General features: G+C 73.1%; 50 protein-coding genes and 1 pseudogene (2 of these 51 cut by a window edge). 38 read left to right on the top strand and 13 right to left on the bottom strand.

The genetic code is table 11. From position 1 onward, the window contains the following. On the bottom strand, nt 1-198 hold the 5' portion of the coding sequence (locus IEY99_RS18225) for an aldo/keto reductase (RefSeq protein WP_189204656.1). 819 nt of this gene lie to the left of the window's left edge; only the first 198 of its 1017 coding nucleotides appear in the window; the start codon lies at nt 196-198; its stop codon lies beyond the left edge, outside the window. Between the two features lie 157 nt (nt 199-355). Here IEY99_RS18225 and IEY99_RS18220 point away from each other — a divergent pair, with 157 nt between their 5' ends. The 5 genes from IEY99_RS18220 to mshC all read left to right on the top strand — a co-directional run bounded on the left by IEY99_RS18220 (nt 356) and on the right by mshC (nt 4940). Beyond that, on the top strand, nt 356-1408 hold the full coding sequence (locus IEY99_RS18220) for an LLM class F420-dependent oxidoreductase (protein WP_189204654.1): 1053 nt from the start codon (nt 356-358) through the stop codon (nt 1406-1408). 2 nt (nt 1409-1410) lie between these two features. Then, nucleotides 1411-2112, top strand: a complete 702-nt coding sequence (locus IEY99_RS18215; RefSeq protein ID WP_189204652.1) for an MSMEG_4193 family putative phosphomutase — start codon at nt 1411-1413, stop codon at nt 2110-2112. A 120-nt stretch (nt 2113-2232) separates the two neighbouring features. Beyond that, nucleotides 2233-2826, top strand: a complete 594-nt coding sequence (locus IEY99_RS18210) for a DUF3090 domain-containing protein (RefSeq protein WP_189204651.1) — start codon at nt 2233-2235, stop codon at nt 2824-2826. Next, nucleotides 2823-3638 carry an SCO1664 family protein gene (locus IEY99_RS18205; protein WP_189204649.1) on the top strand — a complete coding sequence of 272 codons (816 nt, stop codon included), beginning with the start codon at nt 2823-2825 and terminating at the stop codon, nt 3636-3638. Before IEY99_RS18210 ends, IEY99_RS18205 begins: the two co-directional genes overlap by 4 nt. A 63-nt stretch (nt 3639-3701) precedes the next feature. Next, nucleotides 3702-4940, top strand: coding sequence for a cysteine--1-D-myo-inosityl 2-amino-2-deoxy-alpha-D-glucopyranoside ligase (gene mshC, locus IEY99_RS18200; RefSeq protein WP_189204647.1), 1239 nt, complete (start codon nt 3702-3704; stop codon nt 4938-4940). A 105-nt stretch (nt 4941-5045) separates the two neighbouring features. On the opposite strand, the gene IEY99_RS18195 is transcribed toward mshC, so the two are convergent. Further along, nucleotides 5046-5837 (bottom strand): GntR family transcriptional regulator, encoded by a 792-nt coding sequence (locus IEY99_RS18195; RefSeq protein ID WP_189204645.1) that lies wholly within the window; start codon nt 5835-5837, stop codon nt 5046-5048. 139 nt (nt 5838-5976) lie between these two features. Between IEY99_RS18195 and IEY99_RS18190 the strand changes: the two genes are divergently transcribed. Continuing rightward, complete coding sequence (locus tag IEY99_RS18190; protein WP_189204643.1) at nt 5977-6330, top strand: hypothetical protein; 354 nt, start codon at nt 5977-5979, stop codon at nt 6328-6330. 106 nt (nt 6331-6436) lie between these two features. Here the strand turns inward: IEY99_RS18190 and IEY99_RS18185 are convergent, their stop codons facing one another. Next, nucleotides 6437-7306: a PAC2 family protein gene (locus tag IEY99_RS18185; RefSeq protein ID WP_189204641.1), complete on the bottom strand. Its 870-nt coding sequence runs from the start codon at nt 7304-7306 to the stop codon at nt 6437-6439. Between the two features lie 201 nt (nt 7307-7507). Then, nucleotides 7508-8056, bottom strand: a complete 549-nt coding sequence (gene hpt, locus IEY99_RS18180; protein ID WP_189204639.1) for a hypoxanthine phosphoribosyltransferase — start codon at nt 8054-8056, stop codon at nt 7508-7510. 361 nt (nt 8057-8417) lie between these two features. On the opposite strand from hpt, the gene IEY99_RS18175 reads away from it, so the two are divergent. From IEY99_RS18175 to IEY99_RS18160, 4 genes are all read left to right on the top strand, one after another. Next, nucleotides 8418-9434, top strand: coding sequence for a CDP-alcohol phosphatidyltransferase family protein (locus tag IEY99_RS18175; RefSeq protein WP_189204637.1), 1017 nt, complete (start codon nt 8418-8420; stop codon nt 9432-9434). A gap of 114 nt (nt 9435-9548) precedes the next feature. Further along, the gene (locus IEY99_RS18170; protein WP_189204635.1) at nt 9549-10256 is read left to right on the top strand and encodes a hypothetical protein; all 708 of its coding nucleotides are present in this window, start codon (nt 9549-9551) and stop codon (nt 10254-10256) included. A gap of 7 nt (nt 10257-10263) precedes the next feature. Next, complete coding sequence (locus IEY99_RS18165; RefSeq protein ID WP_189204632.1) at nt 10264-10809, top strand: hypothetical protein; 546 nt, start codon at nt 10264-10266, stop codon at nt 10807-10809. Nucleotides 10810-10878: 69 nt separating this feature from the next. Beyond that, nucleotides 10879-11247: an ArsR/SmtB family transcription factor gene (locus tag IEY99_RS18160; RefSeq protein WP_229798884.1), complete on the top strand. Its 369-nt coding sequence runs from the start codon at nt 10879-10881 to the stop codon at nt 11245-11247. Here the strand turns inward: IEY99_RS18160 and IEY99_RS18155 are convergent. Continuing rightward, on the bottom strand, nt 11193-11930 hold the full coding sequence (locus tag IEY99_RS18155) for a YqjF family protein (protein ID WP_229798882.1): 738 nt from the start codon (nt 11928-11930) through the stop codon (nt 11193-11195). The genes IEY99_RS18160 and IEY99_RS18155 overlap by 55 nt on opposite strands. A gap of 82 nt (nt 11931-12012) precedes the next feature. Here IEY99_RS18155 and IEY99_RS18150 point away from each other — a divergent pair, with 82 nt between their 5' ends. Continuing rightward, entirely contained in the window at nt 12013-12750 is a 738-nt protein-coding gene (locus tag IEY99_RS18150) for a neutral zinc metallopeptidase (protein ID WP_189204628.1), read from the top strand. 115 nt (nt 12751-12865) lie between these two features. After that, nucleotides 12866-13513 carry an HAD family hydrolase gene (locus tag IEY99_RS18145; protein ID WP_189204626.1) on the top strand — a complete coding sequence of 216 codons (648 nt, stop codon included), beginning with the start codon at nt 12866-12868 and terminating at the stop codon, nt 13511-13513. Nucleotides 13514-13853: 340 nt separating this feature from the next. Here IEY99_RS18145 and IEY99_RS18140 read toward each other — a convergent pair whose 3' ends face one another. Both IEY99_RS18140 and IEY99_RS18135 read right to left on the bottom strand, forming a co-directional pair. Then, nucleotides 13854-14549 (bottom strand): response regulator, encoded by a 696-nt coding sequence (locus IEY99_RS18140; protein ID WP_189204624.1) that lies wholly within the window; start codon nt 14547-14549, stop codon nt 13854-13856. Nucleotides 14550-15206: 657 nt separating this feature from the next. Further along, nucleotides 15207-16316 (bottom strand): annotated as a pseudogene (locus IEY99_RS18135) (RecB family exonuclease); the annotation flags it as partial. 307 nt (nt 16317-16623) lie between these two features. Between IEY99_RS18135 and IEY99_RS18130 the strand changes: the two are divergent. From IEY99_RS18130 to IEY99_RS18120, 3 genes are read left to right on the top strand one after another with little or no spacing between them, the layout of a single operon-like run. Next, nucleotides 16624-17739 carry a site-2 protease family protein gene (locus IEY99_RS18130; protein WP_189204891.1) on the top strand — a complete coding sequence of 372 codons (1116 nt, stop codon included), beginning with the start codon at nt 16624-16626 and terminating at the stop codon, nt 17737-17739. Nucleotides 17740-17754: 15 nt separating this feature from the next. After that, on the top strand, nt 17755-18711 hold the full coding sequence (locus IEY99_RS18125) for a tRNA (adenine-N1)-methyltransferase (protein WP_189204622.1): 957 nt from the start codon (nt 17755-17757) through the stop codon (nt 18709-18711). 48 nt (nt 18712-18759) lie between these two features. After that, nucleotides 18760-19347 carry a hypothetical protein gene (locus IEY99_RS18120; protein ID WP_189204620.1) on the top strand — a complete coding sequence of 196 codons (588 nt, stop codon included), beginning with the start codon at nt 18760-18762 and terminating at the stop codon, nt 19345-19347. A gap of 58 nt (nt 19348-19405) precedes the next feature. On the opposite strand, the gene IEY99_RS18115 is transcribed toward IEY99_RS18120, so the two are convergent. Then, entirely contained in the window at nt 19406-19699 is a 294-nt protein-coding gene (locus IEY99_RS18115) for a ferredoxin (RefSeq protein WP_189204618.1), read from the bottom strand. Nucleotides 19700-19873: 174 nt separating this feature from the next. On the opposite strand from IEY99_RS18115, the gene arc reads away from it, so the two are divergent. From arc to IEY99_RS18070, 8 genes are all read left to right on the top strand, one after another. Continuing rightward, nucleotides 19874-21655 carry a proteasome ATPase gene (arc, locus tag IEY99_RS18110; protein WP_189204616.1) on the top strand — a complete coding sequence of 594 codons (1782 nt, stop codon included), beginning with the start codon at nt 19874-19876 and terminating at the stop codon, nt 21653-21655. 251 nt (nt 21656-21906) lie between these two features. Beyond that, the gene (gene dop, locus IEY99_RS18105; protein WP_373293377.1) at nt 21907-23424 is read left to right on the top strand and encodes a depupylase/deamidase Dop; all 1518 of its coding nucleotides are present in this window, start codon (nt 21907-21909) and stop codon (nt 23422-23424) included. A gap of 106 nt (nt 23425-23530) precedes the next feature. Then, on the top strand, nt 23531-23746 hold the full coding sequence (locus tag IEY99_RS18100; protein WP_023364349.1) for a ubiquitin-like protein Pup: 216 nt from the start codon (nt 23531-23533) through the stop codon (nt 23744-23746). 31 nt (nt 23747-23777) lie between these two features. Further along, nucleotides 23778-24755, top strand: a complete 978-nt coding sequence (gene prcB, locus IEY99_RS18090) for a proteasome subunit beta (protein WP_373293375.1) — start codon at nt 23778-23780, stop codon at nt 24753-24755. Between the two features lie 59 nt (nt 24756-24814). Further along, nucleotides 24815-25648: a proteasome subunit alpha gene (gene prcA, locus IEY99_RS18085; RefSeq protein ID WP_189204612.1), complete on the top strand. Its 834-nt coding sequence runs from the start codon at nt 24815-24817 to the stop codon at nt 25646-25648. Between the two features lie 184 nt (nt 25649-25832). Beyond that, nucleotides 25833-26324 (top strand): CU044_2847 family protein, encoded by a 492-nt coding sequence (locus IEY99_RS18080; protein WP_189204610.1) that lies wholly within the window; start codon nt 25833-25835, stop codon nt 26322-26324. A 3-nt stretch (nt 26325-26327) separates the two neighbouring features. Further along, nucleotides 26328-29429 (top strand): tetratricopeptide repeat-containing serine protease family protein, encoded by a 3102-nt coding sequence (locus IEY99_RS18075; protein ID WP_189204608.1) that lies wholly within the window; start codon nt 26328-26330, stop codon nt 29427-29429. Further along, nucleotides 29426-29992, top strand: a complete 567-nt coding sequence (locus IEY99_RS18070) for an NUDIX hydrolase (protein WP_189204606.1) — start codon at nt 29426-29428, stop codon at nt 29990-29992. Before IEY99_RS18075 ends, IEY99_RS18070 begins: the two co-directional genes overlap by 4 nt. On the opposite strand, the gene IEY99_RS18065 is transcribed toward IEY99_RS18070, so the two are convergent. Continuing rightward, a complete protein-coding gene (locus IEY99_RS18065; RefSeq protein WP_189204604.1) occupies nt 29955-31202 on the bottom strand; it encodes a hypothetical protein in 1248 nt (415 codons plus the stop codon). The genes IEY99_RS18070 and IEY99_RS18065 overlap by 38 nt on opposite strands. 105 nt (nt 31203-31307) lie before the next feature. Between IEY99_RS18065 and IEY99_RS18060 the strand changes: the two genes are divergently transcribed. The 4 genes from IEY99_RS18060 to IEY99_RS18045 all read left to right on the top strand — a co-directional run bounded on the left by IEY99_RS18060 (nt 31308) and on the right by IEY99_RS18045 (nt 34686). Beyond that, nucleotides 31308-32324, top strand: a complete 1017-nt coding sequence (locus IEY99_RS18060; protein WP_189204602.1) for an NAD-dependent epimerase/dehydratase family protein — start codon at nt 31308-31310, stop codon at nt 32322-32324. Nucleotides 32325-32394: 70 nt separating this feature from the next. After that, nucleotides 32395-33753, top strand: a complete 1359-nt coding sequence (gene pafA, locus IEY99_RS18055; protein ID WP_189204600.1) for a Pup--protein ligase — start codon at nt 32395-32397, stop codon at nt 33751-33753. A 26-nt stretch (nt 33754-33779) separates the two neighbouring features. Then, nucleotides 33780-34001, top strand: coding sequence for a hypothetical protein (locus tag IEY99_RS18050; RefSeq protein ID WP_189204908.1), 222 nt, complete (start codon nt 33780-33782; stop codon nt 33999-34001). 34 nt (nt 34002-34035) lie between these two features. Further along, nucleotides 34036-34686, top strand: coding sequence for an O-methyltransferase (locus IEY99_RS18045; protein ID WP_189204598.1), 651 nt, complete (start codon nt 34036-34038; stop codon nt 34684-34686). Here IEY99_RS18045 and IEY99_RS18040 read toward each other — a convergent pair. Further along, entirely contained in the window at nt 34683-35768 is a 1086-nt protein-coding gene (locus IEY99_RS18040) for a DUF3866 family protein (RefSeq protein WP_189204596.1), read from the bottom strand. The two genes, IEY99_RS18045 and IEY99_RS18040, sit on opposite strands and share 4 nt — an antisense overlap. A gap of 96 nt (nt 35769-35864) precedes the next feature. Between IEY99_RS18040 and IEY99_RS18035 the strand changes: the two genes are divergently transcribed. The 7 genes from IEY99_RS18035 to IEY99_RS18005 all read left to right on the top strand — a co-directional run bounded on the left by IEY99_RS18035 (nt 35865) and on the right by IEY99_RS18005 (nt 40742). Further along, nucleotides 35865-36860, top strand: a complete 996-nt coding sequence (locus tag IEY99_RS18035) for a helix-turn-helix transcriptional regulator (RefSeq protein ID WP_189204594.1) — start codon at nt 35865-35867, stop codon at nt 36858-36860. Beyond that, the gene (locus IEY99_RS18030; protein ID WP_189204592.1) at nt 36857-37840 is read left to right on the top strand and encodes a helix-turn-helix transcriptional regulator; all 984 of its coding nucleotides are present in this window, start codon (nt 36857-36859) and stop codon (nt 37838-37840) included. The genes IEY99_RS18035 and IEY99_RS18030 overlap by 4 nt, the downstream gene beginning before the upstream one ends. Nucleotides 37841-37850: 10 nt before the next feature. Further along, on the top strand, nt 37851-38102 hold the full coding sequence (locus IEY99_RS18025) for a hypothetical protein (protein WP_229798878.1): 252 nt from the start codon (nt 37851-37853) through the stop codon (nt 38100-38102). 142 nt (nt 38103-38244) lie between these two features. Beyond that, the gene (tatA, locus tag IEY99_RS18020; RefSeq protein ID WP_189204590.1) at nt 38245-38589 is read left to right on the top strand and encodes a Sec-independent protein translocase subunit TatA; all 345 of its coding nucleotides are present in this window, start codon (nt 38245-38247) and stop codon (nt 38587-38589) included. A 6-nt stretch (nt 38590-38595) separates the two neighbouring features. After that, nucleotides 38596-39546: a twin-arginine translocase subunit TatC gene (gene tatC, locus IEY99_RS18015; protein WP_189204588.1), complete on the top strand. Its 951-nt coding sequence runs from the start codon at nt 38596-38598 to the stop codon at nt 39544-39546. 16 nt (nt 39547-39562) lie between these two features. Continuing rightward, a complete protein-coding gene (locus IEY99_RS18010) occupies nt 39563-40474 on the top strand; it encodes a diacylglycerol/lipid kinase family protein (RefSeq protein ID WP_229798932.1) in 912 nt (303 codons plus the stop codon). A gap of 73 nt (nt 40475-40547) precedes the next feature. Continuing rightward, nucleotides 40548-40742 carry a hypothetical protein gene (locus IEY99_RS18005; protein ID WP_189204586.1) on the top strand — a complete coding sequence of 65 codons (195 nt, stop codon included), beginning with the start codon at nt 40548-40550 and terminating at the stop codon, nt 40740-40742. A gap of 51 nt (nt 40743-40793) precedes the next feature. On the opposite strand, the gene IEY99_RS18000 is transcribed toward IEY99_RS18005, so the two are convergent. Beyond that, complete coding sequence (locus tag IEY99_RS18000) at nt 40794-41540, bottom strand: HAD family hydrolase (protein WP_189204584.1); 747 nt, start codon at nt 41538-41540, stop codon at nt 40794-40796. 86 nt (nt 41541-41626) lie between these two features. On the opposite strand from IEY99_RS18000, the gene IEY99_RS17995 reads away from it, so the two are divergent. Further along, on the top strand, nt 41627-44407 hold the full coding sequence (locus tag IEY99_RS17995) for a DEAD/DEAH box helicase (protein ID WP_189204582.1): 2781 nt from the start codon (nt 41627-41629) through the stop codon (nt 44405-44407). Between the two features lie 271 nt (nt 44408-44678). On the opposite strand, the gene IEY99_RS17990 is transcribed toward IEY99_RS17995, so the two are convergent. Both IEY99_RS17990 and IEY99_RS17985 read right to left on the bottom strand, forming a co-directional pair. Further along, complete coding sequence (locus IEY99_RS17990; protein ID WP_189204580.1) at nt 44679-45062, bottom strand: response regulator; 384 nt, start codon at nt 45060-45062, stop codon at nt 44679-44681. A gap of 183 nt (nt 45063-45245) precedes the next feature. Next, nucleotides 45246-46193 carry a methionyl-tRNA formyltransferase gene (locus tag IEY99_RS17985; RefSeq protein WP_189204578.1) on the bottom strand — a complete coding sequence of 316 codons (948 nt, stop codon included), beginning with the start codon at nt 46191-46193 and terminating at the stop codon, nt 45246-45248. A 275-nt stretch (nt 46194-46468) separates the two neighbouring features. Between IEY99_RS17985 and IEY99_RS17980 the strand changes: the two genes are divergently transcribed. From IEY99_RS17980 to IEY99_RS17970, 3 genes are all read left to right on the top strand, one after another. Further along, nucleotides 46469-47821: a lysine N(6)-hydroxylase/L-ornithine N(5)-oxygenase family protein gene (locus tag IEY99_RS17980; protein ID WP_189204576.1), complete on the top strand. Its 1353-nt coding sequence runs from the start codon at nt 46469-46471 to the stop codon at nt 47819-47821. An 88-nt stretch (nt 47822-47909) separates the two neighbouring features. After that, nucleotides 47910-48911, top strand: a complete 1002-nt coding sequence (locus IEY99_RS17975; RefSeq protein ID WP_229798876.1) for an iron-siderophore ABC transporter substrate-binding protein — start codon at nt 47910-47912, stop codon at nt 48909-48911. A gap of 54 nt (nt 48912-48965) precedes the next feature. Next, nucleotides 48966-57481: the 5' portion of a non-ribosomal peptide synthetase gene (locus IEY99_RS17970; protein WP_189204574.1), read on the top strand. It continues 6835 nt past the right edge of the window; 8516 of the gene's 15351 nt are visible here — the first part of the coding sequence; the start codon lies at nt 48966-48968; its stop codon lies beyond the right edge, outside the window.

Raw genomic sequence — 57481 nt, 5'->3', positions numbered from 1 at the left:
CAGCAGCGAGCCGATCACCGCCTCCGCGTCGCCGTCGCCGTACACGTCGGCGGTGTCGACCAGCGTGCCGCCGGCGTCCAGGAAGAGCTTGAGCTGGGCGGCCGCGTCGTCGGCGTCGGTGTCGCGTCCCCAGGTCATGGTGCCGAGGGCGAGCCGGGAGACCGCCAGCCCGCTTCGGCCGAGCGGTCGCTGTTGCATGGGTGAACCTTATTCAGGCGCGACCACCTGCGGAACGCCTGTGCCGGGCCGATCCGGCGTCGGGTACGCGACCAACTCGACGAAGATCACACAGCGTGTTCGCCTAGGCTGCGTACTGCGGAGTATCGGTGCTCCGGCGGCAGGAACGGGAGGATCCGTGCGGCTCGGACTCAACCTCGGTTACCAGACCTCGTGGACCACACCCGCCGACCACCTGGCGATGGCCCGGGAGGCCGACCGGCTCGGCTACTCCGTGGTGTGGACGGCGGAGGCCTACGGCTCGGACTCGCCCAGCATGCTGGCGTGGATCGCCGGGCAGACGGAACGCATCGACCTCGGCTCCGCGGTCATGCAGATCCCGGCGCGCACCCCGGCGATGACCGCGATGACCGCCGCGACCATCGACACCCTCTCCGGCGGCCGGTTCCGCCTCGGCCTCGGCGTGTCCGGCCCGCAGGTCTCCGAGGGCTGGCACGGCGTCCGGTTCGCCAAGCCGCTGGCCCGCACCCGCGAGTACGTCGACATCGTCAAGCTGGCCATCGCGCGCAAGCCGGTCACGTACGAGGGCGAGCACTACCGGCTCCCGCTGCCGGACGGGGCCGGGAAGGCGCTGCGGCTGGGCTTCCATCCGCCGCGTAAGGCCGTACCCGTCTATCTCGCGGCCGTGGGGCCGAAGAACCTGGAGCTGGCCGGCGAGATCTCCGACGGCTGGCTGGCCGTCTTCTTCGCGCCGGACGCCGCGCAGGAGAGTCTGCAGCACATCCGGCGCGGGCGGGAGAAGATCGGGGCCGGGCTCGACGGCTTCGACGTCTGCCCCAGCGTGCCCGTCATGATCGGCGACGACGTGGCCGCCTGCGCCGACGTGATCCGCTTCTACGCCGCGCTCTACGTCGGCGGCATGGGCAGCCGCGAGCAGAACTTCTACAACCAGCTCGCGGTGCGGATGGGCTACGCGGACGAGGCCCGCAAGGTGCAGGACCTCTACCTGGCCGGCAACCACCGCGACGCGGCCGAGGCCGTGCCGCAGGAGTTCATCGAGCGGACGTCCCTGATCGGCCCGAAGGAGCGGATCACCGAGCGCATCCGCGAGTACGCCGCGGCCGGCGTCACCACGCTCTCGGTGAGCCCGTTCGTGCCCGACCGGGACAGCGGCATCGAGACCCTGCGGACGCTCGCCGAGGCCTACGAGGCGTCCGGCGTGGCCGGGTAACCATGGCCACCGTCCTGCTCCTGCGCCACGGTCGTACCACCGCCAACGCCAGCGGCGGGCTTGCCGGACGGCTGCCGGTCGAGCTCGACGACATCGGCCGTGAGCAGGCCGTACGCGTCGGCGAGCGGCTGCGCAAGCTGCCGCTCGCCGCGGTGGTGACCAGCCCGCTGAGCCGCTGCCGGCAGACGCTGGAGCTGGCCCTGCCCGACGTGACCCCGGTGGTCGACGAGGGGCTCGTCGAGTGCGGGTACGGCGCCTGGGAGGGCCGGCCGCTCAAGGAACTGGCCCAGGACCCGCTCTGGCCGGTCGTGCAGCAGCACCCGAGCGCCGTCGTCTTCCCCGGCGGGGAGGCGATGGCGGCGATGTCGGCGCGGGCGGTGGCCGCGATCCGGCGCCGCGACGCCCAGGTGACCGCCGAGCACGGTCCCGAGGCGCTCTGGCTGGCCTGCAGCCACGGCGACGTGATCAAGGCGATCGTGGCCGACGCGATGGGGCTGCACCTGGACGAGTTCCAGCGCATCGTGGCCGACCCGGCATCGCTCAGCGTGATCCGCTACACGCCGACCCGGCCCTTCCTGGTCCGGCTCAACGACACCGCCGACCTGGCCGGTCTGGTGCCTCCGCCGCGGACGGACGGTCAGGCGGTGGACCCGGCCGCGCAGTCCGACGCCGCCGTCGGGGGCGGTGCCGGAGCGGGCGTCTGAACACCCTGCGTGACGCCGTTGTAGGCAGCTTGTCACCGCCGGGGCCGCTCGCGTTGCGCCCTCGGCGAACCGGCCCGGTGCGCTGCGCGCTCGGGTACGCGGGCGGATAGGGTCGTTGTCATGACCCACCAGGTGCATGCCTTCGAGCCGCCGGAGCGGTTCGTCGCCGGGACGGTGGGCGAGCCGGGCGACCGGACATTCTTCCTCCAGGCCCGCGGCGGCGGGCGGGTGGTCAGCGTGGCGCTGGAGAAGGTCCAGGTGTCGCTGCTCGCCGAGAAGCTGGAAGAGCTGCTCACCGAGGCCAGCCGGCGCTTCGGCGTCGAGCTGCCCGAGACGTCGCCGGCGGCGGCCAGCGACAACGAGCCCCTCGACACTCCGGTCGACGAGGAGTTCCGCGTCGGCACGCTCGGCCTCGCCTTCGACGTCGACACCACCACGGTCGTCATCGAGGCGATCGAGGCGGGGGAGGGCGACGCGGAGGCCGATCTCGCCGGCGACGAGGACGACGAGGAACCGCTCGACGACGACGAGGACGACGAGCCCGACGACGACCTCGACCGCCTGCGCGTACGCCTCACCCCCGAGGCGACCCGCGCGTTCATCGACCGCGCCCGGCGGGTGGTCGCGGCCGGCCGGCCGCCGTGCCCGCTCTGCGGCCAGCCGCTCGACCCGGCGGGCCACCTCTGTCCCCGGCACAACGGCTATCACCGGTGACGACGGAGTCCTCATCCGTGCTCGCCGAGGAGGACGCCCTCGAGCTGCTCACCCGGGGGACCCTGGAGCTCGAGGGCCGGCTGGTCGACGCCTCCAACACCACCCTGCGCGCCGAGATCACCCTCGACGGGCTCACCCGCCGCTGCGTCTACAAGCCGGTGCAGGGTGAGCGCCCGCTGTGGGACTTCCCGGACGGCACCCTGGCCGGCCGCGAGGTGGCGGCGTTCCTGGTCTCCCAGGCGACGGGCTGGGGCCTGGTGCCGCCCACGATCCTGCGCGACGGGCCGCTCGGGCCGGGCGCCTGCCAGCTCTGGATCGACGAGCCGCCCGGCGCCGAGGCACTGATCGGCTTCGTCCCGGCGTACGAGGTGCCGCAGGGCTGGTTCCCGGTCGCCGCGGCCCGCGACGAAGCCGGCGACGCGTACGCGCTGGCCCACGCCGACGACCCCCGCCTGGCCCGTCTGGCCCTGCTGGACGCGGTCATCAACAACGCCGACCGCAAGGGCGGCCACGTGCTGTACGCCGCCGGCGGCGGCGTCCACGGCGTCGACCACGGGGTCTCCTTCCACGTGGAGAACAAGCTGCGCACGGTGCTGTGGGGCTGGACCGGCAAGCCGATCCCGCCGGAGTCGATCGAGGTGCTGCGCCGGCTCGGGGAGCTGCTCGACGCGGGGCTGGGACAGCGGCTCGAGGAGCACCTCACGGTGTCCGAGGTGCAGCACGCGTCCCTGCGGGTGCGCAGGCTGGTGCGGGCCGGGACGTTCCCGGCGCCCCCGCAGGACTGGCCGGCCGTGCCCTGGCCCCCGATCTGAGCGCCCTGAGTCTTTACTCACGCCCGTGCGGAAGTGTCGGCGGCTCTCGATAGGCTTTTGACCATGGACGCTTGGACCGGGCACGACGTGCCGACGCTGCCGGGAGACGCCGCTCCGCCGGCCCTGTTCGACTCGGCCCGCCGCACGATCGCCCCCACCACGCCGGGGGGCATCGCGACGATGTACGTCTGCGGGATCACCCCCTACGACGCCACGCACCTGGGCCACGCCGCCACGATGATCACGTTCGACCTGGTCCAACGCGCCTGGCGCGACGCCGGCCTCGACGTGCGCTACGTGCAGAACGTGACCGACATCGACGATCCGCTGCTGGAGCGCGCCGCCCGCGACGGCGAGGACTGGATCGTGCTGGCGATGCGCGAGACCGCCCTGTTCCGCGAGGACATGGAGGCGTTGCGGATCATCCCGCCCGCGCACTACGTCGGCGCGGTGGAGTCCATCCCGGCCATCGCCGCCCACGTGCGGGAGCTGGTCGCCGACGGCGCGGCGTACCCGCTCGACGACGGCACCGGCGACGTCTACTTCTCCGTGGCGGCGGCGCCCAGGTTCGGCTACGAGTCCCACCTGTCGCGCGACGAGATGCGCAAGCTTTCCGCCGAGCGCGGCGGCGACCCGGAGCGTCCCGGCAAGCGCGACCCGCTCGACCCGCTGCTGTGGCGCGGCGCCCGCGAGGGCGAGCCCGCCTGGGACGGCGGCGACCTGGGCCCGGGCCGCCCCGGCTGGCACATCGAGTGCGCGACCATCGCCCTGGGCCTGCTCGGCACCACGATCGACGTCCAGGGCGGCGGCAACGACCTGCTCTACCCCCACCACGAGTGCTCCGCGGCCCACGCCGAGCGCCTCACCGGCGCGGCGCCGTTCGCCGCCCACTACGTGCACGCGGGCATGATCGGCCTCGACGGCGAGAAGATGTCCAAGTCCAAGGGCAACCTCGTCTTCGTGTCCCGCCTGCGCGGCGACGGCGTCGACCCGATGGCGATCCGCCTCGGCCTGATGGCCGACCACTACCGCAGCGACCGCCAGTGGACCGACGACGTCCTCAAGGCGGGCCAGCTGCGCCTGTCCCGGTGGCGTGAGGCGGCGGCCGCGCCGTCCGGCCCGTCGGGCGAGGGCCTGCTCGCGTCGGTCCGCGAGGCGCTGCACCGGGATCTGGACACCCCGGCGGCGCTCGCGCTGGTCGACGCCTGGGCGGAGGCGGCGCTGTCGGGGGCCGGCGACGACCCGGCCGCACCGGCCCTCATGGCCGCGACGGTCGACGCGCTGCTCGGCGTCCGGCTCTAGGGGCCTGCGGCTCCGCGGGCGAGGTCGCCAGGCCGGACGCCGAGCTGCGGCGCGGGGTGGCGGTGCCGGGTTTCCCCGCGCTGGGGCCGTGCGCGACCCTGCCCGTCACGCGAGGCTGAGGCCGGGGTCGGGATCCGGCTCGGGCGCCGGCGCCGGGATCCGGTACTCCTCGGTGAGCGTCGTCATCGGGCCGGGCCACGTCGCCTGCGCCACCTCGATCGGCTTGCGCGTCTCGTCGAAGGCCACGTGCAGCAGGTGCAGCACCGGCGTGTCCGGCCGGATCTGCAGGATCTCCGCCTCCTCCCGGCTCGGCTGGCGCGCGCTGATCGTGTCCGTCGCCGAGGCGTACCGGCGTCCGATCGCCTCCTCGGCCTCCTGGTAGAGCGGGCGCCCGAAGGCCTCCAGGCGTTCCAGGGAGGTGCCGGTGGTGTCGGTGACCCGGAACCAGGAGGCGCCGACCTCGACCGTGGCGTCGTCGGTGCGCACGACGTGGCGCCGTACCAGCATCTCGGTGCCGTCGCGGACGCCGAACGCGTCGGCCACCTCCGGCGGGGCGGCCTCGCGGCCGACGCGGGTGAGCTGCTGGCGGTACCGCGCGGCGAGGTCGGCGTGGTAGCCGCGGTGCACGCCGTAGCGGCCCCGGGAGAGTCGGTTGAGGCGGCGCCGGGTGCCGCGGACGTACGTGCCGGAGCCGGGCTTGGTGATCAGCACGCCCTCGACCCGCAGCTGGTCGACCGTCCGTTGCACCGTCTGCTTGGCCACGCCGAACATCTCGGCCATGGCCGGGATCGACGGCAGCCGCTCGCCGGGCTGCCAGTCGCCGCGCCGGATGCGCTCCTTCAGCTGGGCGGCGATCTGCCGATGCGGGAACTCGGCGGCGCCAGGATTGATCGTCATGCTCCGACCTCCAGACCCTAGGTTCCTAGGATGCCGTACGGGTGGTGCGCCGTGCCGCACCGACACGCCGGAGCCGCGACGGCGCACACGGGCACCTGCCGGCCGGCGGCGTTCCGGGTGACCATTAGGCTGTCTCGCCATGGAGGCTCTGCGGTTGGTCCTGCGCTACGCGCATCTCGTCGGCTTCGCGCTGCTGCTCGGCGGTGCGATCGTCCAGTTCGTCTCGGGCAAGCTGCGGATCAACCCGGCCATGCTGTGGGGCGCGATCATCCAGGTGCTGACCGGCCTGGCCCTCTCCGCGCCGCTTCCCCGTGACGGCGACGCACAGCCCGACCCGGCCAGGCTCGCCGTCAAGCTGGTCGTCGCGATCCTGATCCTCGTGATGGTGTTCGTCCCGTGGCGGCGCAAGCGCGAGGACGTCAACCGGGGTCACTTCATCGGCATCATCGCCATGACCCTCGTCAACGCCGCCGTCGCGACCTTCTGGCGCTAGCCGGCCCGTTTCCCCCGGCATGGCTCCGCGTCCGCGCGGGGCCATGCCCGTCGGGAGGGGCCGACCCCGACCGTCCCGGGTGGACGAGTCGAGGAAGCGGTGCGGCTCACCAGGATCCGGCGGTCGGACCGGCCGAGCCGCCGCGCCGGCGCAGGTACTTCTCGAACTCGCTGGCGATCTCGTCGCCGGTCAGCGGCTTGATGCCCTCGTCGCCGACGCGTTCCTCCAGTTCGCGGACGTACTCGCCGAGCTCGGCGTCCTGCTCCGCGGCGGCCCGGACGCGCTTCTCCCACTCGTCGGCCTCCTCGGCGAGGTCCGCGAGCGGCACCGGCAGGTCGAGCACGTCCTCGAGGCGGCTGAGCAGCGCCAGCGTCGCCTTCGGGCAGGGCGGGTTGTTGGCGTAGTGGGGGACGTGCACCCAGAAGGAGAGGGCGTCGAGCTGGGCGCGCCCGGCCGCCTCCTGCAGGACGCCGACGATGCCGGTGGGGCCGTCGTAGCGGGTGGGCACGACCTTGTACTTCTCGGCGACGGCCTTCTCCGAGGCGGTGCCGCTGATCGGCAGGGGCCGCGTGTACGGTACGTCCGCCAGCAGCGCGCCCAGCAGCACGATCCGGTCCACCTCCAGGCTGTGGCAGACCTCGAGGATCTGCTCGCAGAAGGTGCGCCACTTCATGCTCGGCTCGATGCCGCGGATGAGCACCACGTCACGCTCGGTGCCGGGCGGGCTGGCCACGCTGAACCGGGTCGTGGGCCATTCGATCTTGCGGGTCTCACCCTCCGCCATGGTGATGGTCGGGCGGCTGACCTGGAAGTCGTAGAACTCCTCCGGGTCGATGGTGGTGATCTCCCGGGCCTGCCACACCTGCTCGAGGTGCTCCACCGCGGCCGTCGACGCGTCGGCGGCGTCGTTCCACCCCTCGAAGGCGGCGATCGCCACGGGGGAGCGCAGCAGGGGGAGGCCGTCGAACTCTGTCACGATGCCAACCTTTCGTACCTCAGTACCCAGAGCCTACGTGCCGTCACGGAATCCCACTCGGCGGCCGCGCCGTGCGCCGGCCCGCGGCGCGGCAGCGTGCGCGGCACGGCGGCGTGCGCGGCACGGCGGCGTGCGCGGCACGGCGCGAGCGGGGGAGCGTGCCGGGCGGGCCGCGCCGGCCCACGGCGGCGGCGGGCGGCCTCAGCGGACGGCGTGCGGGGCCAGGACGGCGGCGCAGCGCAGATTGCGGTACTGACCGCGGTAGTCCAGGCCGTAGCCCACGACGAGGCCGGGATCCACGTCGAATCCGACGTACGTCGGCACGTCGAACGCGGGGCTGTGCGGCCGGCGCAGCAGCGCGCAGACGGCGAGCGAGGCGGGCCGGCGCTGCTGGAGGCTGGCGATCAGCCAGGACATGGTCAGGCCCGTGTCGACCACCGTCTCCACGATGATCACGTCGCGCCCCTCGATGTCCAGATCGAGGTCCTTGAGCAGGCGTACGGCGCCCGAGCTGCGCTTGCTCGTCGTGTACGAGCGCATCGCCATCCAGCCGACCTCGACCCGGCTCGGCAGGGCCCGGGCCAGGTCCACGGTGAACGTCGCGGCTCCGCCCAGCACGCCGACGAGGACGAGCTCGCGCCCGGCGTAGTCCTTGCCGATCGCGGCGGCGAGCTCGCCGACGCGGAGCAGGATCTGTTCCTCGGTGAACAGCACCGACTCCAGGTCGCCCGCCACGTGCTCGGCGTCCACTCATCCCCCCGCAGAACGCTGCCGGCCAGTCCTGCGGGAATCCTGACACGCGCGGACGGCCCGGCCAACAGCGCTGTCGCCCGGACGGCTGACGTGTCGGTGCCGGGCCGGTCGCGGTGATCCTGGTCACGGGCCCACCGCCGGTGCGGGCCCGGACGTGCGGCCGGGGGAGATCACGAAGCCGCAGTTCCGCCCCGGGGCCGGCACCGTCGGCCGGGCGTTCATCCCGGTGCCGACCGTAAGGCCGACCTTCACGTCGTATGTCCAGGTTTTTGGCCGGCCCTTTTTGCTGCGAACCGGTCTCCGGTAATGTCCGCGCGTCTCAGTATTCATTTGTTCGTCGGCACGGTGGAGTTGTTGCATGGCACAACGGTTCACGCTCGGGGAGATCCGGACCCGCACGTACAAGGATCGCGACGCGTGGTGGACCGTCTGGCTGGTGGACCCGCTGGCCTCGCGGCTCGTCTGGCTCGTCGCGCCGGTGCGGTGGATCACGCCCAACCTGTTGACCATGGGTGCCTTCGTGCTCGGCCTCGTCGCCGCCGCGTGCTTCGCCGCCGGTGACTACCCGTGGCTGGTGGCCGGCGCGCTGGTCTTCCACCTCAGCTTCGTGCTCGACTGCATGGACGGCAAGATCGCCCGGCTCAAGGGCAACGGCTCGGTCTTCGGCTCGTGGCTCGACTACGTCTTCGACCGGCTGCGCGTGGTCGTCTGCGGGGTCGCCCTCATGGCCGGCCAGTACGCGCAGACGGACGACATCCGCTACCTGTGGATGGCCGGCGTGGTCATCTTCCTGGACGGCTTCCGCTACCTCAACGCCCTGCAGATGGGCAAGGTCAAGAACGACATGCGGCGGCGCCTGGAGGCGGCGCAGGGTGAGAACGCGGCCCGGCCGATGTTCGTCGAGGAGGCCGGCGTCGAGCACCCGGTGGGCGCGGTGAGCGCGGTCTCCACGGCCACCGACGGCAGGGGTGCCGAGCGGCCCGTGGTCGACGTGTACGGCGACTTCCGCGCGAAGTTCAGCGCCTTCGTACGCCTGCGCAACATGCTGGTCCGCCAGCGGATCCGCGCGCACCTGTTCAGCGGCATCGAGTTCCAGATGTTCGTCTTCATCGTCGGCCCGCTGGCCGGCCAGATCATCCCGGTGACGATCGTGTCCGCGGTGCTGCTGACGGCGTTCGAGCTGCTGCTGATCTACAAGCTCTGGACGGCGACCCGCAGCTACACCCGGCAGCTGGCGAAGCTGGGCGTCATCTCGGAGGCCCAGGCGGAGGCGGTCGCCGCCGCGGCGGGCGTGGAGCCGGTCGAGCAGGTGGTCGACGGCGAGCAGCTCGACGCCGACACCGTCGGGCTGCCCACGATCACCGCCCGCTCCTGAGCCCCGCCCGCTCCTGAGCCCCGCCGGGTCTGATCCCCTGCCGGGGCGGACCGCCTGCACTCTGACCGGTCGTGCCGTGTCCGGACCGGCACCGGCGTGGCAAGCTGTCCGGCCATGGACGCAGTCGCGATCTCCGGTGTGATGGGCCTGTGCGTGGTCGCCGTGGTCGCCCTGGTGGTCCTCGGCGTGGCCGCCGGCCGGCGCCGCGAGCGCGAACGCCGGGAGGCGTTGCACGGCTGGGCCTCCGCCCACGGCTGGACGCTGGTGGACCGTCCCGCGGTCGACTGGAGCGCGCGGCTGCCGGGCCGCAACCGGCGGGGCGTGACGCTCGCGCTGACCGGGCCGTTGTGGGGGCGCCGGGCCAGCGTCGCCGACTACTCGTACACCGAGACCACCACGACCAGCACCTCGGACGGCCAGGGCGGCACGACGCACGGCACGCACTCGACCACGCATCACTACACGGTGCTCGTGGTGCATCTCGACCGGCCGTCGCCGTACCTGGGGGTCCAGCCCCGGGGGACGCTCGCCAAGTGGGGCCGGGCGCTGTTCGGCGCGGGCTCGACGCTGGGCAACGAGCAGTTCGACAAGGACTTCCGGGTGGTGGGCGAGCCGGCCTCCTCCCCGTACGCGCTGAGCCCGGCCCTGCTCGCCGCCCACGTGCAGGGCGCCGCGCCGGCCTGGACGCTGTCCGGCACCGACCTGATGACCTGCACGCCGGGCCGGCTGAAGGATCCGGAGTCGATCCCGTACCTGCTGGGTTCGCTCTACCGGGTGGCGGATCTGCTGACCGGCCGTACGCCGGTGGCCGGGCAGCCATAATCTCCCCGTGCGGGATCATCCACTGGAGGTCGGTGAGGACGCGACCACCTTCTTCCAGCCCCGGGCCATGGTCTTCGTGACGATGCTCTGGGTGATCGCCCTGGGCTGGCTCGCCTGCGGCGTGCTGGTGCTGCTGGGTGCCTACGCGCTGGGCGCGCGCCCGGCCGTCGGCGATCTCGTCCTGGCGCTGGAGAGCGTGCTGATCGGGCCGCCGGTCGTGGCCGGCACGATCCTGCTGCTGGCCTGGCGGCGACTCGGCTGGCTCAAGAGCTCGGTGCGCGGACTGGAGTTCGGGGCCACCGGCCGGCGCGGCGTCCATCTGCCCTGGCGGGCGGTGGCATCGGTGGGGTTGCGCCGCTGGGGGCCGTTCACCGAGCTCGTCATCACGCCGACCTCGCTGCGCGACGTCACCGAGCTGCCCGGCCCGGGACGGCGTCCCCGGATGCTGCGCCGCGACGGGGGCCCGGCGTTCGTGGTGGACGTGGGGCTGATGTCGCCGGGGCCGCAGACGCTGCTGGCGGAGCTGCACCGCCGCATCCCCAGCCGGGTCTGAGCGACCGCCCCCGGCTTGACCCCGGTCCGCCGTGGAAGCTAGGTTTAACCCGTCCGTTAATTAACGGAGGTGTTAAGTCACGTGGCCCCGGACCGGCTCAGCACCATCTTCGCCGCGCTCGCGGACCCGACACGCCGGGCGATCCTGGCCCGCCTCGCCGAGGGTGACGCGACCGTCTCGCAGCTCGCCGAGCCGTTCGCCGTCAGCCTGCCGGCGATCTCCCGGCACCTCAAGGTGCTCGAGAGCGCCGGCCTGATCTCCCGCAGCCGCTCGGCCCAGTGGCGTTCCAGCAGCCTGCGGGCGGAGCCGTTGCGGGAGGCCACGGCCTGGATGGAGGGCTACCGGCGGTTCTGGGACGCCAACACCGCGCCGCGGCCCGCGCCTCAGCGGGACGCGACGCCCGGGGCGCCGAAGGTGACCGGCACGCCGGGCGAGTAGAGCACGCTGACCGGCGGGCCGGCCATCGCCGGCAGGCCGGCCGCCCGGACCAGGCCGTCGCCGACCTCCAGCGCCTCGGCGCGGAACAGCGGCCAGCGCGGGTGCTCGTTCGGCAGATGCACCGTACGGCCCCAGGCCCGCGTGTGCAGCCCCCAGCGCGCGGTCAGGAAGTGCTCCAGCGGCGACGGCTCGTCGAGCGGCGCGCCCACGCGCACGGAGAAGGACGTGGCCGCGCCCCGCGGCCCGGGCCAGCGGCGCGTGCTGGCGTACCGGAGCACCCCGGCGTCCTTGCGCAGCGACATCCGCGACCACTTGTACGGCAGCCGCAGCAGCGCCTGCGCGGTCACCACCGGCAGCAGCCGCTCGGCGTCCAGCGACAGGAACACCACCGCCCGCCGGCCCCGGTCGTCGACGCTGTAGAGGCGCACGTTGGTCTCGAGGAACGTGCCGAGGTAGGGGATGCCCGGGCCGCGCAGCGGGCCGAGCCCGACCATGCGGAAGCCGATGAGACCCACGTAGGTGACTCCGTCGAGGGTGTCCGGCACGGTCCCGCGGGGCAGCAACGGCGCGACCGTCGCCGGCGGCACCGCCCAGTGCAGGAACGCCAGGTCCTGCCAGCGCTGCACCAGCCACGGCCGGCGCACCGGCCGCGTGGTCTCCGCAGTGACGTCCTCGATCCGCACCCACCCATCATTCCGGGTGGCGTCCAGGCACCCTCCGTATGGTGGAGGTGCTCCCGGTCTCTCGCCCCCTCGGAGGACCCGCATGCCGGTGCCGCGCCATCGCCTCGTCATCCCGGCCCTGTGCCTGGCCGCGCTCGTCGCTCTCGGCTGCGTGGCCGCGCCGCAGACCCCGTCCGGGCAGCCCCAGCGGCCCGCGGGGACACCGGCCACGCCGGCCGCGGAGCGCCCGGACACCGACCTCGACGGTACGGACACCGTCGAGGAGTTCCAGGCCGACCTGGAGGACGCCCGGGCCCTCGCCGAGGAGTACTGGAAGACGGAGTTCGAGGCGTCCGGGCTGACGTTCCAGCCGGTCGCCGAGCTGATCCCGTACGAGCGGGACGGCGAGGTCGGGTGCGGTGGCCAGCCCCTCACGCGCAACAACGCGGCGTACTGCTCGGCGGGGGACTTCATCGCCTACGACGTCCGCTGGGCGTTCTCGGCATTCCGGCAGATCGGCGACGCGTTCATCTTCTACCTGCTCGGCCACGAGTACGCCCACGCCATCCAGCGCCGGCTGCGCATCCAGCAGCAGTTCACCATCGAGCAGGAGCTGCAGGCCGACTGCATGGCCGGGGCGTACCTCGGCGACCTGGTCAAGGCGAAGCGGCTCCGCCTGGCCGACGGCGACCTGGAGGAGCTGGCCCTCGGGCTGGAAGCGGTGGGCGACGAGCCGGGCCAGCCGTGGTTCGCCGAGGGCGCGCACGGCACGGCGAAGCAGCGCACCCGCGCGTTCAGCAACGGTTACAGCCGCTCGCTGGAGCCGTGCAACCTGTCGTAGCGGTCACACCGGGTAGCGCTGGGCCGGTGGCAGGGCGGTGGGCGGGCGACAATGGCGGCGACCGACGGCTCAGCGGCGTGGGAGGCCTCCCCTGACATCACGACAACCGGCAGCGGTGCTCTTCGACATGGACGGCACCCTGGTCGACAGCGAGAAGGTCTGGGACGTCGCCCTGCGCGAGCTGGCCGCGCACGCGGGCGGCACGCTGTCCGATCCGGCCCGGCTCGCCATGATCGGCACCAGCATGGCCGTGTCGATGCGGATCCTGCGCGAGGACCTCGGCCAGCCGCACCGCGACGAGGCCGCCGACGTGGCGTGGCTGGAGCGCCGGGTCGCGGAGCTCTTCGCGGACGGCCTGGTCTGGCGGCCCGGGGCGATGGAGCTGCTGCGCGCCGTCCGCGCGGCCGGGCTGCCGGCGGCGCTGGTGACCTCCACCGGGCGGCGCCTCGTCGAGGTCGCCCTGGACACCCTGGGACGGGAGAACTTCGACGCGGTCGTCTGCGGCGACGAGGTGTCGGCCCCGAAGCCCGATCCGGCGCCGTACCTGACCGCGGCCGAGCTGCTCGGCGTCCCCATCGCCGCGTGCGTGGCGATCGAGGACTCGCCCGCCGGAACGGCCAGCGCGGTCGCCGCCGGCGCGGCCGTCCTCGCCGTGCCCGCCGAGCTGGAGCTGCCGCCGACCGACGGCGTCCACCTGCGCGACACCCTCGTCGGCGTCGACCCGCAGTACCTGGCGACCCTCTTCAGCCGCGTCACCACCTGACGCCCGGCGACCTCGCGACCGGCGGGGGCGCCGCGCGGGACCTGGCCGCCCGCTCCACCGCCGGCGCGGCGGAGCGGGCGCCGGACGGCGCTCAGTCGTGGGCGATGGCGCCCAGGACGTCGAGGCGGGCCGCCCGGATCGCCGGCAGTACCGCCGCGATCACGCCGACCAGGCGGCCAGCAGCAGGTAGCTTCTTTCGGTCTCCCTGTCCGACCTCGGCTCCTTCTGCCGGCGTCGGTAACCCGTCCGCCGGCTTCGGTCGCTCGTTGTTCCCGGTTGCCCGCCGTCTTCGGCCGCTCGCGGTGTCCGGTTGCCCGCCGTCTTCGGTCGCGGGGGGCGGTCAGCCGCCCGGGCGGACCAGGCCGGTCTCGTAGGCCAGCACGACGGCCTGGACGCGGTCGCGCAGGCGCAGCTTGGTGAGCATGTGGCCGACGTGCGTCTTGACCGTGGTCTCGCTGACCAGCAACGCCCGGGCGATCTCGGCGTTGGAGTGGCCCTTGGCCACGTGGACGAGCACCTCGCGCTCGCGCTCGGTGAGGGTGTCCAGCACGGGAGCGGCGGCGGTCGTCTCGGCGGCCGGGAGGATGTCGGCCATCCGGGTCAGCAGCCGGCCGAGGATCGCCGGTGCGACGACCGCGCCGCCGGCCGCCACCGTACGGATGGCAGCCACCAGCTCACCGGGCGGCACGTCCTTGCACAGGTAGCCACTGGCCCCGGCGGCGACGGCACCGAGAACCTGCTCGTCGGTGTCGTCGGCGGTCAGGATCAGCACCCGCACCGCCAGCCCCGAGCCGGCGATACGGCGCGTGACGGTCAGCCCGTCGAGCCGCGGCAGCCGCAGATCCATGACGACCACGTCGGGAAGCAACCGGCGTGCCAGGTCGACCGCCTCGGCCCCGTCACCGGCCTCCCCGACGACCGCGAGCCCGCCCGAGCCCGCCAGCACCGAACGCAACCCGGACCGCAGCATGGGCTGATCGTCAGCGAGCAGCACCCGGACGGTACGCCCGGCGGCCACACCGGCGCCCGCACTCATCCCGTCACCCGCCGACACCACCAGCCTCCCCCACGCGATCCCGCAGCTCACCCTAGGCGATCGGCGACCCCCACCCGGCCGCCGCGGGCGCGTCGTGCTCACGCCGGGGGCGCGTCGTGCTGACGCCGGGGGCGCGAGGTGCTGACGCCGCGGGCGCGTCGTGCTGACGCCGGGGGCGCGAGGTGCTGACGCCGGGGGCGCGTCGTGCTCCCGCCGGGGGCGCGTAGGTGCTCACGCCGGGGGCGCGTCGTGCTGACGCCGGGGGCGCGTCGTGCTGACCAAGCGGCGCTTAGTGCTGACGCCGTCAGGGTTGGCGGGGACCGGGCAGGGAAGCTTCGCCGGCTGGCGAGCGTTCCGCCGCGGCGCCGATAGGCGGGTCCTGCGCGGCAACAGTCGATCCGCCCGCCACTACCTCGCTCGGTCGGCCGGGAACGGCGGTGGTGGGCTGGCCGGCGGGCGGCCGGAGGCGGGGACGGGTTGGCCGTAGGCGGCGGTGGGCTGGTCGGGATCGGTGGTGCCCGGTTGGCCCGGGGCGATGGCGACGGGTTGGTCGGCTGAGGGGGAGATGGAGCGCTCGGCGGCGGTGGCGGTGGCGGTGGGCTGGTCGGGGGCGATGGGCTGCTCGGTGGCGCTGGGCTCGTCGGGGGCGACGGGCTGGTCGGTGGCGGTGGGCTGCTCGGGGACCGTGGGCTGGTCGGGTGAGGGGGTGGCGGCGGGCTCGGGGTAGGGCGGCGGGGTGCCGCCGAACTCCGGGCAGAACTGCTGGTGGCTGCACCAGCCGCAGAGGCGGCTCGGCTTGGGCCGGAAGTCGCGGTCCTGCTTGGCGCGTTCGATGGCGTGCGAGAGTGCCACCAGAGTCCGTTCGAAGCGTTCGAGCTCGTCCGCGTCCGGGCTGTAGTCGCAGACCTCGGCGTCCTTGAGATAGAGCAGGCGCAGCACGCGGGGGACGACGCCGCGGGTGCGCCACAGCACGAGAGCGTAGAACTTCAGCTGGAACAGCGCCCGGCCCTCGAAGGCCTCCCGGGGGGCGCCGCCGGTCTTGTAGTCGACCACCCGCAGGTCGCCCGCGGGGGAGACGTCCAGGCGGTCGATGTAGCCGCGGATCAGCAGCTCGTCGTCGACCAGCGTGGAGACGAGGCTCTCGCGCTCGGCCGGCTCCAGGCGCCGGGGGTCCTCGACCGCGAAGTAGCCGTCGAGAAGGTCGCCCGTGCTCGCCAGGAACGCCTTCAACCGGGCGGCCTCGTCCGGCTCGGGCATGCCGGGCAGCGCCTGCGCGAGGGCGCCGCCGTCGCCGACCAGCGCCTGCGCGAGGGTTTGGCCGTCGCCGACCAGCGCCTGGTCGCCGGCTCGGGCGCCGCTGGGCAGCGCCTCGCCGGCGGCTGCCGACCCGTGAGGCAGCGCCTCGCCGGCGGCTTTCGCGGCGCCGGGAGGGGCGGGCGGGGGTGCGGCGCCGGCCGGCCGGTCGACCACCGGAACCGGCGCGCGCGCGTCGCCGTCGTCGCCGAACAGCACCGACAGCCCCGGGTCGTCCGCCACCAGGCGCTCCCACTCGGGGGACACCAGCGCCGCCGCGGCCTCTGGTGTGCGGTCCGGGGCCGGCAGGTCGAAGAGGCGCTCGAGGACCGCGTGCACCAGCGTGCCGCGCACCTGGTCGCGGGTGGGCTGCTCGGGCAGGCGGTCGATCGTGCGGAAGCGGAACAGCAGCGGGCAGGTCTTGAAGTCCGCCGCCCGTGACGGCGACAGCGACGGCCCGGTGGGCCGCTCCAGGCCGGGCCCGGGAGCGACGGAAGAGGGCGGAGAGGTGGACGCGGACGCAGAGGGCTCAGAGGTGCAGGCGGAGGGAGAGGGAGAGGACGGACCCGGGTCGGAGGGGGAGCGGTCGGGCTCCGAGGGGGACCGGCCGGGCTCCGGGAGGGACCGGCCGGGCTCCGAGGGGGACAGGACCGTTTCTGCCGTCATGGGGACAAGGCTAGGGGAGGGGTACGACGAAACCGGCGAGGCGGGGCTCTCAGGCGCGCTCCGTAGCATCGAGGCCGTGGACGACACGAAGCGGCGCTCCCGGGCCGGTGGACGGATGGTCGGCCGGGTGCTCGGCATCCCGGTCTTCGTCAATGCCTCGATGCTGCTGCTCGCGCTGCTGGTCACCGTCGTGTACGGCGGGTACGCCCAGCGCCAGCTCGGCTTCGCAGGCCCGGCCGCGTACGCGATCGGCCTCGGTTTCGTGGGGTGTCTGCTCGGTTCCGTGCTGCTGCACGAGCTCGGGCACGCCCTGACCGCCCGGCGGTACGGGATCGGTGTGCGCGGCATCACCCTGGAGCTGCTCGGCGGCTACACGGAGATGGACCGCGACGCCCCGGTGCCGCGGGTCGACGCGCTGGTGTCGCTGGCCGGGCCGGCCGTGTCCCTGGTGCTGGGCGGCCTGGCCACCGGCGCGGCCGTGGTGCTTCCCGGCCGGACGGTCGCGGGGGAGATCGCGTTCCAGCTCGCCGCCAGCAACGTCATCGTGGCGATCTTCAACCTGCTGCCGGGTCTGCCGCTCGACGGCGGGCGGGCGCTGCGGGCCGGGCTGTGGGCGCTGATCCGGGACCGGAACCGGGCGACCGAGCTGGCCGCGTGGGCCGGGCGCGGCATCGCCCTGGCCACGGGCTGCGCCGTCGTCGCGCTCTACCGGCTCCAGGTGCTGACCCTGTTCGGCCTGGTCTTCGTCCTGCTCGTCGCGCTGACGCTGTGGCACGGCGCCGGTCAGTCGATCCGGCTCGCGCGGATGACCCGGCGGTTCCCGCTGGTCGATCTCGCCGTGCTCGCGCGCCCGCTGCTCGCCGTACCGTCGGGAACGTCGATCGCGGAGGCGCAGCGCCGGGCCGGGGAGGCCGGGCCGCGGCGCTCGGGCCTGGCGGTGGCCGACTCCAGCGGCCGGGTCGTCGCGCTGGTCGACGGTGCCGCCGTGGCCGCCGTGCCGGCCGAGCGGCGGCCGTGGGTCACCGTCGACGCCGTCTCCCGGGACGTGTCGCGGGTGCCGGCGATGCGCGTCGGGCTCACCGGCGAGCAGGTGGTCCGGGCCGTGCAGGCCCACCCGGGTGCGCAGTACGTGGTGACCTCAGGCGAGGATGTCGTCGGCGTGCTGCACGTCGCGGACCTGGCCGAGCTGCTGGAGCCGCGCCGCGCGGCCCGCCGTGCCACCGCCAGGTAGTCGAGAGAGGGATCCGTGACCGTTCAGCAAGACGCCGCGCCCGCCCACCGGGGACCGTTCCGAGCGGGTGACCGGGTGCAGCTCACCGATCCCAAGAACCGCATGCACACCATCGTCCTGGAGCCCGGCAAGGCGTTCCACACCCACCGGGGCGCGCTGGAGCACGACGCCCTCATCGGGCTCAGCGACGGCAGCGTCGTCACGTCCAGCGGCGGTACGCCCTACCTGGCGCTGCGCCCGCTGCTGGCCGACTACGTGCTGTCCATGCCGCGGGGCGCGCAGGTCATCTACCCGAAGGACGCCGCACAGATCGTCGCGATGGGCGACGTCTTCCCCGGCGCCAAGGTGCTGGAGGCGGGCGTCGGGTCGGGCGCGCTGACCTGTTCGCTGCTGCGGGCCGTGGGTGACGGCGGCGAGCTGCACTCGTACGAGCTGCGCGAGGACTTCGCCGCGATCGCCCGCCGGAACGTGGAGTCGTTCTTCGGCGGCCCGCACCCGGCCTGGCACCTGCACCACGGCGACGTCGCGAGCAACACCGAGACGGGTTTCGACCGGATCGTCCTGGACATGCTGACCCCGTGGGAGGCCTTGGACATGGTCGAGCGCTCGCTCGTCCCCGGCGGCGTCTTCATCGGGTACGTGGCCACGACGCCACAGCTCTCCGAGCTCGTCGAGGCGCTGCGCGAGCGCGGCGGCTGGACCGAGCCCCGGGCGTGGGAGTCGCTGGTGCGTGACTGGCACGCGGAGGGCCTGGCGGTGCGCCCGGACCACCGGATGATCGCGCACACCGCGTTCCTGGTGTCGGCGCGCCGGCTCGCGCCGGGTGTCACCGCGCCGCCGCGGCGGCGCAAGCCGAGCAAGGGCGCCGAGGCGTACGCGCTGCGCCGGGCCGCCCAGGCCGCGCTGGCGGCCGAGCGTACGGAGACGGCGGACGATCCTTCGGATGTGACGACCGGGCCGGGCATCCGGTAGTTTCCGTCGCGGGTTCGATGGGGCATGGGGAGGGAACGGGTGGGCGCGATGAGTTCTCCGCCGTTCGGTGGCAGCAACGAGATGCCGGCGGTCTTCCCTGACTGGTCGCCGTACGAGGATCTGGACTCGGCGGCCCGCGCCTACCTGCGCGACCCCGAGGTGGCGCTGGACGCCCTCTTCGGCGTGCTGCGCGGCGCGTCGGTGCTCTGTTTCACGCTGGAGCGCTTCGTCAACGAGGTCAACGGCGTCTGGCAGGAGGTCGTGATCTGCGACGGCAGCCGGCTGGTGCTCTGGCACGGCGAGGACGTGGCGCCCGGCGACGGGCCGGTCGGGTCGATGACCTCGTCGCTGCGCGTGGTGCCGCTGTCGACCGTGACCGAGGTCGGCTGCCGGCGGCGGCTGACCCGGACGTCGAGCGGGCAGGCGCGGGTCGACAGCATCGACGTCTACCTGCTGCTCAGTTCGGTGGACGACGCGGTGCCGCCGCCGGGCATGGAGGAGGAGGGCCGGGCGGCGCTGCGGCACGACGCGTTGCGCTTCGGCAAGACCCTCGACGACGGCGGTCCTGGGCAGATTGCCCGCTTGGAGGAGTTTTCCCGGATTGTCGCATCTTTGGTCGGCCGTCCGACACTGTGACATTTTCCTCCGGGTGACGCCGGGGAAAACGGGTCTCGAACGGGGGCCGAACCGGCGGTCAGTCCGCCTCGGGCCCGGCGACCTCGACGTCGTCGCGGGCGCGCACGACGTGGATGCAGTCGCCCGGGCACTCCTTCGCCGCGTCGATCACCTCGAGCCGCAGCCGCTCCGGCACGCCGGTGCGCACGCCGGGACTCTGCAGCAGCTCACCGGCGCTGTCCTTGACGTACGCGAGGCCGTCGATGTCGAACTCGAAGACCTCCGGGGCGTACTGCACGCACAGCCCGTCGCCGGTGCACAGGTCCTGATCCACCCAGACCTCGAGTTCGTCGGTTCCGGTCTGTGCAGACACCGAACACCTCCCACGTTTCGACCGCTCCGACCGTACCCGACAGGTCTGACCGCCCGGCGGGCCCACCCGACCCAATCGATCAAGGTTCAGTGACGAGGGTGTTGCATGGGTCGAAATCTCCGCCGCAGCGGTTAGTGTTGTCTCAAGACGTTCGAGCCCCCGGGGAGGTGGGACGTGGCACGTAGCGACGAGGCGGATTCACGCGCCGCACGTTGGGAGAAAGAGGCCAACGATCTCTCCAGCCAGGTTGCGTTCCTGCAGGAGGAACTCGCTCTGGTACGGCGCAAGTTGACCGAAAGCCCCCGACACGTCCGGCAGCTCGAGGAACGGCTCGCGGCGACGCAGGCGCAGCTGGCCCGGCTGACCGAGAACAACGACCGGCTCGTGGCGACCCTCAAGGAAGCCCGGGCTCAGATCGTCACTCTCAAGGAAGAGATTGACCGGCTCGCCCAGCCGCCCAGCGGCTACGGCGTTTTCCTGGCCGCTCACGAGGACGGCTCCGTCGACGTCTTCACCGGCGGCCGCAAGCTGCGCGTCGCCGTGTCACCGAGCCTCGATGCCGATGAGCTCAAGCGGGGGCAGGAAGTCCTGCTCAACGACGCGCTCAACGTCGTCGACGCGTTCGGCTACGAGCGGGTCGGCGAGGTCGTCCTGCTCAAGGAGGTCCTGGCCGGTCCCGGTGGCGCCCCGGGCGACCGCGCCCTGGTCGTCTCGCACGCCGACGAGGAGCGGATCGTCCACCTGGCCGAGTCGCTCCAGGTCTCGGCGCTGCGGGCGGGCGACTCGCTGATGATCGAGCCGCGCTCGGCGTACGCGTACGAGCGCATCCCGAAGAGCGAGGTCGAGGAGCTCGTTCTCGAGGAGGTGCCCGACGTCGACTACACCGACATCGGCGGCCTGCACTCGCAGATCGAGCAGATCCGCGACGCGGTGGAGCTGCCGTTCCTGCACGCCGACCTCTTCCGGGAGCACCAGCTGCGCCCGCCGAAGGGCATCCTGCTCTACGGCCCGCCCGGCTGCGGCAAGACCCTGATCGCCAAGGCGGTCGCCAACTCGCTGGCGAAGAAGATCGCCGAGCGGCGCGGCGAGGAGAAGCACACCAGCTACTTCCTCAACATCAAGGGTCCCGAGCTGCTCAACAAGTACGTGGGCGAGACCGAGCGGCACATCCGCCTGGTCTTCCAGCGGGCGCGGGAGAAGGCCGGCGAGGGCACCCCGGTCATCGTGTTCTTCGACGAGATGGACTCGATCTTCCGGACCCGTGGCTCCGGCGTCTCCTCCGACGTCGAGAACACCATCGTCCCGCAGCTGCTCAGCGAGATCGACGGTGTCGAGGGCCTGGAGAACGTCATCGTCATCGGCGCCTCCAACCGGGAAGACATGATCGACCCGGCGATCCTGCGGCCCGGCCGGCTGGACGTGAAGATCAAGATCGAGCGTCCGGACGCGGAGGCGGCGAAGGACATCTTCGCCAAGTACATCCTCCCGGGCCTGCCGCTGAGCGAGGAGGACCTCGCCGAGCACGGCGGCGACGCCGACGTGACGGTCGCGGCCATGATCGAGGCGGTCGTGCTCCGGATGTACACGGAGTCCGAGGAGAACCGCTTCCTGGAGGTCACCTACGCCAACGGTGACAAGGAGGTCCTGTACTTCAAGGACTTCAACTCCGGCGCGATGATCCAGAACATCGTCGACCGCGGCAAGAAGATGGCGATCAAGGAGTTCCTCACCTCCGGCAAGAAGGGGCTGCGGCTGCAGCACCTGCTCGACAGCTGCGTCGACGAGTTCCGCGAGAACGAGGACCTGCCCAACACCACCAACCCCGACGACTGGGCCCGGATCTCCGGCAAGAAGGGCGAGCGGATCGTCTACATCCGTACGCTCGTCTCCGGCGGCAAGGGCGCCGAGGCCGGCCGCTCGATCGAGACGGCCAGCAACACCGGTCAATATCTGTAGCAGGCGTATCCGGACGCGGGCGGAGGTCTCCTCCGCCCGCGTCTTCTCATCTCATTTCATCCGTCTTCGTTGCTCTGCGTGGTGACGGCCGACGGTTTCCCGCCTGTTCGGCGGCCCGATAACCCCCGAATGTCACCAAAGATCGCCACTGAGCGTGGCGTGACGCGTACGGCCCGAGGCGAGAAGCGATACGGAAGCGTCTAGGCTCGATACATGGGCAACGGCAGCACAGTGGCGGGCGGAGTGGTCGCATGAGCGTTCGGCGGATTATGGGCACCGAGGTGGAGTACGGGATTTCCGTGCCCGGGCAGCCCGGCGCCAACCCGATGGTCACCTCCTCCCAGGTCGTCAACGCCTACGGCGCCCGCCCCGAGCTCAATCGCGGCGGCCGTGCGCGGTGGGACTACGAGGAGGAGTCGCCGCTGCGCGACGCCCGCGGGTTCACCTACTCGGGCGCGGCGTACGACCCGGCGGACGCGCTCGCCGACGAGGACCTCGGCCTGGCCAACGTGATACTCACCAACGGCGCCCGGCTCTACGTCGACCACGCCCACCCGGAGTACAGCACCCCCGAGTGCACCAACCCGATGGACATCGTGCGCTGGGACAAGGCCGGCGAGCGCGTCATGGCCGAGGCCGCCCGCCGCGCCGCCACGATCCCCGGCACGCACCGCATCCAGCTCTACAAGAACAACACCGACAACAAGGGCGCCTCGTACGGCTCGCACGAGAACTACCTCATGCGCCGCCAGACCCCGTTCGCCGACATCGTCGCCCACCTCACGCCGTTCTTCGTCACCCGGCAGATCTACTGCGGCGCGGGCCGCGTCGGCATCGGCCAGGACGGCTCCGGATCCGGCTTCCAGATCTCCTCGCGCGCGGACTTCTTCGAGGTCGAGGTGGGCCTCGAGACCACCCTCAAGCGCCCGATCATCAACACCCGCGACGAGCCGCACTCCGACGCCGACAAGTACCGCCGGCTGCACGTCATCATCGGGGACGCGAACCTCTCCGAGATCGCCACGTACCTGAAGATGGGCACGACCGCGCTGATCCTCAACATGATCGAGGAGAAGGTCTTCACCGGCGAGCTGGGCGTCGCCGACCCCGTCTCGGAGCTCAAGGCGGTCAGCCACGACCCCTCGCTCAAGCACCTCATGCGGCTGCGCGACGGCCGCCGCCTCACCGCGCTGGACCTGCAGTGGGCGTACTACGAGCGCGCCAAGGCCTTCGTGGAGCAGCGGTACGGCACCGACGCCGACGAGCAGACCGAGGACGTGCTGCGCCGCTGGGAGGACGTGCTCGACAAGCTCGGCCGGGACCCGATGACCTGTTCCGACCAGCTCGACTGGGTCGCCAAGCTGCGGCTGCTCGAGGGCTACCGCGAGCGGGAGAACCTGGCGTGGTCCTCGCCCAAGCTCCAGCTGGTCGACCTGCAGTATTCCGACGTCCGGCCGGAGAAGGGTCTCTACCACCGGCTGGTGGCCCGGGGCTCGATGCAGACGCTCCTCGACCCCGAGGAGGCCACGCGCGCCATGGTGGAGCCGCCCGAGGACACCCGGGCGTACTTCCGCGGCCAGTGCCTGGCCCGCTACGCGTCCGAAGTGGTCGCGGCCAGCTGGGACTCGGTGATCTTCGACGTCGGCCGCGAGTCGCTGGTCCGGGTCCCGATGATGGAGCCCGAGCGGGGCACCAAGAAGCACGTGGGCGCGCTGTTCGACCGGTGCGACACGGCCAAGGACCTGCTCGAGGTGATCACCAGCCGGTGACCCGCTTCGCTGCGCGAGAAACACGCGGACGGGCAGGCGTTTTCGTCGTACCCGCAAGGTAGGTTTTTCCCAACCCGAACCGGTTGGGTCTTGAAGGGGGACACCGATGGCAACGCGAGACACCGGCGGTCAGTCGCAGTCCGGCAAGGGCAAGCGCGACGAGGAGATCGAGGACGTCACCACCGAGGCCAACCCGGAGGTTGCCGAGCGCCACGCCGAGATCACCGAGGACGTCGACGACCTGCTCGACGAGATCGACTCCGTCCTCGAGGAGAACGCCGAGGAGTTCGTCCGCGGATACGTACAAAAAGGCGGAGAATAGCACCTAGGGTCCGAAACGGACTTTCGCGGCGTTGGGCCGACACGTTGATCACGATCATCGCGTCGGCCCCGCCGGCGGGATATTGTGCTTCAACTGCGACGGCGGCATCGGGTGGTTGCGGGACGGCCCGGAACCCCTCGCCGCCGCGATCACGTTCGAGAGGAACCACGTGGCAGCGGGCTTCGATCCATCCGGGCGTCTTCCCGATGTGTTCACCAACGCGGGGACGTCATCCTTCACGCAGTTCCTGAGCCAGGCCGCCCCCGAGCTGCTGCCCGGCCGGCGGCCGCTGCCGCCCGGGATGGCGGCCGACATCGCACCGCACGGGACCACGATCATCGCCATCGCCACCACCGAGGGCGTCGTGATGGCCGGTGACCGGCGGGCCACCATGGGCAACATCATCGCCAGCCGGGACATCGAGAAGGTGCACCCCGCGGACGCCTATTCGCTGATCGGCATCGCGGGCACCGCGGGGATCGGCATCGAGCTCATGCGCCTGTTCCAGGTGGAGCTCGAGCACTACGAGAAGATCGAGGGCGCCATGCTGTCCCTCGACGGCAAGGCAAACCGGCTGGCCGCGATGGTGCGCGGCAACCTGGGCGCGGCCATGCAGGGCCTGGCCGTGGTGCCGCTGTTCGCGGGCTTCGACCTGTCGCCGGCCGACCCGTCCCGGGTCGGGCGCATCTTCAGCTTCGACGTCGCGGGCGGGCTCTACGAGGAGACCGGCTTCGACGCGATCGGCTCCGGCTCGCTGTTCGCCAAGGCCGCGCTGAAGAAGCGCTACCGGCCGGGCATCGGCACCCAGGAGGCCATCCGGCTCGCCGTCGAGGCGCTCTACGACGCCGCCGACGACGACACGGCGACCGGCGGGCCCGACCTCACCCGCAAGATCTACCCGGTGGTGATGACCGCGACCGCCGACAGCACCCACCGGCTCACCGAGGCCGAGATCAACGCGGTGGCCGAGGCAGTGGTCGCCGGCCGGATGGAGAACCCGGGCGGCTGAGCCCACGCCGGATCCGACGACGCAACCACCAGCGAAGGTCATCGAAGGAGTAACCACCCGTGGCCATGCAGTTCTACGCCTCGCCCGAGCAGGTCCAGCGGGACCGCTCGGAGTACGCCCGCAAGGGCATCGCCCGCGGTCGTTCCGCCGTCGTGCTCACGTACGAGGGCGGCATCCTGCTGGTCGCCGAGAACCTCACCTCGCTGCGCAAGATCAGCGAGCTGTACGACAAGATCGGTTTCGCGGCCGTGGGCCGCTACAACGAGTTCGAGAGCCTGCGCCGGGCCGGCGTGCGGATGGCCGACCTCAACGGCCTCGCGTACGACCGGCGCGACGTGACCGGCCGTGCGCTGGCGAACGCCTACACCCAGACCCTGGGCGCGATCTTCTCCGAGACGCAGAAGCCGTACGAGGTGGAGATCTGCGTGGCACAGGTCGGCGCCTCGCCGGAGGCCGACGAGCTGTACCGCATCACCTACGACGGTTCGGTCATGGACGAGCCGGGCTTCATGGCGATGGGCGGCTCGGCGGAGGCCATCTCCACCGTCCTCAAGGAGCGCCACGACGTCACGGCGGACCTGCCCACGGCGCTGGCGCTGGCGGTCAAGGGCCTGGGCAGCGTCGGCGGCGAGAACGGCGCCGCCCGCGAGCTGGGCGCCTCCCAGCTCGAGGTCGCGGTGCTGGACCGGCGCCGCAAGGGCCGCGCCTTCCGGCGGATCGCCGGCGCGGCGCTGGAGACGCTGCTCGGCGGCGGCAAGGACCAGCCGGAACCGGAGGTGGGCGAGGCGGGCGACACCGCACCGCCGGCCCAGGGCGACGACAAGCCCACGGTCTCGGCCGCCTCGGTCGACCTGGAGGGCAACCCGGACGAGACCGGCGACGACAAGTCCTGAGCCTCGGGGCTTCCCCCGCACCGTCCGCGCCGGTCCGCCCCAGGCGGACCGGCGCATTTTTCCGACCTCGGTCCACAAAGGCCTGACATCCGCCGTCGCCGCCTTGCCAACCGGGCAGCGCCCTGCTGAAGTGTCGGTAGTGGAGACGACGACGTCGGCCTTGCGGGGCGGCGCGGGAGGTCGCGTGACAGGCACCAGCAGCTCCGGGCAACCGGCGCGGACCACGATGGACGTCAGCGTCGGCGACGGGATCGACGTCGAGGTCGAGGTGTTCCTCGACGACGCCGCCCGGGTGCCGTCCGGGCACCACGACGACGGCGGTTTCGGTCAGTCGGACGCCAGCGTCCTCGGCGGGCTGCGCGTGGCCCGCCGGGCCGTGCTCGACCAGGCGGCGCCGTCGATCGGCGCCATGGCCCGGTGGGTCCACGACCAGGTGGCCGCTCTGGGTGTGCGGGCGCCGGACCGGGTCGGCGTGGACATGGGCGTCAAGTTCGTCGCCAAGTCCTCCGAGATCGTCGCGCCCGTCATCGGCCAGCTCGGCGGCGAGACGACGCTGCTGGTCCGCCTCGAGTGGGACGTCCGGGGCGGTCGGCCCGCCGGGGCGGCACCGGCCGTCAAGGAGGACGACGAGGACGAGGACGAGGACGGCGGGGTCCCCGCGGCGAGAGCGGACTGATCCGTGGCGGCGGACCCGACCGTCCTGGCTGCCCGGTCCCTGGTCCAGCTGCGGGGCAAGGCCGGGGAGTTCGTGGGCACCGGCTTCGTCATCGCTCCCGGACGGGTCGTCACCAACGCCCATGTCGCGGTGGCGGCGGACGCGGTGTGGGCGGGGGACGGCCGCTACCCGTACGACGTGGTGACGCTCCACCCGCCGGAGGCGTCGCCGGCCGAGGGCTGGCCGCTGCCGGACCTCGCCGAGCTGACCGTCCCCGGGCTCGACCTGCCCGCGGTGCTGCTCGGCGTCTCGCAGGCCCGGGCCTTCGCCGAGTTCTCGATCGTGACGTTCCATCCCGGCTGCTTCGCCAGGCCCTCCGGTGAGGCCCGCGGGCTGGTGCAGTACTTCCGGCTGGGCGGCGTCGGCGAGCTCTGGAAGATCCAGGACAACGTCGTCGTGCCGGGCATGAGCGGCAGCCCGGTGATCGACAACCGCAGCGGCAAGGTGTGCGGCATGGTGAAGGCGGCCGCCTGGGCCCGCGCGCCCGGCGGTCCCGACGTGCCCACCGGCGGCTGGATGATCCCGCTGTCGGCGCAGGCGCCCCCGGCCTGGTTCGAGGAGAACGGGCGGGCCCACGCGTACGACAGCGAATGGCGCCGGGCCCTGGAGCAGATCGACCGCTTCCAGGCACTGCTGTTCCAGCCGGACGAGCCGCCGGCGGAGATCACCCCGGCGAACCTGCTCGACCCGGACCACGGCTTCGCGCCGTTCGAGGCGACCGACGAGTACCGGGCGGTCCTCGACTGGTGCCTGAATCCCGGCGGCACCGTCGTCCGCCTCGTCCACGGCGCCTCCGGTTCGGGCAAGACCCGCACCGCGGTGGAGGTGTGCCGGTCGCTGCGCCGGGCGGGGTGGGCGGCGGGCTTCCCCCGGACGATCCAGGAGAGCTGGCACGACCGGCTGCACGAGGCGGCGGAGCACGGGGTGAGCCTCTGCGTGGTGATCGACGACGCGGAGCACCGGCAGGAGGACATCGCGGTCCTCCTCACCGACCTGCGCTCGCTGCTGGCCCGCTCGCCCGACGGCCCCGATGCCGTCCGGATCCGGATCCTGCTGCTCACCCGCACGGAACCGGACTGGTTCGACGAGGAGTTCCTCATCACGGAGATCCGCGAGGACCGGGTCGCGGGGTGGATCCGGTCCGTGCTGGAGACGTCCGTCCGGCTGCGCCCGCTGCCCCTCGACGACGGCGCGGGCGCCCTCGACCGCGCGTTCCGCTCGTTCGCCGGGCGTCTCGGGCTGCCGCCGGAGATCAAGCCGCAGTGGGGGACGTCGCGGCGCATCGGCACGACGCTCGACCTCTACGCCCTGGCCGCGGACGCCGCGCTCAGCCATCGCTTCGACGGGGCCTGGGAGATCGAGGCGGGCGCGGATCCCCTGCGGGCCGTCCGCGACCATCAGCTGCGGTTCTGGACCCGCCGGCTGCGCGAGGCGGGCTACGCGCTCCGGGCGCGGCCGGCACCGCCCGCGCGACGGCTGCGGCGCGCGGTCGCCGCGCCGGTGGTCGTCCCGCTGCGGGTGGCGGAGGCCTGGCTGCTGGCGCCCACGCTGGCCGCGGCGCACGACGAGGAGCATCTGCGCCGCGTGATGGGGGCGCTGACCGAGGCCCTCGACGCCCCGGGCGTGGCCGAGCTGGAGAACCTGTACGCGCTCTATCCCCGGGAGGGCACGCCGCCGAGACCGGCGTCGCTCAGTCCGGACCGGCTCGCCGAGCTGATCTTCCGGGAGGTCTGCGAGTCGCTCGGACCCGTCCGCCTCCGGCGGTATCTGGCGGCGGTGCTCTGGCTGGCCGACGGCACCGAACGGCGGGCGGGCAGCGAAGGGCCGGCGTCCCGCACGGCGCGCGGGGCGGGTCGCGACGGGCCGTCGGGCGGCGGGGCGGGCAGTCAGGGGCCGTCGGGCGGCGCGGAGCGCGGGGCGGGCGGCGACGGGCCGGTACGGCGGGCCGCCGGGAGCGGGCCGGGCGGGGAGCCGGTGCGAGGGCATCCGGCGCTGCGGCTGATCGCCCGCGCCCGCGGTGCGAGCGAGTTCACGGCCGTCGACGCGGACGGCGCCCACCGCACGCTCGACGAGGCCCTGCTGGCGCTGCTGCGGGCCCATCCCGGCGCCCTGCTGCCGGAGCTCACCCGGCTCTGCGGCGAGCTGCCGAACGCCGCCGCCCTGGTGCGGTTGCTGACCGTCGCGGCGGAGAACTGCGCGCTGGACCTGCTGCCCGCGGTGCAGGCGTACCTTCCGGACGACGGGCGGGGGCTGTCCCTCCTGGCCGTGACGGTGTTCCGCCGGCAGCTGGCGGCGACGCCCGGCATGGACGACGACAGCATCGCGCGGCGGGTGCGGTGGGGCCGGTCGCTGAGCCTGCACGAGGACCATCTGCGTCGTCACGAGGAGGCGCTGCGGAGCAACGAGGACGCCGTCAACGAGTGCCGGGTGATCATGGCGCGCGGCGGCCGGTGGCCGGAGCTGTTCGCCCGCCTGCACGGTGACCGGGCGGTGATGCTGCTGCGCCGCCGCGCCGTCGACGACGCGCTGGCGAACGGCGAGATCGCGATCCACGAGTATCGCGGCCTGGGCGGGGCGTACGCGCAGGCCCTCGCCGACGTGCTGCACAACCAGGGCATCCTGTACCGCGAGCGTGGGCGGTTGAAGCAGGCCCTCGAGGCCGCGACGCAGGCGATCGAGCTGTACGGCAACCGCGCGCCCCGCCGGTCGAGAGCGGCGGCGTACGTGCAGCTCAGCAGATATCTCAGCGAGCTCGGCCGCCCGGGCGACGCGCTGGAGGCCGCGCGTACCGGCCGCGCGCTCATCGAGAACCAGTACGAGGAGGCCGCGGCCCGGTACGCCGGCGACTACCTGCGCGCCCTGCTCCAGCTCGGCGTGGCCTGGTACGGCGTCGGGGAGACCCAGCCGGACCCGGATCGGCGGGACTCGCTGCGGCATGCCCTCGACGCCGCGGACACGGCCGTGCAGGTGCATCGCTTCCTGCCCGCCGCCGAGCCCGGCCTGCTGCGCATGGTGCAGAATCTGCGGGAGATCGTCCGAGGGGAGCTGGTGGAACCGTGCCGATGACCGGTGGTCCGCCCGGGTCCATCACCCGGCAGCGCGCGGTCAGCGTGTTCCGCAACGGCTACGGCGAGCTGTTCGACGACGAGGTGCTGTCGCCGTCCGGTGCGCAGGGTCGCTACCTGCGATGGCGCTGGTCCTCGCCCGGTGTCGTGGCCGTACCGGTGTCCCGGGCGGGCATCGCGCTGGTGCCGGCGTACCGATATCCGGCCGGCGGCGCGTTCCTGGAGCTGCCCCGCGGCGCCGTGGACGCGGGTGAGACGGCGGAACGCGCCGCGATCCGCGAGCTGAGGGAGGAGTCCGGCCTGCTCGGCGTCTCCCCGCGGACGCTGGGCACGGTCTATCCCGAGACCGGGCTGGTGGAGTCGCACTGCGAGGTGGTGCGGCTGGAGGTGCGGTCCGCGCCGGCGCGGCCGGTCCCGGCGCCCGAGGCGATGGAGTCGGTCGGCCCGCCGCAGTGGTTCACCACCGCGGATCTGAGGAGGGCGATCGCCGGTGGCGAGATCCGATGTGGTCTGACCCTGGCGGCCCTCATGCTGCTCTCGTCGACGGAGCCGGACCGGGAGTGATGCCGGTTCCGGCCACGACGCGCGCGTTGGGCTTGCGCGCGTCGTGGTCGGGCTCGATCCACGGCTCGGTGTCCGTGACGGCGACCGGCATGCTCACGATGTCGAAGTCGTCCTCCTCGCCGGGACCGGCGCAATCCCGACCGACGGCGTGCAGCCGCAGGCCCGCGGCGCCGGTGGTGTCGTCGTGCAGCCCGGTGAGCCGGGCCCGCAGCCGGGCGTGCCGCATGGCCGCGAAGACCTCCGCGTCGCGCTCCCGGTCGAAGGCGCGCTGCAGGATGCCGTCCACCTCGTCGGCGAAGGCCGCCATACCGCCGGTCGCGCCGCCGGGGCGCGCGCCGCCGGCGCGGCTCGTCGCGAGCTCGGCGAGCATGCGCCGCCGGGAGTCCAGCGTCAGGATCTCGGTCAGCGCGTCCGCGCCGACGCGCTGCCACACCGTGTGGTTGACGAGGCTGTAGGGCAGGTCCACGCTCTCGGTGGGCCGCAGGGACGACGGCAGCTCGATCAGTTCGTCGTTGCGGGGCCCGGTCACCGCGACGGCGATGGCCTGCGGCACCGCCAGATGATAGGAGCTGCTCGCCGACCGTTCGATGAAGGACACCGCTTCCTCGGTCTCCTTGGCGGAATTCTTGTCGTCGGTGCGCCAGCGGTCGTAGGTCTCACGGATCCGCTTGTAGAGCAGGGTTTCCTCGGCGAGCGCCCAATCGCGCATCATTTCCAGCGTCTGTACGTACAACGGCGGGGTGCCGGCGGGGGTGTCGCGCAATCGGCGGTCGAGCCTTTCCACGAAACTCGTCTTGAAGTTGACCGAGACGGCCGGGGCCGAATATTCGACGATGTGGCCGTCGGTGACCTCGTCGAGCCAGGCCGCGTATTCCGGGGGCGGCACGTCGTCGATGTTCTTCTCCGCGTGCGCATTGCGGATGTCCAGGAAGGAGCTCATGCTGTCGCGGCGGGCGACCCGGAGGTGGCCGTGGCGCAGAAACGGGGCGAGGTCGCCGTCGCCGGTCCGGCCGCCCTGCGCGCCGGCGACCAGCGAGCGGAACATGGGGCTGTTCAGCGAATGGGAATCGCCGATGACCAGGGGCTCGGAAAGGACGATGTGCAGCACGATGCGGGCCCGCAGATCATCCGGTTGCGAATAGGCGGCCGGAACGTGCAGATTCATGTCGCCGAAGAAAACGGAGTGGTCGTCGTTCTCGTCCGTGCGCATCATCGCATTCCCGGGCTTCAGGTGGCCGTGGCAGGCGTCCAATGTAGTGAGTGCCGCTCGTGACTGTCAATAACTCGGTAGGCGACGCTGGCGTATGATCAACAGGTGCGTGTTTTGGTGACCGGTGACCGCGGATATCTGGGCGCCGTGGTGAAAAGCGCCCTCGGCGAAGCGGGACATCGGACGTACGGCTGCGATCTCGGCTGGTTCGACCTGCCGGGACCGGCCGGCGGCCGCGATTTCCGCGACCTCACGGAGGAGGATCTGCGCGGAGTCGATGTCGTCGTACATCTCGCCGCGGTGTGCAACGACGCCTGCGGCGACATTTCCGCCACCGCCACGGAGGAGGTGAACCATGCCGCGACGGTGCGGTTCGCAGGCATTTCCCGCGAGGCGGGTGTCCGTTCGTTCGTCTTCGCGTCCTCGTGCAGCGTCTACGGTGCCGCCGGCGACGTCGAGGCGGACGAGACCTTCGCGCCGGTCCCACTGACCGCCTACGGTGCGAGCAAGCTGGCGGCGGAGCGGGACGTGCTGGGGCTCGCCGGTGCCGGCTTCAGCACCGCCACCCTGCGGTTCGCCACCCTCTACGGATACTCGCCCTCCTTCCGCAGCGATCTCATGGTCAACCGGATGGTGGCCACCGCCTGGCGGTCCGGGCGGATCGTCATGAGCGGCACCGGGGCGGCGCTGCGGCCGATGCTGCACGTGCGCGACGCGGCGACGGCGGTGTGCGCGGTGGCCGAGGACGGTGCCGGGACGTCCGGCGGACGGCTGTTCAACGTCGGCCGCGCACACGAGAACTTCCGCGTGGCCGACATCGCCGGCCTCGTCTCCGCGGCGTTTCCCGCCGCGGCCGTCGAGCAGGCCGGCGCGGACGACGCCCGGTCGTACAGCGTCAGCTTCCGGCGCTTCGCGGAGGCCTTTCCGAAATGGAAGCCGCGGTTCACGCCGGCCGACGGCGTGGCCGAGGTGGCGGCCGCGCTGGCCGGCGGCCGGCTGCCGCAGCTGGACCCGGCGCCGGACGCCGGCTGGGGCCCGACCGACCGCAAGGAGTGGCTGCTCCGGCTCCTCGGCTCGGGGCGGCTCGATGAGCGCTTCCGCCCGGTTGGTCCGCCACGGTGATTCCGCGGCGCAACGTCATCGAAGCGCCCGGTGACTGCCACTGCCGCCCGGTTGAGGCTAGTGTTTCTCCATGGAACGGCGAATTTTCGGCCTCGAAACCGAATACGGAGTCACGTGCACCTACCGGGGGCAGCGGCGGCTGTCTCCCGACGAGGTGGCCCGCTATCTGTTCCGCCGAGTGGTGTCCTGGGGACGCAGCAGCAACGTCTTCCTCCGCAACGGTGCCCGCCTCTACCTCGACGTCGGTTCCCACCCCGAGTACGCGACCCCCGAGTGCGACTCGGTCACCGACCTGGTGGCCCACGACCGTGCCGGCGAGCGCATCCTCGAGGGTTTGCTGGTCGACGCCGAGAAGCGGCTGCACGACGAGGGCATCGCGGGGGAGATCTACCTCTTCAAGAACAACACCGATTCCGCTGGCAACTCGTACGGCTGCCACGAGAACTACCTCGTGTCGCGCCACGGCGAGTTCGGCCGCCTCGCCGACGTCCTGATCCCGTTCCTCGTCACCCGGCAGCTGATCTGCGGCGCCGGCAAGGTCCTGCAGACGCCGCGCGGTGCGGTGTTCTGCCTGTCGCAGCGCGCCGAGCACATCTGGGAGGGCGTCTCCAGCGCCACCACCCGCAGCCGGCCGATCATCAACACCCGGGACGAGCCGCACGCCGACGCGGAGCGCTACCGCCGCCTGCACGTCATCGTCGGCGACTCCAACATGAACGAGGTCACCACGCTGCTCAAGGTCGGCAGCGCCGACATCGTGCTGCGGATGATCGAGGCCGGCGTGGTCATGCGCGACCTCACCCTGGAGAACCCGATCCGGGCGATCCGCGAGGTCAGCCACGACGTCACCGGGCGTCGCAAGATCCGGCTGGCGAACAACAAGGAGGTCAGCGCCCTCGAGATCCAGCAGGAGTACCTCGCCAAGGCGACCGAGTTCGTCGAGCGCCGGGGCGGCGACCAGACCGCCAAGCGCGTCGTGGAGCTCTGGGGGCGGGTGCTCACCGCGATCGAGAGCGGCGACCTGGACCCGGTCGCGCGGGAGATCGACTGGGTGTCGAAGCTGAAGCTGATCGAGCGCTACCAGGCCAAGCACGAGATCCCGATGTCGCACCCGCGGATCGCGCAGCTCGACCTCGCGTACCACGACGTGCGCCGCGGCCGCGGCCTGTACGCGCTGATGGAGAAGCGCAAGCAGGTCGACCGGATCTCCAACGACCTGGAGATCTTCGAGGCCAAGGAGACGCCGCCGCAGACCACCCGGGCGCGGCTGCGCGGCGAGTTCATCCGGCACGCCCAGGAGAAGCGGCGCGACTTCACCGTCGACTGGGTGCACCTCAAGCTGAACGACCAGGCGCAGCGCACCGTGCTGTGCAAGGACCCGTTCCGGGCGTACGACGAGCGGGTGGAGCGCCTGATCGCGAGCATGTGACCGGCGACCGCTAGGCTGGTCGGGCCATGACACAGCCGTCGCACGAGCCCGACCAGCATCCGCCCGGGGAAAAGCCCGAGCGGACGGTCGAGGACGTCATGTGGCAGCGCGTCGAGCGCCGCCGCGAGCGCATCCGCAACGAGATCCGGCGCAACCGCGAGGGCGGCCACAAGGTCCCCACCTGGGTGCTGGCCGCGGTCCTCGGCGCGCTCCTGCTCGGCTGGCTCTACCTGATCGTCTTCGACTGACGACAGGCGCCGTTCTTTCCGGAATGCTGGCGGTATGCCTGACATCATCGATCCCGCGATCAGCGACTACCTCCTGGCCCACTGCACGCCCGCCGACGACGTCCTGCGCGAGCTGGCCGCCGAGACCCGCGCGGCCTTCCCGGACGCCGCCGGCATGCAGATCACCCAGGACGAGGGCGAGCTGCTCACGCTGCTCACCCGCCTGACCGGGGCGCGTGTCGCCGTCGAGGTCGGCGTCTTCACCGGCTATTCGGCCATCTGCATCGCCCGGGGGCTGACCGAGGGCGGGAGCCTGCTCGCCTGCGACGTCTCCGAGGAGTGGACCGGCGTGGCCCGCGAGTACTGGAAGCGGGCGGGGGTGGCGGACCGCATCGACCTGCGCATCGCCCCGGCGATCGAGACGCTGCGCGCGCTGAGCGCCGATCCGGTCGTCGACTTCGCCTTCATCGACGCCGACAAGACCGGCTACCTCGGGTACTACGAGGAGCTCGTGCCGCGGCTGCGCCCCGGCGGGCTGATCGTGCTCGACAACGTGCTCCAGCAGGGCCGGGTCGTGGCCGGCGGCGCACAGTCCGACTCCGTCGTCGCAATCCGCCAGGTCAACGACCGGGTGGTGGCCGACGAGCGGGTCGAGTCGGTGATGCTGCCGGTCCGCGACGGCGTGACCCTGATCCGCCGCCGCTAGACCGGGAGCAGCGCGGCGGCGTGCCGGCCCGCGGCCGCCGCCGCCACGAAGTAGGCGTGGTCCTCGGCCAGGCCGCGGCCCATCGTCGCGAGCCGCACCGGGCTGGCCTGCAACGCCGCGTCCAGCCCGTCGGTGGGCACCTCCACGACCCGGTGCAGCGTGCTCAGCGGCGCCAGGGCGTCGGAGACCTCCTTGGCCAGGTCCGCGGGCAGGTCGGCGGGCACCGGCAGGTCGGCGGGGACGAGCGCCACCCGTCCGTACGCGGTGAGGCTGTGGTGCGAGACCCCGCGGTGCCGGGCCCGGCCGTCGGCGTCAGAGATGCGCAGCGAGCCGACGGGCCGGCCGCCGAGCGCCACCGCCGCGTTGACCGCCTCGCCCACCGCGACGCCGGAGAAGCCCCACGCCGTGCCCGTGCCCAGGTTGCCCGGGCCCTGGGCGACGACCGCGACGTCCGCGTGCAGCACGTGCCGGGCGGCGAGCAGGCCGGCGTGGACCGTGCCCGCCTCGAGGTCGCCGCCGAAGGCCTGACCCGTGGTGACCGTGCCCGCCAGCACGCCGCGCAGGCCGTCGAGGGTGCGGGAGAACCAGGCGGGCAGCGCGCCGCCGTCGGTCATCACGTACGCCACCCGTGCGTCGGGCCGGTCGGCGTGGATGCCGGCGAGGATCGCGGGCAGCGCGGAGTGCAGGTCGGCGGTGACCACCGGCATGTCGTCGAGGCCGCTCGCCGCCTCCATCGCCGCGCGGTGCGGCGACGCCTCCTCGTCCACCCCCAGCAGGATGGGCTGCAGGGGGGTGTACCGCGCCTTGACCAGGTGGCCGCCGTCGCGGGTGGTGCCGTCGGCGGCCGGGTCCGCCGGCAGCCGGTCGGGCAGCGCCACGACCAGGGCGTACCCGCCGGTGCCGAGGCCCATCACCAGCGCGCCGACGTTCAGCAGGACCCGGTCGCCGGGGCGCGGGGCGCCGGTCAGCTCCGGGTACGCGAGCGCCGTGACCGGGCCGTCGCCGGTGCCGACCTCCAGCTCGACGGCGCCGTGCCATTCCCGCCGTACCGAAGAAACGATTCCCGATCGCCAGCGCACCATGGCGGCGACCCTATCTCCGCCACCCGCCCGGCTGCGGCAGGCCCGGCAGGTCGGCGCGTGCCGCCGGGGCCTGCGGGGCTGCTAGCGTTTCTTCTCGTGTCGCGGACCCGTACCGAACGCCTGGTGAACCTGGTGATCTGTCTGCTGTCCACGCGACGGTTCCTGACCGCCGCGCAGATCGCCGCGACCGTGCCGGGATACGAGCACGACCCGGAGGATCCGCGCGACCACGAGGCGTTCCAGCGCAAGTTCGAGCGGGACAAGGCCGAGCTGCGCGAGCTGGGCGTGCCGCTGGAGACCGGGTTGGCGAGCGCCTTCGACACCGAGCAGGGCTACCGGATCGCCCACCGCGAGTACGCGCTGCCCGACATTCCGCTCGAACCCGACGAGGCTGCCGCCGTGGGCATCGCCGCGCGGCTGTGGCAGCACGCGGGGCTCGCCGCCGCGGCGTCGTCCGGCCTGGCCAAGCTGCGGGCGGCCGGCGTCGAGGTCGACCCCCAGGCCACCCTCGGCGTCGAGCCGGTGGTGACCGTCGACCCGGCGTTCGCGCCGCTGACCGGGGCGGCGCGGGCACGCCGCGCGGTGACCTTCTCGTACCGCGTGCCCGAGGTCGACGAGCCGTCCACCCGCCGGCTGCAGCCGTGGGGCGTGGTCTGCTGGCAGGGCCGCTGGTACGTGGTCGGCCACGACCGCGACCGCGAGGCCACCCGCTGCTTCCGGCTGTCGCGCATCGTCGGCCAGGTCCGCGTCGTCGGCCCCGAGGGCGCGTTCACCCCGCCGGAGGACGTCGACCTGATCAGCCACGTCGCCCGCTGGTCCGGCCCGGTCGAGCGCACCGGCCGCGCCACCGTGGTGGTCCGGCCGGGCCGGGCCGCCGGGCTGCGCCGGCTGGCGGTGGAGACGGTGCCCGGCCCGGGCGGCGACCGGCTGACCATTCCGTACGCCGACGCCGAGTGGCTCGCGTCGCGGCTCGTCGGCTACGGCGCGGACGTGCGCGCCGACGGTCCGCCGGAGCTGCGGGAGGCCGTGATCCAGCAGCTCAAGGAGGTCGTGGCCCGGCACGAGCCGGCCCGCACCGGGGTGCCGTCGTGACGCCGCAGCAGCGCGGCCCGGCGCGGGCCTCGGCGGATCGCCTCGGCCGGCTGCTCAACCTGGTGCCGTACCTGCTGGCCCGTCCCGGGATCGCCGTGGCGGAGGCCGCCGCCGCCTTCCGGATCACCGAGCGTCAGCTGCGCGAGGACCTGGAGCTGCTCTGGGTCTGCGGCCTGCCCGGCTACGGCCCCGGCGACCTCATCGACATGGCGCTCGACGGCGACCGGGTGACCATCACCTACGACGCGGGCATCGACCGGCCGCTGCGGCTCAACCCGGACGAGGCCCTGGCGCTGGTGGTGGCGCTGCGGATGCTCGCCGAGACGCCCGGCATCGGCTCCCGGGACGCGATCGAGCGGGCCCTGGCCAAGATCGAGAACGCGGCCGGTGACCTGGGCGACGCCCCGGTGGCCGTGGCGCTGCCCGCCGCCACCGAGCGTCTCGACGCCGTCCGGGACATCGTGGAGCGCCGCCGCGCCATGCGCATCACCTACTACACGGCGGCCCGCGACGAGACCACGGACCGCGTCGTCGACCCCATGCGGGTGCTGATGGTGGGCAACCGCGCGTACCTGGAGGCGTGGTGCCGGCGCGCCGAGGGCACCCGCCTGTTCCGCCTGGACCGCATCGACGCCTTCGCCGAGCTGGACGAGCCGGCCGCGCCCCCGGCGACGGCGGTGCCGCACGACCTGCGCGACGGCGTCTTCCACCCGGGCCCCGGCCTGCCCCTGGTCACGCTGCGGGTGGGCCGCGGCAGCCGCTGGATCACCGAGTACTACCCGTGCGAGGAGGTCCGCCGCGACGGCGACGAGTGGGTGGTGACGATGCGCGTCACCGATCTCGGCTGGGCACAGCGGTTCCTGCTCGGGGTCGGGCCGGACGTGACCGTGGCCGGTCCGGCGGAGCTGGTCGAGCGGATCCGGGCCCAGGCGACCACGGCACTCGACCAGTACGCGGCCCCCGGACCCGCCACCGCCTAAGCTGTCGGCCATGGTGTGGTGGATCGTGGTCGCGGTGGTCGTCGTCGCCCTCGTCGTCCTGGTGGCGGCCGTGATGTCCGTCGCCGGGCGGCTGTCCGGTCTCGACCGGGCGCTGCGCCGGCTGTTGCGCCGGCAGGAGGAGGCCGCTGTGCTGCAGCGCAAGGCGGAGGTGCTGCAGGAATCCGTCGCCGGTCTGCAGCGGCGCGCCGAGGCGGCCCAGGAGAAGGTCGCGGTGATCAAGGCCGGGTTCGGCGGCTCCTAGGGCGCGGGTTTCCGCCCCGTTGTCCGAAAATTCCTCGGATCGGCGGCCGAACATGCGGATCCGGCACGGGTGACTTCCAGGGTGCACACGTACGATGGACCCCGCACCATCGACGATCCACCCTGATCCGACGGAGTCTTCCATGAACGCCATCAAGCCATGGCACATCATTGTTGTCCTTGTCGTGCTCGTGCTGCTGTTCGGTGCGAAGCGCCTCCCGGACGCCGCCCGGTCGCTCGGGCGGTCGCTGCGGATCATCAAGGCCGAGACCAAGGGCCTGGTGGACGACGACAACGTCGCGGAGAAGGCCGAGCCGCAGTATTCGCGCCAGCCGCTGCACCCGAACGAGATCCACCAGCCGGGTCAGCAGCCCCCGCAGCCGGGCTACCAGCAGCCGCAGCCGGGCTACCAGCAGCCGCAGCCGGGCTACCAGCAGCCCCAGCAGCCGCCGTACGTGGACCCGGTGCAGCGCACCAACGACCGCTGACCCACCGTGGCCATCTCCCTGCGCCGCCGGGGGCCCAGCAAGTTCGAGCAGGCCGCCGACGGCTCGATGACCCTGATCGAGCACGTCCGGGAGCTGCGTAACCGCCTCTTCTGGGCGTCGCTCGGCATCCTGGCCGGCCTGATCGTCGGTTTCATCATCTCGCAGTGGGTCTTCGGCATCCTCAAGGCGCCCTACTGCGCGCTGGACAGTTCGAAGAACCTGGCCGGCGGCTGCGAGTTCATCACCCTGGGCGTCGCCGACCAGCTGATCCTCCGGCTGAAGATCGCCCTGTGGGTCGGCCTGATCGTCGGCGCGCCGGTCTGGCTCTACCAGCTGTGGGCGTTCATCGCCCCCGGGCTGCACCGGCACGAGCGCAAGTGGGCGTACGTCTTCGTCGCCATCTCGGCGCCGCTGTTCGTCGGCGGCGTCACGCTGGCGTACGCGGTCGTCGGGCACAGCCTGGCGTTCATCATGCAGGCCGGCGTGCTCGGCGAGCCGACCAAGCTCGAGGTCGTCTCCTACGTCGGCTTCGTGATGAACATGATGCTGATCTTCGGGGCGGCGTTCGAGTTCCCCTTGATCCTGCTGATGCTCAACTTCACCGGCGTGGTCAGCGCCAAGCGGCTGCTGAGCTGGTGGCGGGTCGTGGTGTTCCTGTCCTTCGTCTTCGCGGCGATCGCCACGCCCGACCCCGGGCCGTTCGGCATGACGCTGCTCGCCGCCTGCATGACGCTGCTCTACTTCATCGCGGTCGGCGTGGCCACGATCAACGACCGGCGCAAGGGCCGCGGCAAGGAGATGTATGCCGGCCTGGACGACGACGAGGTCTCCCCGCTGGAGGAGGAGCGCACGCCGGTCGCGGTGTCGGACCGTATCGACGCGCCGGCACCGGTCGAGTCGGCCGCTCCCGTGGCCCGGCCGTTGCCGTTGGACAGCCGGTTCGACGACATGACCTGAGCCCCGCAGCCGGTACATTCCGGCTGTGAACAGCAATGACGACATCGCGGTGCTGGCCAATCCCGGAGCGGGACGCGGCCGGCACCGCGGTCTGCTTCCGGCGGTGCTCGACCGGCTCGGCTCCGGCGGCCGGGCCGTCCGGCTCCTGGAGGCCGGCAGCGCGGAGGACGCCGAGAAGGCCTGCCATCGGGCCGTGGCCGAGGGGATCGGCGCCCTCGTCGCGGTCGGTGGGGACGGCACCGTGCACCGGGCGCTGCAGGCCGTGGCGGACACCGGCGTCGGCTTCGGCGTGGTCCCCGCCGGCACCGGCAACGACTTCGCGACCGGTGCCGGCATACCGGAGGATCCGCTGCGGGCCGCCGAGGCGATCGCCGCGGCGCACCGCGACGGCCGGCACCACCCGGTCGACCTGGCCCGCATCGACACCGGGCAGCGGGACGCCCGGTGGTTCGGCGCCGTGCTCGCCGCCGGGTTCGACGCGGTCGTCAACGAGCGCGCCAACCGGATGCGGTGGCCCCGCGGGCCGCGCCGTTACGACCTGGCGATCATGCTCGAGGCGGCCCGGCTGCGCCCGCGCCGCTACGCCCTGGAGCTCGACGGCGTCGACCACAGCTTCGCCGGCGTGCTGGTCGCGGTCGGCAACTGCCCCAGCTACGGCGGCGGGCTGCGGATCTGCCCCGACGCCGACCCCACCGACGGGCTGCTGGACGTCGTCGTCGCCGCACCTCTCGGGCGGGTCGCGCTCGCGCGGCTCCAGCCCCGCCTGCGGCGCGGCACCCACGTCGAGGATCCGCTGATCACCAGCTACCGGGCCCGCGAGGTGCGCATCGACACGCCCGGGATCGTCGGGTACGCCGACGGCGAACGCGTCGCCGCGCTGCCGCTCGCGATCGGCTGCCGGCCGGGTGCCGTCCGGTTGCTGCGGTAACCACGGGGTCAGCGGCCCGCAGGCCGGGCCGAACGGAAACGTGAAGCCGCAGATCTTCCCTTCAGGAGGCAGCATGTCGGTCGGTTCGCTCAGCTCCAGCACGGTCTCCACCGCGTACCTGGCGTCGGCCGACACCGCCGCGGCGAAGAAGGCCCCGGAGCAGGGCGGCGAGCCGACGATCGCGGACCACGTCGCGGCCCAGGACGAGCAGCAGCCCATCCGCAGCGCGTCCGCCACTCTGGGCACGCTGGTCGACACCTACCTCTGACGGTGCCCACGCCACCGCCATGCTCGGCATGGGCCCGGCGGATGGAAGAGCTCAGACCTCGCAGCCGGCCAGGGCCAGGGTCGCGCCCAGGCCGTTCGAGCGGCCCGGCTCGGCCGCCGGGAGCACGAGGGCCGCGCAGCCGGCCTGCACCGCGCCCGCGTCCGCCGGGCTGTCGCCGACCATCAGTGTGCGCTCGGGGTCGACCCCCAGCATGCCGCACGCGCGCAGGAAGATCGCCGGGTCGGGCTTGACCCGGCCCACCTCGTAGGAGAGCGCGAACGCGTCCACCAGCCCGGCCATGCCCCAGGCGGCGAGGTGCGGGCGGATGTCGAAGCCGATGTTGCTCACCACCGCCACCTTCACCCCGGCCCCGTGCAGCGTGCGCAGGGTCGGCAGGGTGTCCGCGTACGGCAGCCAGCCCTGCGGGTCCAGCAGCCGCTCGTACAGGGCGTCGGCGAGGCCCTCCACGTCGCAGCTCACCGTCTCGGCCAGGCCGGTGTACGCCGCGCGGTGGCTGTGTTCGTACAGGTCGCGGTCGGCCCAGTGCTCGGCGAGGTGGATGGGCACCCGGTGCGGCAGCGGGCCGCCGGCGCGCCCGGCGGTGACCAGCCGGTCGGCCAGGATCGTGGCCCGGCCGCGGTCCAGCTCCGTGCCGCAGGCCGCCGCGGCGGCGAGCACCCACGCGACCGGCTCCTCGACCTGGGCGAGCGTGCCGTGGAAGTCGAAGAGCACGGCGTCGACCTGACGGCGCGACGGGAAGGCGGTCGATTCGGCGGCATCCGGCACGCCGTGCACCATACCGAGACGCTCGGACCGGCCCGTCATCAACCGCCCGGCGAGCCATGACCGTCGTTGTGTCACACCGACGCATTAGCCTTGTGGTCATGACGAGCCCCGCCGAACGCTATGCGGAGTCGAGAAGGCGGGCGGCCCGCGCGGCCGAGTTCCCCGCGCTGGACGACTTCATGCTGGACGTCGGCTTCGACCTGGACGATTTCCAACGACAGGCCTGCGAGGCCCTGGAGCGCGGCAGCGGCGTCCTGGTCTGCGCGCCCACCGGCGCCGGCAAGACGGTGGTCGGCGAGTTCGCCGTGCACCTCGCGCTGCGCGCCGACGGCTCCGGCAGGCGGCGCAAGTGCTTCTACACGACCCCGATCAAGGCGCTCTCCAACCAGAAGTACCACGACCTCGTCGAGCGCTACGGCGCCGCGCACGTGGGCCTGCTGACCGGTGACAACGCGATCAACGGCGACGCGCCGGTGGTGGTGATGACCACCGAGGTGCTGCGCAACATGCTCTACTCGGGCTCGGCGAGCCTGCAGGGCCTGGCCTACGTGGTGATGGACGAGGTGCACTACCTCGCCGACCGGTTCCGCGGCGCGGTCTGGGAGGAGGTGATCATCCACCTGCCGGCCTCCGTGACCCTGGTCTCGCTGTCGGCCACGGTCAGCAACTACGAGGAGTTCGCCGACTGGCTCGTCACCGTCCGCGGTGAGACCGAGGTCGTGGTCAGCGAGCACCGGCCGGTGCCGCTGTGGCAGCACATGCTGGTCGGCAAGCGGATGTTCGACCTGTTCCACGACGCCGACGCGGCCCGCAAGCACGACGTGCACCCCGAGCTGCTGCGCTACACGCGGGAGATGCTGCGCCGGCTGGAGCTCACCGACCGGGCGGCCGGCCCGGGCTGGCAGCACCGGGGCGGGCGCCCGCGCCGGTGGCAGCCGCCGCCGCGCACCGAGGTCGTCGACCGCCTCGACCGGGCCGGGCTGCTGCCCGCCATCCTGTTCATCTTCAGCCGGGCGGGCTGCGACGCCGCCGTGCAGCAGTGCCTGGCCGGCGGGCTGCGCCTGACCGATCCGGAGGAGCGCGCCGAGATCCGCGAGATCGCGCAGGCCAAGGTGGCGGCCATCCCGGCCGAGGACCTGTCGGTCCTGGGCTACTGGGAGTGGCTCGACGGGCTGGAGCGGGGCGTTGCCGCGCACCACGCCGGCATGCTGCCCGCGTTCAAGGAGGCCGTCGAGGAGTGCTTCGTGCGCGGCCTGGTCAAGGCCGTCTTCGCCACGGAGACGCTGGCGCTGGGCATCAACATGCCGGCCCGCTGCGTCGTGCTCGAACGCCTGGTGAAGTTCAACGGCGAGGCGCACGTCGACCTGACCCCGGGGGAGTACACGCAGCTCACCGGCCGGGCCGGGCGCCGCGGCATCGATGTCGAGGGGCACGCGGTGGTGCTGTGGAGCCCCGAGGTGGACCCGCGCCACGTCGCCGGGCTCGCCTCCACGCGGACCTATCCGCTGCGGTCGAGCTTCCGGCCGTCGTACAACATGGCGGTCAACCTGGTCGGCTCGGTCGGCGCGGAGAAGTCCCGCGACCTGCTGGAGTCCTCCTTCGCGCAGTTCCAGGCGGATCGCTCGGTGGTGGGCCTGGCCCGGCAGGTGCAGCGCAACGTCGACACCATGGCGACCTACGGCAAGGACGCCACCTGCCACCACGGCGACTTCGACGAGTACTTCGCCATCCGCGTCGCCATCGCCGACCGGGAGCGGGCCATCGCCCGCCAGGGCGCCTCGCAGCGCCGCGCCGCGGCGGTGTCCTCGCTGGAGAAGCTGCGCGTCGGCGACGTGATCCGGGTGCCGCAGGGGCGCCGTGCGGGCCTCGCGGTAGTGCTGGAGCCGCCGGGCGGCGGTTTCGGCGAGCCCCGGCCGCTGGTGCTGACCCAGGACCGCTGGGCCGGGCGGGTCAGCCCGGCCGACTTCCCCGGTGCCGTCGACGTGCTGGACCGCATCCGCGTGCCCAAGCACTTCAACCCGCGGTCACCCGCCGCCCGGCGCGACCTCGCCGCCCAGGTGAGCGCCACCGGCCTCGACCGCCACGCGGGGGCGGGCGGGCGCCGCGGCCGCAACCGCGGCACGCCCGGGGAGGATCCGGAGATCGCGCTGCTCAAGGTGGAGCTGCGCCAGCACCCGTGCCACGCCTGCCCGGAGCGCGAGGAGCACGCCCGCTGGGCCGAGCGCCGGCACCGGCTGCAACGCGACACCGACGCCCTGCGCGACAAGGTGGCCGGCCGCACCGGCTCGCTGGCGCGCACGTTCGACCAGGTCTGCGCGGTGCTCACCGCGCGCGGCTACCTCTCGCCGGACGGCGAGGTCACCGAGGCGGGCCGGATGCTCGGCCGCATCTGGACGGAGGCCGACCTGCTGGTCGCCGAGTGCCTGCGCCGCGGCGTCTGGGAGGGCCTGGAGCCCGCGGAGCTGGCCGCCGCGGTGTCCATGGTCCTGTACGAATCCCGCCGCGAGGGCGACGAGCGCGCCTCGGTGCCCAAGGGCGAGACGACGGCCGCGGTCGACGCGTGCCACAAGCTCTGGGCGGAGATCGAGTCGCAGGAGGCGGAGCACGGCCTGTCGCTGACCCGCGAGCCGGACGCGGGCTTCGTCTGGCCGATGTACCGCTGGGCCCGCGGCGAGCCGCTGGCGCGGGTGCTGGCCAGCGGCCACAACTACGACTCCGACATGCCGGCAGGCGACTTCGTGCGCTGGGCCCGCCAGGTCCTCGACCTGCTCGCCCAGCTCAAGGACGCGTCCGCCGCCTCGCCGGTCGTCCGCGAGACGGCCCGCAAGGCGATGGCGGCGATCAACCGGGGGGTGCTGGCCTACCAGACGGCGCTGTGACCGCCGGCCCTCCCCGGCCCGCCCGGCGCGGTCGCGCGGCCGCAAGCCCGCCGTCGCGGGGCGACAAGCCCGCGGTCGCGGGGCGACAAGCCCGCGGTCGCGGGGCGACAAGCCCGCGGCTTGCCGGCCTGCGGTCGCGGGGCCGCACATTGAGGAGCGCCGCCGGCCCGCGCTGCGCCGAGCGGGTCGACGGCCGGCGGCCTGGCGTTCGCGTCGCAACGATCGGCGCGGACTCCGGACCGCGGGCGTCCTCGTGGGCGGCCGGAGCTAGCTAGGCCGCGGCGCGGTTCAGCAGCCCCAGGAACGACAGCTTGTCGGTGATCACGTCGGCGGTGAACGGCTTGATGATGTATTCGTGGGCGCCGGCGGCCATCGCCTTGACGATCTGCCGGGGGTCGCTCTCGGTGGTGACCATCATCAGGGTGATGTCGCGCAGCTGCGGCTGGGCCCGTACGGCGCCGATGAACTCCAGGCCGTTCACCTCGGGCATGTTCCAGTCGACCAGGGCCAAGTCGGGGATGGTCTCCATGGTGTTGAGGGCGTCCAAAGCGCTACGGCCGTTGTCGGCCTCGACGACCTCGCAGCCGGTGGCGGCGAGGAGACGGCGCAGGATGGCCCGCATCGCGCGGGAATCGTCGACGACCATTGCCAGCATGCTCGACCCCTTACCTGTGGAGATCCGTATGGCGTGAATCACGCCGTTGTCTTCTCCACTATCGGCGGCGACGGCCGGACCGACTGGTTCCGCCGGGTGCAACCGAGGTGCCAGCACGGTGACGCTCCGGTGGGGCGGCGGCCTGCCGCCACCCCGTCCGGTGCGCCCGGCGGGTCGGGCGCGTTACGGCTGGTTGGTGAGGTAGCCGCCCATCGCGGTGAAGTACTCCGCCGCGGGGAGCTCCCGGCCGTCGTGGGTGCGTACCCGCTTGATGGCCAGCCCGTGGTTGCGGCCGGTCCGTGCGTCGGCCCCGGCGACGACGACGACCGCGTCGCCCTCCCGGTAGAAGATGCGCCCGGGGGTTCCGCCGTAGCGTCCCTGCGACACCGCGGCGGCGAGGATGTCCAGCTGCTGGCCGCGGTGGTAGGTGAAGGCGCTCGGGTACGGGGCGGACTGGGCGCGGACCAGACGCTCCAGGTCCTCCGCCGGCCAGTTCCAGTCGATGCGGATGTCCTCGGTGGAGCGCTTGTGGAAGAAGCTGGCCTTGGACCGGTCCTGCTTGACCCAGTCGGTACGGCCGGAGGCGATCAGTGCCAGGCCGTCGACGGTGATGGGGCCGAACAGTTCCAGGGTCTTGTGGAACAGGTCCGTCGCGGTGTCGGCCGGGCCGACGGGTACCGCGCGCTGCAGGACGATGTCACCGGCGTCCAGCTCGTCGTTCATCATGTGGGCGGTGACGCCGACCTCCTTCTCGCCGTTGATGAGCGCCCAGATCAGGGGCGAGAAACCGGCGTAGGCGGGCAGCAGTGAGTCGTGGACGTTGAGCGTGCCCCGGGTCGGCAGGTTGAAGATCTGCGGGGGGATCCAGGTCCGCCAGTTGGTCGCCACGATGACGTCCGGTGCCGCCTCCTTGAGGGCGCTCATCAGCTCCTCGTCGTCGGGGCGGTTGCGGATCAGCACCGGCACGCCGTGCTCCTGCGCCAGGTCGGCGACGGAGTCGTTCCAGATCTTCTCGTAGGCGTGGTCGCTCTTCGGGTGCGTGACGACGAGCGGAACCTCGTGCTCCGAGTCGAGGAGCGCCTGCAACGTCCGGTGCCCCCAGGTCTGGTAGCCGAACATGATGACCCGCATGACGTTCCTCCTTGTGGCGGTGCTGGTTGCGCTGTAGTAAAGCAAGCCTTACCTAACACCCGCAACGCGACCCCCCTCGCGGGTGGTCGAGTCGTGGGTCACCCCCCTGTCATTGGTGTTACAAGTTAGGTTAGGTTAGCCTAAGGCCACCTTCGAAGGGTCTCCACAGTGGTGTACCGGCGTCCGCCGGACACCCGCTGACCTATGCTTCCCCGCCGTGACGGCGGGTTCCCCGACCGGCTTGACCAGCGGCCAGCCCGCGCGATGGGACGGACATGTCACACGATCTTGCAGGCGATGATCTTCCCGTATTCGACCTCGTCGGCATCGGGTTCGGTCCCTCGAACCTGGCGATGGCGATCGCGCTCACCGAGTACAACGCGACGGCCGGCATGGAGCGGGCGGTGACGGCCCACTTCCTCGAGCGGCAGCCGCGGTTCGGCTGGCACCGTGGCATGCTCATCGAGGACGCGACGATGCAGGTGTCCTTCCTCAAGGACCTGGTGACGCTGCGGAATCCGGCCAGCGAGTTCAGCTTCCTCTGCTACCTGCAGAGCAAGGACCGGCTCGTCGACTTCATCAACCACAAGAGCCTCTTCCCGCTGCGGGTCGAGTTCCACGACTACTTCGAGTGGGCGGCCGCGAAGGTCGACGACCTGGTCACGTACGGGCACGAGGTCGTCGAGGTGCGGCCCGTCGTCCGCGACGGCGCGATCGTCTACCTTGACGTCACCGCCCGCCAGACCGGCTCGGGCGAGACCGTGTCGTACCGGGCGCGCAACGTGCTGGTCGCCACGGGCCTGCTGCCGCACCTGCCGGAGGGGGTCAGCGCGTCCGCGCGGGTCTGGCACAACCGTGACCTGCTCTTCCGGGCCGCCGAGCTGCCCGTCGACGCCCCGGCGCGGTTCGTCGTGGTAGGCGCCGGTCAGAGCGCCGCGGAGACCGTCGCGCACCTGCACGACCGCTTCCCCCAGGCCGAGGTCTGCGCGGTCTTCGCCCGGTACGGCTACAGCCCCGCCGACGACAGCCCGTTCGCCAACCGCATCTTCGACCCGGCGGCGGTCGACGACTACTTCGCGGCGCCGAGCGAGATCAAGCAGCGGTTGATGGCCTACCACGGCAACACCAACTATGCCGTGGTGGACATGGACCTCATCGAGGACCTCTACGCCCGGCTCTACCGGGAGAAGGTGCTCGGGGCCGAGCGGCTGCGGATCTTCAACACCGCCCGCCTCGCGCAGCTCTCCGAGACGCCGACCGGCGTGCGGACCGTCGTCGAGTCCCTGGTCACCGGCGAGCAGACGGAACTCGACGCGGACGCCGTGGTCTTCGCGACCGGTTACCGCGCCGCCGACCCGCTGCGGTTGCTGCCCGGCGTCGAGCCCTACTGCCACCGCGACGCGCAGGGGCGTCCCCGGATCGGCCGCGACTACCGGGTCACCACCTCACCCGAGCTGCGCTGCGGCGTGTACCTGCAGGGCGCCACCGAGCACACGCACGGCATCACCTCCTCGCTGCTGTCGAACACCGCCCTGCGGGTCGGCGAGATCCTCCAGTCGGTCATCGACAAGGGCCGTCCCGACGTCGCGGCGCACGCCGCCGTCGAAGAGGTCAGCGCCGCCCGGTAGGGGCACGAGCCGTTCCACCTTTCCTTCAAACTCCGTGAAAGGCATACCCATGTCCATATTGCCCGGTTTCCTGCGTCCGGCCAGACGCTTGCGCGCGGCTCTGCCGGCCGTCGCCCTGGTCTCCGCTCTGGCGCTCACCGCCTGCGGCGGAGCGAACGCCGAGTCCAAGAGCGGCGGTGCGACCGGCGCGACCGGCGCGAGCGGTGCGTTCCCGGTGAGCATCGAGCACAAGCACGGCACCGCCGAGATCAAGGCGGAGCCCCAGCGCGTCGTCACGCTCGGCCTCAGCGACCAGGACGCGGTCCTGGCGCTGGGCGTGAAGCCGGTCGGGGTGGTGGACTGGTTCAAGGAGAAGCCGTACGGCAAGTGGCCCTGGGCGCAGCCGCTGTGGGGCGACACCAAGCCGGAGATCGTCGGTGAGCGCGACGAGTACAACCTCGAGAAGATCGCCGCGCTCAAGCCGGACCTGATCATCGCCCAGTACTCCGGCATGAAGAAGGAACAGCACGACAAGCTGTCGAAGCTCGCCCCCGTCGTGGGCCAGCCGAAGAAGTTCGAGGACTACCAGGCCCCGTGGCAGGACATGACCAGGGTGATCGGTAAGGCCCTCGGCAAGGAGGCCAAGGCCAACGAGCTGATCGACGCGGTCGGCAAGCGCTTCGCCGAGGCCCGCAAGGCGCACCCCGAGTTCGCCGGGAAGACCGCCGCGGTGGCCGAGGTGTACCAGGCCGGCACGTACTCGGTCTTCTCCCCGAACGACCCGAAGATGATGTTCCTCTCCGAGCTGGGCTTCACCGTCTCGCCGAAGTTCCGCGAGGCCGTCGGCACCAAGAACGTGGCGGACTTCAGCTTCGAACGGCTGGACATCGTCGACGTCGACCGGCTCATGTGGCTGGTCCCCGACGACGCGGCCGCGCAGCAGATCAAGGCCGACAAGCTCTACAGCAAGCTGAAGGTCGCCCAGGAGGGCCGGGACGTCTACCTGCCTTACGAGACCCCGCCGGTCGGCGCCGCCATGGCGTTCAACACCGTGCTGAGCATCCCGTACGCCGTCGACCAGGTGGTGCCGATGCTGACCGCCAAGAAGTAGCACCAGCACTCCGACCGGGCTCCAGTGACAGTGGCAAGGAAAGGCATCTCGACGATGTTCGGTGGTACCGGGGCCGGCGCGCCCCTGACCGATGCACAGGCGGGTATCTGGCTGGCGCAGCAGATCGACCCGGAGAACCCTGTCTACAACATCGCCCGCTTCCTGGAGCTCCGTGGCGACGTCGACGTCGACCGCCTGGCCGCCGCCGTGCGCCAGGTGGTCGACCAGGCGGCATGCCTGCACGTGCGGTTCGCCGCCGGGCCGGACGGCAAGCCCCGCCAGATCGCCGGGGCGCCGGGGGACTGGCCGCTGCCCGTCGTCGACCTCGCGGCCGAGCCGGAGCCCGACGCGGCCGCCGCGGCGTGGATGCGTGCGGACCGCGAGCAGGTCACCGACCTCGGCCGGGGCCCGCTGTTCGGCCACGCGATTCTCCGACTGGCCGCCGACCGTGTGCTCTGGTACCAGCGCTATCACCACCTCGTCATGGACGGCTACGGCGGAGCGCTGATCAGCCGGCGGGTCGCCGAGGCCTACACCACCGGCGTCGCCGGTTCCCTGCGCGAGGCGTGGTCCTTGGAGCGCCTGGCCGACAGCGACGCCGCGTACCGGACCTCGGAGCGCTACCGGGCCGACCGGGACTACTGGCACCGCCGGTTCGCGGACCGGCCGGAGCCGGCCCGGCTGCTCACCCGCGCGGCGGAGCCGGTCAGCCGGATCGAGCGCCGCGTCGTGCAGCTCGGCCCGGACGAGACCGCCCGGCTGCACAAGGCGGCGGCCCACGCCGGCACCCGGGTGTCCCGGGTGGCCATCGCGGCCGTCGCCGTCTACCTGCACCGCGCCACCGGAGCGCAGGACGTCGTCCTCGCGTTGCCCGTCACGGGCCGGGTGGACGCCCAGCTGCGCGACGTGCCCGGCATGGTGTCCAACGTGCTGCCGCTGCGGGTGACCGTACGCCCCGGCACCACCCCGGCCGAGCTGCTGGCCTCGGTGGCGAGCGAGGTGGCGGGACTCACCGCGCACTCCCGTTACCGGGGCGAGGACCTGGCCCGCGACCTGGGCCTCGCCGACGGCATCGCCGAGCTCGCCGGTCCCAGCATCAACATCATCTCGTTCGACCAGGACCTGCGGCTCGGCGACCACGAGGTCAGCGGGCACATCCTGTGGCAGGGGCCGGTGACCGACCTGTCCATCTCGGTCGAGGCCTCCGCCGACGGGCGGAGCCTGCGGGTGTACCTCGACGCCGACGCCTCGGTGTGCGGCCCGGAGGAGCTCACCGAGCACGAGCGCCGGTTCCTCGCCGTCCTCGACGCGATCGCGACCCACCCGGATCGCCCGGTCGGCACCATCGACCTCCTCGACGGCGAGCAGCGGCGGCTCGTGCTCGAGCGCTTCGGCACGGCCGAGCGGGAGGTCGCCGAGGTGACGTGGCCGGCCGCGGTCGAGGCGCAGGCGGCCCGCACCCCGCATGCCGTCGCCGTGGTGTGCGAAGCCGAGCAGCTCTCGTACGCCGAACTCGACGCGGCGGCGAACCGCCTGGCCCGGGTGCTGCGCGGCCGCGGTGTCGGCCCCGAGGACGTGGTGGCCGTGGCGCTGCCCCGCTCGGCCGACCTGGTGGTGGCGCTGCTCGCGGTGATGAAGGCGGGAGCGGCGTACCTGCCGCTCGACGCCGACCACCCGGCCGACCGGATCGGCTTCATGCTCGCCGACTCCGGCGCCCGGCTCGTCGTCTCGACCGCGGAGCTGGCGGCCCCGCTCGCCGACCTGCCCGGAGACCGGCTGCTGCTGGACGAGGCCGGTGCCGAGCTGGCCGCGGCCGGCGACCGCGACCTGGACCTTCCGATCGGACTGCACCACGCGGCCTACGTCATCTACACCTCCGGCTCCACCGGCCGGCCCAAGGGCGTCGTCGTCTCCCACGAGGGCATCGGCAGCCTCATCGCGACCGCCGTGGACCGTCTCGGCGTCGATGCCGCCAGCCGGGTGGTGCAGTTCGCCTCGGTCGGCTTCGACGTGGCGGTCTGGGACCTGTGCATGTCGCTGTGCGTCGGCGGCCGGGTGATCGTCGTCCCCACCGAGCGCCGGGTGGCCGGTGCGGCGCTCACCGACTACGTCACCGAGCACGGCGCCACCCACATGATCCTGCCGCCGTCGCTGGTGGCGGCGCTGCCCGCGGACTGCGCCCTGCCCGACGGGGCGGTGCTCGTCGTGGGCACGGAGACCGTTCCGACCGAGCTGATCGCCCGCTGGGCGCAGCGGCTGCGGGTGGTGGCGGCCTACGGGCTCACCGAGGCGACGGTCAACTCGACGCTGTGGACCGCGCAGCCCGGCTGGAGCGGGCCCGTGCCGATCGGGGTGCCCGACCCGAACACCCGCTGCTACGTCCTCGACTCGGCGCTGCGCCCGGTCGGCGTCGGTGTGGAGGGCGAACTGTACGTGGGCGGGCGCGGCCTGGCCCGCGGCTACCGCGGACGGCCCGGGCTGACCGCGGAGCGCTTCGTCGCGGACCCGTACGGTGCTCCGGGCAGCCGGATGTACCGTACCGGCGACCGGGCCCGCTGGCGTGCCGACGGCAACCTCGACTTCCTCGGCCGGGCCGACCACCAGATCAAGATCCGCGGATTCCGGATCGAGCCGGGCGAGGTGGCCAGCGTCCTCATGCGACACCCGGCGGTCGCCCAGGCCGCGGTCGTGGCGGCCGAGGACCACCGCCGGGTCAAGCGCCTCGTCGCCTACGTCACGCCGGCCGGCGGCGACCTCGACCCCGGGCCGCTGCGGGCCCACGCCGCGGCCGTCCTGCCGGAGTACATGGTGCCGTCGGTGATCGTCGCGGTGGACGGGCCGCTGCCGCTCACCCCCAACGGCAAGCTCGACACCGCCGCGCTGCCGGCCCCGGACTGGACGGCGCTCGCCGGCGATGCCGCGCCGAGCACCCCCGCCGAGCACACGCTGGCCGCCCTCTTCGCCGAGGTGCTCCACCTGCCCGCGGTCGGCGTGCACGACAGCTTCTTCTCCCTCGGCGGCGACAGCATCGTCGCGATCGCGCTGGTCAACAGCGCTCGCGAGGCCGGCCTGGCGATCACCCCGCGCGACGTGTTCCGGCACCGCACCGTCGCCGCGCTGGCCGCGGTGGCCGGCTCGGTGCGGCCCGGGGCGGCGGCCAGCCCCGCCGCGTTCTCCCTGGTCACCCTCGACCCGGCCGAGCGCGCCGAGTTCACGGCCGCGGTGCCCGGCCTGTGTGACGTGCTCCCCGCCACCCCGCTGCAGGAGGGGTTCTTCTTCCACGCCTCCTACGACGACGCGGCGGCCGACGTCTACGCCGTCCAGCAGACCGTCGACCTGCTCGGCGACGTCGACGCCGATGCGGTGCACCGTTCGGTACAGGGGCTGCTCGACCGGCACCCGCTGCTGCGCGCCGGCTTCCGCCAGCGCGCCGGTGGTCAGGTCGTCCAGGTCATCGCGGGCCACGTCGACGTGCCGTGGCGCGCCGTCGACCTGACCGGCGCCGCCCCGGCCGAGCGGCCGGTGAAGGCGGCGCAGGTCGCCGCCCAGGAGCGCGCGAACGGCTTCGACCTGGCTCGTCCGCCGCTGCTGCGGGCGGCGCTCGTCCGCCTCGGGGCCGACCGGCACCGGCTCGTGCTCACCGTGCACCACATCGTGGTCGACGGCTGGTCGGTGTCCATCATGATGCGGGAGCTGCTCGACGGAGTCCGCGGCGAGCTGCCCGCCGGCCGCGACGCCCTGTACCGCGACTACTTCGGCTGGCTCGGCAGCCGCGACGCCGGCGCCGCCCAGGACGCCTGGCGCGCGGCGCTCGCCGGGCTGGACGGGCCGACCCGGCTGGTGCCGGCCGAGGCCGGGGCCGCCCCGCCGAAGCCGGAACAGCTGCGCATCGAGCTGCCCGCGGCGCTGACCGCCGGCCTCGCCGCCCGGGCCCGGGAACGCGGCCTGACCGCCAGCACCGTCGTGCACGGCGCGTGGGGGCTGCTGCTGGGCCGCCTCCTCGGCCGCGAGGACGTCGTCTTCGGCAGCACCGTCTCCGGCCGGCACGCCGAGGTCGCCGGCGTGCAGGCCCTGGTCGGCCTGCTCATCAACACCCTGCCGGTGCGCCTGCGGTGGCGCTCGGAGGAGTCCCTGGCGCAGGTGCTGGCCCGCTTCCAGGACGAGCAGTCCGCCCTGCTGGAGCACCAGCACCTGGGCCTGGCGCAGATCCAGCGCACGGCCGGGTGGGGCGAGCTCTTCGACACGCTGGTCGTCGTCGAGAACCTGCCCGGCGCCGGCGAGCTGCGCGACGACACCGGGGTCGAGCTCGCCGACGTCGAGGTGCGCGACGCCACCCACTATCCGGTCGCCCTCACGGTGCTGCCGGGGGAGCGGATGGAGCTGCGCCTCGACCACGACCCTCGCCGCATCGACGCCGCGGCGGCCGGTCGCCTCGCCGCCGGGCTCGTACGCCTGCTGGAGACGGTCGCCGACGACCCCGACCGGCCCGTGGGCCGCGTCGACCTGGCCGGTGACGCCGACCGTGCCGCGATGGCGAAGGAGCTGACGGGCGCCGAGCGCGAGGTGCCGGCGATCACCCTCGCGGCCGCCGTCACGGCCCGGGCGCGCCGGACTCCGGACGCCGTCGCGGTCATCTCCGAACGGCAGCGGCTGTCGTACGCCGAGCTCGACGCCGCGGCGGACACCCTGGCCCGGCGGCTGTGCGCCCGCGGGGCCGCCCCCGAGCGGATCGTCGCGGTCGCGGTGCCGCGGTCGGCGCAGCTGCCCGTCGCCCTGCTGGGCGTGCTGAAGACCGGCGCCGCCTATCTGCCGCTCGACCTCGACCACCCCGCCGACCGGATCACGTTCATGCTGGCCGACTCCGGCGCGCGCACGGTGGTGACGACACCGGAGGCGGCCGCGCTGCTGCCGCGGGTGGACGGCGTGGAAACGCTGGTCCTGGGCGCGGCGGAGCCGGACGGCGGGCCGGGCGCGCCCCTCTTCGAGGCCGGCCCGGAACACCCGGCGTACCTGCTCTACACCTCCGGCTCGACCGGGCGCCCCAAGGGTGTCCTCGTGCCCCACCGCGCCGTGCTCAGCCAGCTCACGTGGGCGTGCGAGCGGTTCGGCTACCGCGCCGACGACCGGGTGCTGCACCAGTACTCCGCCACCTTCGACCCCTCGGTACTGGAGATCTTCGCACCGCTGCTGGCCGGTGCCGCGGTGGTGGTCGCCAAGCCGGACGGCCACCGCGACCCGGCCTACCTGACCGAGCTGATCCGCCGGGAACAGGTGACCACTCTGGACCTGGTCCCGTCGATGTACGGTGCGCTGCTGCAGGCGAGCGAGGGCAGCGGGACGGACGGCTGGGCCGCCAGCCTGCGCCGGGCCTTCAGCGGTGGAGAGGCGCTCGGCGGCGCGCTCGCCCGCCGCTGGCGGGACCGGACCGGCGTACCGATCTTCAACGTGTACGGGCCGACCGAGGCCACCGTCCAGGTGACCGCCTGGGAGTACGACGGCGCCCCCGACGCGGGCGTGCCGATCGGGCTGCCGGCGTGGAACACCGGCCTGTACGTCCTCGATGCCTGCCTGCGTCCCGTGCAGGCCGGCGCCTCCGGCGAGCTGTACATCGCCGGCGCGCAGCTGGCCCGCGGCTATCACGGCAGGTCCGCGCTGACCGCCGAGCGGTTCGTCGCCGACCCGTTCGGCGCGCCGGGGGAGCGGATGTACCGCACCGGCGACCTGGTCCGGTGGCGGACCGACGGCGCGGTGGAGTACCTGGGCCGCACGGACCACCAGGTCAAGATCCGCGGCAACCGGGTGGAGCTCGGCGAGATCGAGCAGCGGCTCGGTGCGCTACCGCAGGTCGCGACGGCGGTCGTGGCCGCGCGGGCCGACGAGCGCGGCGGCGCCCAGCTCGTCGCGTACGTCGTGCCGGCGGCCGGCGCCCGGCCCGACGGCGAGGCACTGCGGGCCGAGCTGGCCGGCCTCCTGCCGGAGCCGATGGTGCCCACCGTGTTCGTCGTTCTCGACTCCCTTCCGCTCACCCCCGGCGGCAAGGTCGACCGCGCGGCCCTGCCTGCGCCGACGGTCGTGCGTGCCGTGGCACAGCGTCCCGCCGACGAGCGGGAGCGGATGCTCTGCGACATCTTCGCGGAGGTGCTCGGCCTGACCGGGGTCGGCGCCGACGAGGACTTCTTCGTGCTGGGTGGCGACAGCATCCTGTCCATCTCGGTGTCCAGCCGGGCCCGCGCGGCCGGCCTCGACCTCAGCCCGCGCGAGGTGTTCCTGCACCGCACGCCGGCGGCCCTGGCGGCCGCCGCGGCCGAGCGGCCGCGCCCCGGGACCGTGGCGCCCGCGGCCGACGGCGTCGGCGACGTGCCGCTGCTGCCGATCGCCCACCAGCTGCGCTGCGACGGCGGGCCGGTCGGCCGGTTCAACCTCTCGGTGCTCGTGCAGACCCCACCCGGCGCCGACGCGGCGCGGCTGGCGGCGGTGCTGCAGGCCGTCCTCGACCACCACGACGGGCTGCGGCAGCGGCTGACCCGGGTCGCCGGCGTGCTGTGGTCGCTGGAGGCGCTGGCCCCCGGCGCGGTGACCGCGGCCGAGCTGCTGCGCCGCGTGGACGTGGCCGGCCTGGACGCCGACCGGCTCCGCGCGGTCCTGGCGGCCGAGTCCGACGCCGCCGCCGACCGGCTCGACCCCGACTCCGCAACGATGCTGCAGGCGGTCTGGTTCGACGCCGGCCCCGGCCGGCCCGGCCGGCTGCTGCTCGCCACCCACCACCTGGTGGTCGACGGCGTCTCGTGGCGGATCCTGCTCGGCGACCTCGCCGCGGCGTGGGACGCGGTGCACGCCGGACGGACGCCGACGCTGGAACCGGTCCCGACCTCCCTGCGCCGGTTCGCGCGACTGGTCAGCGAGCAGGCCCAGACGCCGCAGCGCCTGGCCGAGCTGCCGCACTGGCTGGGCACCCTCGCCCCCGGGGCGGAGCTGGTGGCCGGGGCGCCCGGTCCCGGCACCGTCGGCGAGTCACGCACCCGGCAGGTACGGCTGCCGATCGCCGACACCCTGCCGCTGCTGACCTCCGTGCCGGCGGCCGTCCACGGCGACGTCACCGACGTGCTGCTGACCGCGCTGCGGTTGGCGGTGAGCCGCTGGCGGGACCGGCGCGGCGAGGACGGCGCGGCCGAGCTGCTCGTGGACGTGGAGCGGCACGGGCGCGAGGAGATCGCCGAGGGGCTGGATCTGTCGCGCACGGTCGGCTGGTTCACCAGCGTCCAGCCCGTGCGCCTGGCGGCGGACCCGCAGCCGGTCGAGACGCTCAAGGGGGTCAAGGAACGGCTGCGCGCCGCCCCGGACGGCGGCCTCGGCTACGGCATGCTGCGCCACCTCAACGCCCAGGTCGCCCCGGTGCTCGCCCAGGCGGCGTCGGCGCAGGTGCTGTTCCACTACTTCGGCCGCTTCGCCGCCGACCACGGCACCGACTGGACGCCGGCGCCGGAGTCCGACGCGCTGGCCCTGGCGCCCGACCCCGGGATGGGGCTGCCGTACCTGCTGCAGATCGACGCGGTCTGCGCCGACACGCCGGCCGGGCCCGAGCTGAGCGCCGTGTGGACCTGGCGCGACGCCGGACTGTCCGAGCCGGACGTCGACGAGCTGAGCGAAGGGTGGCTGGCCGCGCTGCGCGAGCTCACCGCCGCCGTGGCCGGGGCGCGGGCCGCGACCGGGCTGACGCCGTCGGATCTCACCACGATCCGGCTCGACCAGGCCGACATCGACCGGGTCGAGCGGCTCAGCCCGTCCCCGGTCGCCGACATCTGGCCGCTGTCGCCGCTGCAGGAGGGGATCTTCTTCCACTCCAGCTACGACCAGGCCGCCCTGGACGTCTACACCGCCCAGGACACCTACGACTTCGACCACCGGCTCGACCTCGACCGGCTGCGCGCGGCCTGCGCCACCCTGCTGGCCCGCCACCCCAGTCTGCGCGCCGGCCTCACGAGCGACGGCCTGCGGCAACCCGTGCAGTTCATCGCCACCGACGTCGAAGTGCCACTGGACGAGGTGGACCTCTCCCAGCTGTCCCCCGACGAGCAGGACCGCCGGATGGCGGAGCTGCTCGCCGCCGACCGGGGCCGCCGGTTCGACCTCGCCCGGCCGCCGCTGTGCCGCCTGACCGTCGTCCGGCTCGGCCCCGGCCGCGACCGGCTGGTGCTCAGCCACCACCTCGTCGCCTGGGACGGCTGGTCGCAGGGGCTCTTCCTGGAGGAGCTGCTGGAGCTGTACGCGACCGGCGGCGACGACACCGCCCTGGCCACCCCCGGCACCTACCGCGACTACCTCGCCTGGCTGGCCGGGCAGGATGCCGGCCGCACCGTCGAGGCCTGGCGGGCCGCCCTCGCCGGGCTCGCCGAGCCGACCCTGGTCAGTCCCGCCGACCGCAGCCGCGAGCCGGTGATCCCCCGCCGCTGCGCCACCGAGCTTCCGGCCGCGCTGAGCGACCGGCTGCGCGCCGAGAGCCGCCGGCACGGCCTGACGCTCAACACGCTGCTCAACGCCGCCTGGGGACTGTGCCTGGCGAGCCTGGTCGG

This window comes from Couchioplanes azureus, from assembly GCF_014648355.1.
Classification (GTDB): Bacteria; Actinomycetota; Actinomycetes; order Mycobacteriales; family Micromonosporaceae; genus Actinoplanes; species Actinoplanes azureus.
The sequence above is the reverse complement of the archived record's forward strand: the minus strand, read 5'-3'. Positions and strand labels throughout refer to the sequence as shown.

Coding starts and splice junctions, on each gene's coding strand:
- tatA (WP_189204590.1), top strand. CDS start 38,245: ATGAACGCCATCAAGCCATGGCACATCATTGTTGTCCTTGTCGTGCTC.
- IEY99_RS18070 (WP_189204606.1), top strand. CDS start 29,426: ATGACCGGTGGTCCGCCCGGGTCCATCACCCGGCAGCGCGCGGTCAGC.
- IEY99_RS18040 (WP_189204596.1), bottom strand. CDS start 35,768: ATGGTGCGCTGGCGATCGGGAATCGTTTCTTCGGTACGGCGGGAATGG.
- IEY99_RS18195 (WP_189204645.1), bottom strand. CDS start 5,837: ATGACGATCAATCCTGGCGCCGCCGAGTTCCCGCATCGGCAGATCGCC.
- mshC (WP_189204647.1), top strand. CDS start 3,702: ATGGACGCTTGGACCGGGCACGACGTGCCGACGCTGCCGGGAGACGCC.
- dop (WP_373293377.1), top strand. CDS start 21,907: ATGAGCGTTCGGCGGATTATGGGCACCGAGGTGGAGTACGGGATTTCC.
- IEY99_RS18005 (WP_189204586.1), top strand. CDS start 40,548: ATGTCGGTCGGTTCGCTCAGCTCCAGCACGGTCTCCACCGCGTACCTG.
- IEY99_RS18175 (WP_189204637.1), top strand. CDS start 8,418: ATGGCACAACGGTTCACGCTCGGGGAGATCCGGACCCGCACGTACAAG.
- IEY99_RS18100 (WP_023364349.1), top strand. CDS start 23,531: ATGGCAACGCGAGACACCGGCGGTCAGTCGCAGTCCGGCAAGGGCAAG.
- pafA (WP_189204600.1), top strand. CDS start 32,395: ATGGAACGGCGAATTTTCGGCCTCGAAACCGAATACGGAGTCACGTGC.
- IEY99_RS18190 (WP_189204643.1), top strand. CDS start 5,977: ATGGAGGCTCTGCGGTTGGTCCTGCGCTACGCGCATCTCGTCGGCTTC.
- IEY99_RS17995 (WP_189204582.1), top strand. CDS start 41,627: ATGACGAGCCCCGCCGAACGCTATGCGGAGTCGAGAAGGCGGGCGGCC.
- IEY99_RS18130 (WP_189204891.1), top strand. CDS start 16,624: ATGGTCGGCCGGGTGCTCGGCATCCCGGTCTTCGTCAATGCCTCGATG.
- IEY99_RS18140 (WP_189204624.1), bottom strand. CDS start 14,549: ATGAGTGCGGGCGCCGGTGTGGCCGCCGGGCGTACCGTCCGGGTGCTG.
- IEY99_RS18050 (WP_189204908.1), top strand. CDS start 33,780: ATGACACAGCCGTCGCACGAGCCCGACCAGCATCCGCCCGGGGAAAAG.
- IEY99_RS18210 (WP_189204651.1), top strand. CDS start 2,233: ATGACCCACCAGGTGCATGCCTTCGAGCCGCCGGAGCGGTTCGTCGCC.
- IEY99_RS17980 (WP_189204576.1), top strand. CDS start 46,469: ATGTCACACGATCTTGCAGGCGATGATCTTCCCGTATTCGACCTCGTC.
- IEY99_RS18025 (WP_229798878.1), top strand. CDS start 37,851: ATGGTGTGGTGGATCGTGGTCGCGGTGGTCGTCGTCGCCCTCGTCGTC.
- IEY99_RS18045 (WP_189204598.1), top strand. CDS start 34,036: ATGCCTGACATCATCGATCCCGCGATCAGCGACTACCTCCTGGCCCAC.
- IEY99_RS18120 (WP_189204620.1), top strand. CDS start 18,760: ATGAGTTCTCCGCCGTTCGGTGGCAGCAACGAGATGCCGGCGGTCTTC.
- IEY99_RS18170 (WP_189204635.1), top strand. CDS start 9,549: ATGGACGCAGTCGCGATCTCCGGTGTGATGGGCCTGTGCGTGGTCGCC.
- IEY99_RS17990 (WP_189204580.1), bottom strand. CDS start 45,062: ATGCTGGCAATGGTCGTCGACGATTCCCGCGCGATGCGGGCCATCCTG.
- IEY99_RS17985 (WP_189204578.1), bottom strand. CDS start 46,193: ATGCGGGTCATCATGTTCGGCTACCAGACCTGGGGGCACCGGACGTTG.
- IEY99_RS18065 (WP_189204604.1), bottom strand. CDS start 31,202: ATGCGCACGGACGAGAACGACGACCACTCCGTTTTCTTCGGCGACATG.
- IEY99_RS18215 (WP_189204652.1), top strand. CDS start 1,411: ATGGCCACCGTCCTGCTCCTGCGCCACGGTCGTACCACCGCCAACGCC.
- IEY99_RS18000 (WP_189204584.1), bottom strand. CDS start 41,540: ATGGTGCACGGCGTGCCGGATGCCGCCGAATCGACCGCCTTCCCGTCG.
- IEY99_RS18150 (WP_189204628.1), top strand. CDS start 12,013: ATGCCGGTGCCGCGCCATCGCCTCGTCATCCCGGCCCTGTGCCTGGCC.